This window comes from Pseudomonas sp. 21LCFQ010, assembly GCF_024129905.1.
Taxonomy (GTDB): domain Bacteria; phylum Pseudomonadota; class Gammaproteobacteria; order Pseudomonadales; family Pseudomonadaceae; genus Aquipseudomonas.
Genome location: NZ_JAMYDZ010000017.1, coordinates 1 through 57,671, shown reverse-complemented (window position 1 = coordinate 57,671; position 57,671 = coordinate 1). Strand labels below are relative to the sequence as shown.

Below are 57,671 nucleotides of genomic sequence, written 5' to 3'. Positions count from 1 at the left end.
TGAACGCAGCTTCATTGGCGCCGGCGCCGTACTGGTCAAAGACACCGAGGCCGATGGCGTTTACGTCGGTAACCCGGCGCGCAAAACAGGCAAAACAGCCCTTCAAGCGTCAGGGGGCTAAATGCACGTGGGACAACCGCTGTTTATCAACCTGGCCTGCACTGGTGTGATCCCCAGCAAGGCGATGAATCGCCACGTTCCGGTCAACCATGGCGAGATCCTGGATGATGTGGCCCAGGCCATGGCGCTGGGCGTGCAGATGGTGCATCTGCACGCACGGGATGCCGATGGGCTGCAAACCAGCGACCCCGAACCTTATGGGCACCTGCTCGAAGCCATCCGCAGTCTGCCTGACGGCAACGAACTGATTGTCTGCGTCACCACCAGCGGCCGCCTGGATGCAAGTTTCGCCGCTCGCTCCCGCGTCCTGGAACTCGATGGCCGCGCCCGTCCTGACATGGCCAGCCTGACGCTCAGCTCAATGAACTTCGCGCAGTCAGCCAGCCTTAACGCCCCTGACACCATTCGCCAGTTGGCCCAACGCATGCTTGAACGCGGCATTCGTCCGGAACTGGAAGTGTTTGACGTCGGCATGGCGCACTTTGCCGGCGTACTGCTCAAAGAAGGCCTGCTACAGGCACCACTGTATGTAAACGTACTGCTGGGTAACATCGCCGGTGCCCAACCTGATCTGATCCAGCTGGGCGCCATTCTGTCCGCCTTGCCACCCGGCTGCATTATCGCCATTGCCGGGCTGGGACGCTTGCAGTTGGGCGCCAATGGCCTCGGGCTGCTGGTTGCCGATGGTGTGCGTACCGGCCTGGAAGACAATCTCTGGTTTGACTCGTCACGCCGGGTTGCGGCCAGCAACATCAGCCTGGTTCAAAGGGTCATTGCCCAAGCAGCCCTGTTCGAACGACCACTGCTGAGCCGCTGCGAATTACGCAAACGACTGGAGATGGCGTGTTGAACGATCAATTCATTGTGTTCGGCGCGCCAGATCTGGGGGATGACGAAATCCGGGCCGTGGTCGCCACGCTGCAGTCAGGCTGGCTGGGTACCGGCCCGCGAGTGGCCGAGTTCGAAGCCAGGTTTGCCGCATACAAAGGACTCAGTGCACGCCAGACCGCCGCACTCAACTCTTGCACTGCCGCACTGCACCTGAGCCTGCTGGCCGCAGGTGTGGGCCAGGGTGACGAAGTGATCACCTCGCCACTGACCTTCTGCGCCACCGCCAACGCCATCCTGCACGCCGGGGCGACTCCGGTGCTGGTGGACGTCGACCCCGATAGCATGAACATCGACCCGACACGCATCGAGGCGCGTATTACCCCGCGCACCCGGGCACTGGTTGTGGTGCATTTTGCCGGTCGCCCCTGTGAAATGGACGCCATTGAAACGATCGCCAGACGTCACGGCCTGAGCGTCATCGAGGACTGTGCGCATGCCGTGGAGGCCACCTATAAAAACCGGCCTGCCGGCACCCTGGGCGACTTTGGCTGTTTCAGTTTCTATGCCACAAAGAACCTCACCACCGGCGAAGGCGGTATGGTTCTGGCGCGCAGTGAACAGCATATCGAGCGCATCCGTACCCTGGCCCTGCACGGCATGAGCCGCGATGCCTGGAAGCGCTTTTCCGAAGACGGCTACCAGCATTACCAAGTACTGGAACCGGGCTTCAAATACAACATGATGGACTTGCAGGCTGCCATTGGCCTTGAACAACTGAAACGGCTGGACGCCGGTTGGCAACGCCGCCAAGCGATCTGGCAACGCTACCAGCAAGCATTCGCCGACCTTCCGGTCACTTGCCCTGCGCAGCCGCCTGAGGATGTCAAACACGCCCTGCACCTTTATACGCTGCTCATTGATGAGGCGCGCTGTGGCATCAGCCGCGACACCTTTATCGCCCGCATGAACGCCCGCAACATTGGCGTGGGCGTACATTACCTGGCGCTGACAGAACATCCCGCCTATCAACAACAACTCGGCTGGCAGCCGACAGACACACCGATAGCCACTGCAATCGGCCGACAAACCGTCAGCCTGCCGCTGAGTCCGGGGTTGAGTGATGCAGAGGTTGCAAGGGTGATTGCTGCCGTTGGGCAGAGCCTGAAAAAAACCTGACAAACGCCTGTCTGCAAAGGCAAGCGGGAGCGGCTTGCCATGTAGCCACGCGGCACCACAGGCACCGCGAAACCCCCGCCCGAATGTGGCCGATTACAGGCTCAACACCCCGTTGGCAATCGTCGAGGCAGCCAACTCCAGAGTACCGGACAGTTTCACCACGCTGTCCTTGCCCACATCAAACGTGCCGTTGGTCGAGGTGTCCTGGACGACATAGGTGTCCCCCCCGAACTGGAACCAGCTCAGGATGGCCGTAGTACTGCCATCACCGGCAGTGGCTGCATCAAGGTAGGCATCCAGACTGACCTGCGTGGCGAGCTTGGCGCCCAGAGTCGTCTGGATGGAGTTGGCAACCCCGCCTGCCTTGGCGGCGCTGAAGTCAATCTTGTCACCCGTCCCCACGCTCATGCCGGTGACTGACGCAAATCCCAGCTTGGTGGTCTGGACACCGTTAAGCTTCAACTGATCGTTGCCGCTGCCCACATTAATGCTGGCATCCTGATTGAGAACACCAATCGTCAGCGTGTCGTTACCACTGCCGCCGATATAGCTGGCCTTGTTGGCATCGAAGGTCACAGTTATGTTGCCCGAGGTCCCCGAGGCATTGATCGACGTCACCGTGGCACTCGAGAGGTCCGCCGTCAGCCCTGCCGAACCGCTGACCTTGACGGTACTCAGGGCAGTCATGCCAGTTGTCGAAGTCAAGGTGAGTGTCTGGCTTCCCGACACGTTCAACGTCGTCAGGGCCGAGTCTTTGATATTACCGAAAGTCGAGCCCTTACCACTGGTGATGACATTAAGGGTGGTGTAGATGTTTTCGTCGCTCACATTGGCAAAATTCGCATTATTGACCGTAAGGTTCAGCGTCTGGACTTTGTTACCAATGGCGAGTGACGAATTATTCAGGATCGCAAGCTGAGCTGATGCATCCGTTATCGACAGATCGCTTAAGGCATTACTATAAATAACGGCGGATGCGATGCCTTTGGCACTGACATTGGTGATCTTTCCTACCGCGGTCGAAGCACTGCCTTTGTTGACATCGTGGATCTCTACAGAAGTGTTGAAAACACCCGCTGTAAAAGCATCGGCCGTAACCGACGAAGCATTATTGACCGTCACTTTGGTGGTATCAACTGTGCCACTCACTGTGACTGAGCCCATTGTCACCGTCGTATTGACCGGGTTATTGGCCACTTGGTTGATCGTCACGGTACTACCGCCCGATACCTGAATGTCGCCCATAGATCCTGCCTTGGACGCCGTGCTGGTGAGCACCAAGGCAGTATTGCCAGCGGTGGCTTTGGTAATGCCATCGGTCACTTGGGTCGTCAGCGTATTCAACCCGGTCCAGGTCGTGGTGTTGAGCGTCAGGTTGCCCGTTGTAGTAAACGAGGCTGTCTCGACATTGGTAACCGTCACACCAGTGGAATTGAGCGCACCGGTCGTGGTGACGCTCAAGGTGTCCGTACCAGCGCCGCCGTCAATCTTGTCACCTGTACCAAAGCCACCGACCACGGTCGAAGTGATCGTGTCATTGCCGGCGGTACCGGTCACTGTGTCTGCGGAGGCTGTCAGGGTAAACGTCTGTCCGGTCGACGTAGCCGGCGGCGTCACAACGACGTTGGTGCCTGTGGCCGTTGCCACGGTCGTGGCCAGACTGCTGCTGGCAGTGGCGTTGTTCAGGCTGACAGGCGTGGCATCCACGCCGCTGAGAAACGCGCGACCGTAGTTAGCAGCCGTGCTACCCGAATAACCGGAGATTTCTGCCTGAGTGTCGATCTGGCTGGTGAACGCCGTGGCCGCGCTGACCTTGTTGGCGATGGCGGAAGCATCGCCCGGCCCCGCCGAACTGAGAATCTCATAGGCCGCCCGCGGGCCGCTGACCGTGCCGGAATCAATCTGCTGGACCCAATAGGCCAGGCCAGCGGGTTCCGGGTTGCGATTGAACAATGCAACGTAAATAGAGGAGACCAGTTGCGCCGTGGTGGCCGAAGCGTACAGGGCTTTTGACTCACTGGAGGCCGAGAAACCCGCGATCACGCCGTTCAGGTTGCCGCCAGCTGCATCAATATTGGCGGCCCAGAAGTTCAACCCGGTCGGATCAGCTGGACGACCAAAATAAGCGATATAGAGCTGTTGGACCTGATTGAAATACGCAGACGCAGCCATCGGCTGGCTCTCCTGAATGGATAAGACATTGGAATGTGTTGTTCAAGCCAGACATTGATATCACATAGATACTATGTGCAGCTCGATAAACTCGATGAGTACCGCTGGATTCCCGACCACTCAATCCATGGTTGTCGGCCGTGTTCAAGCAGACTAAAGCCGTCTGAACCTGCTCATTGCAATGGCCTCTGTGTACACTGCGCGCGCCCTTCCCCATCAGGAGCCGGTCATGAGCCTTGCTCTGGCACTCGATGCCCTAGAGTCAGTAAAACGCCATTCACACTCATCTGTGCTGTGGCAAGCGCTTGCCCGTCGCGTACAGGCATTGTCTGGTACTGATCGACAGCTCCTGCTGGATGAGATGGCCACGTTTGTACTACCACCCGGCCCTGGTGAGTGGCTGCGCTGCTCGGCCATGGCGGCCTTGACCCAAGATACTGCCTGGTATGTCCGTCAGGCCGAACAAGCCGGTCCGAATACCCTGCCCGACGCGATTTTCAGCCTGATGGGGCTGGCCTGGTACCACGCTCTGGCTCGTACCACTGATCGTACGACCCTGCGCGACTGCCTGCTGAAGATCAATCTGGTACGTCTGCAACAGCACGTCGCCGGGCAATTACCCGAGCGCCCAGCTGCCGTGCGCCGCCGTTTGGGCGAGCGCTTGCGCATCGCGATCTACACCCCGCACATCGCCAGCCCGAACCACGGCGGTACACTGTTCAGCCTGAACATGCTCAACGTGCTGCGCGAAGAACTTGCCGAGGTCGTGACCTTCAGCGCGCAGGAAAACCACATCCCGCAAGTGGCCAGCTACCACGGCGGCAGCGAACACCTGCACGCGCTGGACGCTGACCTGTCCAGCCTGCAGTTGCAACGCCCTGGTACCGCCCGGTTTGTGATCCCCGACACCGCCCTGTCGCTGCGTGCCCGTCTGCTGGAGATACAACAAGCCATTGAAAGCTTTACACCGGACCTGGTGCTGTTTGTGGGATTCTATTCACCGATGGTGTTCGACCTGTACCAGCGTTACCCGGTGCTCGGTTTGTCCGTACATGCTCTGCCGCCCATCGCGCCGGTAGACGTCTGGCTGAGTGCAGATATCCGTACCAAAGCGGGGATCTGGCCGGGTATTGCGCAGCCACAACCGTTTGATTTTCCGTTTCGCTTCTGGCCGACGGCCCCTTTCAAACCACTCACACGCGATACGCTCGGTTTGCCCGATAACGCCACTGTGCTGATCTGCGTGGGCTACCGTTTGCAAGATGAGCTGAGCCAGCAGTGGCAGCAACGCATGCTCGCCCTGCTGGAGTCTCATCCTGATGTGCACTGGCTGTTGTTGGGCGTGTTAGAGGTCGTGCCTGATACAGCACTGCCGCAACATTCGCGCATCTATCGCATCAAACCGCAAACCTCGATCAGTCCGTGGCTGGCACTGAGCGATATTTTCATCAATCCGCCCAGGGTCGGTGGCGGTGGCGCCGTGGCCCAGGCCATGGAACAGGGTCTGGCTGTCGCCGCCATTAACAATGGCGACGGCGGCGACAAACTGGGTCATTACGCAGCCACATCAGAAAATGAATACTTCACCACGCTAGAACACTGGCTTGGTCAGCCCGATGAGCGCCGCGCCGTGGGGCAAGCCTTGCAAGCACGCTTTCGCCAACGCCTGGACCTGTCCGGGGCACACGCCAGCAGTCAGCTGATCCAGGCCTGTCACCAGACCATCGAAGAGTTTCAACAACGCAACCTACGCTCAACCAAGGTTCGCGGCTGAACTGCCCAATAAAAAACCCCTGGCCTTAAGGGCCAGGGGTTTCAAGGGATCGCGCCGACTCTTGGTCAGACTGCCATGATCCACTCGCCGCCAACCAGAGCCAGAGCACCATTGGCCCCCGTCAGCTTGATCAGCGCATCACCGGCTTGAACACCCACAGCCGCGTCACCCACTACAAACAGATAACTGTCTGTCCCATCATTGAACACCACTGAAGTTCCGATGGCGTCAGTACCCACTGCATTCACTACAGCATCCAGTTTCTGGGCCAACGAAGTATCGGCTGCGTCGAACGTTGCCCGCCCCTGAGCATTGATCGAGGCAGTGCCCGCAGTGGCGGCAGTAGCGTGTTCCTGGACAGTCAACACGGTATCGAACTTGAGCTTGTTGTTGGACTGCGCAGCAGTCCAGTCCGTAATGGTGTCAGCCTGGGCAAGCAGCCCGGCCGCATCCGCAGCCTTGAACTGCGAATTTGCAAACTGAAAGACGTTATTGCCTGTACCGCCGGTTAGCGTATCAACGCCATTGCTCGCGATAAGCACATCCGCCCCCTCCTGACCATTGAGGGTAAAGCCGTTGCTGCCAGTGGCCTTGGACACATCGAGAGTGCTGCCCAACGAAGAAGCGCTGAGGGTTACGCTGCCGTTGTTGACAGTCGCAGCCGTCGCCACAAAGGACGAGATTCCGTTGGCCACGACAGTACCGCCGCTGGCGACTTCCAGCGCATCGCCTGTGGCCAGACCGGTAATGGTGTTAGTGCCCGTGGTATTGGTCAGTTTGAACGTATCGTTGCCAGCGCCACTGCCAAGAGTGTTACCGCCGACTGCGCTAGTGAATGTCTGGCCGCCAGAGCCCAGTTGCAGGTCTACAGCCTTGGTCGAAGACACTGCTGCTTTACCATCGGCCAAGGTGATCGTGGCCGAGCTGCCATTGAGGGTGATGGTCTCGAAGCCGGTAAACGCCGCAAGGCTCAGGGCGTTCTGCGCAGAATCAGTCACGGTCAGTGCATCGCTGGTACTCGTGGCGCTGATCTTGCCAGTCGCGAAATTCAGCGCGGTGTCGCTTACGGTCAGGTTCAGCGTATTGGCCAAATTGAGGGTGTTGCCATTGGCGACCGTTACAGTGATGACATCCGCTACAGTGCCGGTCAGACGCGTAGCGCTGGTCAGGTCAAGCGTCGGGGTTATCTGAGTATCAAGCGTCTTCACGGTGGACGCTTGCAGGGTGGTATCGGTCAACTTCACCAGACCCGTACCGCCAATCGACAGAGAACCGCCATTAGGAATGAAATCGCCCAGCTTGCTTACGTCAGTCGCTGCAGCGACCAATGCCTGGCCAGTGGCAAGCGTGATGCTGGTCGCGCCCTGGCCACCAAAGGTCACGGCTGTGGCCTTGTTGCTGTCACGGGAGAAGGTCGCATCGTTACCTGCCCAGCTCACCGAAATATCACCAGTCGCCGTGCCACCGAAGGTCACTGCCTGGGTGTTCGTGTCTAGCGTGGCGGTAAAGGCCGCCGGAGCCGGGGCCGGTGCCGGGGTAACGGTCTGTGGGCCGGTGCCGGTCGCTTCAGCCACGGTGCTGTTCAGGGCGCTGGTCGCCTGATTCACGGTAAAGGCTGTCGAGTCGACCTTGGACAGAAACGAGCGAACCAGGCTGGCAGCCGTCAGACCGTTGTAGCCGGCGATCTCGGCCGGGGTGTCCAGTGCGGCGGTGAACGCCTTGGCCACGCTCAGTTTGTTACCGATAGCCGCCGCATCACCAGGGCCTGCGGCACTAAGAATCTCGTAAGCCGCCTGTGCGTCGGAAATTTCACCGCTGACCAGTTTGGCCACCCAAAATGCCAGGCCGGTAGGCTCTGGAGCACGGTTGAACAGATTCTGATAAATAGCCGTGACCTTATCGCCCAACGACACACCAGCGTACAGCGCACCCGACTCCGTAGACGTCGCAAACCCGGCAATCGCCGCGCTTAGGTTACCGTTCGCCGCGTTGACCTGCTCAGTCCAGAACGCCAGGCCAACCGGGTCGGCAGGACGGCCAAAATAGGCGATATACAGGTTCTGAATCTGATCAACGTAATCGGAAGCTGCCATCAGTTACTGCTCCATCATCCATTAAAAATACGGCTCCAAACGCTCCGAAGGGTCTGGCACGCCACTTTGGGGGCACGACTGTAACATGGATAACGGAAGGCGATGGCATATTGACGTCAAATTAAAGACAGATCGCCAGATGCTTAAAAGCCATTACCAATCATCGATTTGCAGCGCATTGCTGCTGACTTGAAACGGTTTCGTCAAAATCCGTTGCTAGGGTCGCGTATCCCATTTGATACAGAGCCTGACCCACCATGGCCACCACCCAAGAATCGATCACCGCCTATTACAAAAACATCCTGGGCCGTGAGCCGGACGCCGCCGGTCTTGCCTATTGGACCGCGCAAGTCGAGTCAGGCGGCAAAAAGCTGGCCGATCTGGTGACCAGCTTCACCACTTCCACCGAGTCAGTGACGACAGTACAGCCGATCATCGCCTTGTATCAGGCTGCGTTCGGGCGTACGCCGGACAGTGCGGGCCTGCAGTTCTGGACCCAACAGGTACGCGGTGGAGCTTCGCTCAATGACATCACCCAATCGTTCGCCCAATCCACCGAGTTCGCCAGCGTGTCCGCCGGCTCAGCGACCCAATTGGTCGCCAGCCTCTACCAGAACACCCTGGGCCGTGCCCCGGATGCCGCGGGGCTGGCCTACTGGAGCGCACAACTGAGCAACGGCGGCAGCGTTTCGAACCTGCTCACATCGTTTACCACTTCGGCCGAAGGGCAGAGTGTGACCAGCGAAAAGGCCCAAGTCGTACTGGCCTACCAGGGAGTGATCGGCCGCTCCCCAACCAATACCGAAATCACTAGCGCCTTGCAGTCCAAGGGCTCGCAGAACACTGCAGAGCTGGTCAACAACCTGGCCGACAATCTGATTACCAACGGCGACCCGACCACGGCACCGACGACACCCACCACTCCGACAACCCCCACGCCACCGATCACACCCGTCACCCCGGTCCCCCCTCCGGCCCCGCAACCCACCGAGTTCATCTTCAAGCCCAAAGCCGGCAGTACCTTCGGCTCGTCCGACGCCTCGGGGGTGGTGAGCTGGGGCAACTACCTGATCGTTGGCGATGACGAAGCCAACGTGGTGCGCGTGTATGAGAAAAACGGCGGCGCCGCGATCAGCGAATTCGACTACGGCTCGGCGCTGGGGCTTTCCGGTGAAATGGACTTCGAGGCCATGACCCTGGTGGGCGATACCCTGTACCTGACCGGCTCGCACAGCAACAACAAAAAAGGCGAAGAAGCCGCCGGCCGTGAGGTCATCACCAGCCTGAAAGTCACCAGCGTCGACGGCAAGCCGACCTTCGCCGTCAGCAACGACAAATACACCGGCCTGGTCGCCGCATTGAGCGCCTGGGACGCAGCCGGCGGCAACGGCAAAGCGGCGGGCTACTACGGCTTTGCGACCTCGGCAGGTCCTGGCATTGCGCCGGAAAACACCAATGGTTTCTCTATCGAGGGCATGACCACCTCCACAGACGACAGCGCATTGTGGCTGGGCTTTCGTGCCCCGCAGTTGAATAACGCCACCCGTGACAAGGCGCTGCTCATCGCGGTCAGCAACTATAAGCAAGTGCTGACCGATAACACCAAGACCCCGGTGTTCGAAGCCATTGAACTGAACCTCGGCGGGCGCGGCATTCGTTCCATCGACAAGGCCACTGACGGCAGCGGCTACCTGATCATTGCCGGCCCGGCCGGCAGCGCCAGCGCAGACGTACCGAACGACTTCCGCCTGTACACCTGGGATGGCAACGCCACCCATCAGCCGGTTGAACTGGACAACAACCTCGATGCCCTGCTCAAGGCCACCGGCGGCAGCTTTGAGTCCATCGCCTCACCGACCAGCATCAAGGCCGGCACGCAGATCCTGCTGCTGCAAGACAATGGCGACACCGTATGGGACGGCCAGAGCAAAGTCTCCAAAGACCTGGCCCCTGCCGACCAGCAATTCAAAGGCAACCTGGTGAGCATCGGCAACCCGGTCACCGACACCGCAGCCCCCAAGCTGGTCGCCAGCACACCGGCCAACAGCGCCACAGACGTCTCGAAAAGCACCGCCAGCATTACCCTGACCTTCGACGAGGGCGTAGCGCTGGGCAGTGGCAAAATCGTGCTCAAGGACGGCAGCGGTACCACGGTGCAAACCTTCGACAGCAGCAGCGCGGGAGTAAAAGTCGACTACAACACTGTGACCCTCACCCCGACCGCCAAACTCGTGGCCAACACCCAGTACACGGTAGAGTTGCAAGACAAAGCCATCACCGACCACGCCAGCAATGCCATCGCCAAACAGAGCGTGACCTTCAAGACCGGAGAAGTGCCGCACTACAACCTGCTGATCAGCGAAGTGTCGTCCAACTCCAGCGGCGGCGACTTTATCGAGCTGTACAACTACGGCAGCAGCACCCTGGACCTGTCCAACTGGAAGTTCACCGACTCAGGCGACAAGACCTTCGCCAAGGCGGTATCGCTGGGCAGCGATCTGAAAATCGAAGCCGGCAAGACCCTGGTTATTGCCTCGCTCAAAAGCGCCGAGTTCAATGCCTTTGTCACGGCCTGGGGTTTGGCAGGCAAAACCAACGTCATCAGCGTCGACGGCCCCGGCCTGGGCAAAGGCGACGGCGTGGTGCTCTACGATCAGAACGGTAACGTGGCGACAGGCTTCAACTACGGCACCTCAGCCTTCGACGCCGACGGAACCGCCATCACCACGTCAAAGATCACCAGCGGTACGGTCAAAGCCAGCAGCCATGCAGGCGTGGCCTTTGGCGGTTCGAAAGACGGCTACAGCGCCGTCTGGGATCAGGCCTCCACCAACGACCCGCACTACACCTACGCCAAGGCCGGCACTCAGGGCGCCTATGCCCAGGCGGGGGATGCCAACTCCATCGGCTCACCGGGCGTTGAAATCGTCCTGACCGGACAACAGCTGGTGGTCTGAGCGGGACTCACAGCTAGCGCTGCTCTTATCAAACAAGACCACAACTCGTTGATTTTCAAGGAATACCCCGTAGGAGCGGCTTCAGCCGCGAAGGCTTCCCGGCTAAAGCGGATCGCCGCCCGGCCGGTCCTACGGGGTAATGCCGATCAGTTAAGCGATTATCCGGCTCAACTCGGTCCCGGTGGGAGGGAGCTAGCCGGGATGCCGGACCACCCCGAAAGGGCCAGTTAAACCGACACATTTGCTGTGAATGTACCGCAGCATTCGTCGGCTGAGCCAACTCCCACCAGACCGTGTTGGCCTTAACTGATCGGCATTAGTCCTACGGGGCTCCGTGTTGACTGCAGCCGTATCGGCGTTTCGTGGCTGAAGCGGGGCTTCGCCGGTCAACCCAACCAGATCCCGTCCTTGGTCGCTGCCGAGGTATTGGCCATGTTCTCGTTACTCTCGGCAAATGCCATAAGAATCTGGTGGCTGCTCTGGCCGTTGGCCGCGGCGTTGGTCCAGTACGCCAGCCCCGTGGCATCGGGCGCACGGTGCAACACGTTCTTGTAGTAGTTATTGAGCATCGAAGGCGTGTCGCCGGACGGATTGAGCTGGCGGAACTCATTGCTTTGCACAAAGCCCAGCGCCACTTCCGCCATACTCGTGCCCTGATCCACTTTGCTAACCCAATATTTCAGGCCGCCGGTGTCGGGCTTGCGGTCAAAGGCCGCTTGATAAAGGCGATAAACCGACCCGGTGGTTTCACCGGCCTTGACGTCCAGGGCCAGGGTGCCGTCGAAGAACGTCAGGCGCTCTATGCCATTCATCGTATCGGTCTTGTACGGTGCCTTGAGCATGTAGCCGCTACCGCTGGCCGCAACCGTCACGTAACTGCGGTTAGCGTCGACCATGATCGTGTCCAGCCCGGCACCACCGTAGAAGTCATCGTTACCCGGCGTCACGAAGAACGTGTCATTGCCCCATGAACCCACGAACCGGTCACTGCCATTGAACGCGTTGAACAACGCATTGAAGTTAGTGCTGGTGATGGAAGCGCTAAGCCCCGAAAAAGTCAGATAAGGAACGTTGTCCAAGAAATAGGTCGCGCTGGAAACCCGCCCATAACCACTGGAAGAAAAGAACCCATTGATCGCCACCGAGTAAGGGCCGTCGCTGGCCACAATGCTGGAGCTGGTCACCCCGGTAACCACAACGTTGTCGAAGGAGTCGAGGAAACTCGGGGCAAAGGGTTGATGGTAGGTAATGGTTGCCACAAGTGAGTCCTTTCAAAACAAATAGACGATGTGCAAACAACGAGCGCTGTCAGAGGTGGCGCATTGTAATCATCTGCTTACAATATTGTTACTTCTCCGACATAAGGCCGTCAGCCATCTAATGCGAGAGGCCGACGGCGTAACAAGTTGAGCGCATGCACTCAGTTCGGCAACACCTTGCCCGCCAACGCTGTCACAGCCGTCTCGTCCATCGGGCCTTTACTCGCCACCACCCACAAATCCAGCCCTCGCAGGCGGCGCTTGCCCGCGCTGATGGCAAACCCGGCAGCCTGCAGCGCCTGGCTCAAGGTCTTGAGGGTAAAGCCACACTTGTGCGCCATGTAATGGTTACCCGCCGCAATCGCGGCGCCGTGTCCGTAGAGAATGTCCAGCGGCGTGATCGGCCCGGCGGGTGACACATAGGCCGCGTCGTTAAGCTTGTCTTCGGCCGCCAACTGACACACCGTCTGCAGATCCGGACAAGTCACCACCAGAAAACCGTCCGGCTTGAGCACACGCAAAAACTCCTTGAGCACCTGCGGCACTTCGTGGGCATAGACATGCTCGATGTTATGCGACGAATACAGCGCATCCACACTGGCATCGGCCACCGCAGCCATGTCCAGCATCGAACCGATGATGTCGGGTTCATTGGCCGGGTCGATGTCCAGGCGAATCTCCTGCCACTCGCGGCCCTCAAAGGCTGCTGGCAGTTTTGCGCCATTACTGCGATGACCTGGTCCAACATGAAGAATGGTTCGGGCGTTGTTCATAAGTTGCGCGGTTTCCTCGGCCCCGACACGCTGGTACAGCGCAATCAGGGACGCTTCAAATTGTTGGGTAAAACCAGCTACGTCCATCAGGGCCGAGGCCTGCATGCGCTTGCGCAAGCCACTGCGCAGCTCGACCAGCCGCTGAGGATCATTCGCCAACGCCACAGCGATACGCACATAGTCCTGCGCATCTCGAGCCCCCAAATCCGGCAGGCCAATCTGGTTCAAAAAGGCAAACGTCTGGCGACTCACTACCCGGCCTTGCGGCAGGGTCACCACCGGCACGCCCATCCACAACGCCTCGCAGCTGGTCAGCCCGCCGGTAAAAGGGAACGGGTCCAGGGCGATATCGATATCGGCGTATTCGCGCAGCAGGTCGGCATGAAAACTCGGCCCGCGCAACTCGATACGCTCGGCCGCAATGCCCCGTGCTACAAAAGCCTCAGTCACTGACTGACGAAAGACTTCGTCGTTGAACGTGCGCCACTTCAACACCAGCCGAGACTGCGGCACACCCGCCAGCACCTTGGCCCACACATCGAATACATCATCGTTGAGCTTGGCGGTGTTATTGAAGCAACCGAAGGTGATGTGCCCCTTGTGCTTGAACGCCGACGGCGCTTCAGGCGGCGCCCAGGGCACCGGCTGATAGTAAAAACGCCCCACCGGCAAACGCAGCACCGGCTCGACAAACTGCTCCTCAATGCCCGGCGGTGCATGCCACTCATCCAGCAACACGGCATCGATATACGAAAGCCCGGTGCTGGCGAAATAACCCAGCCACGACACCATCACCGGCGCCGGGCGATGGGCAAAAGCCGTCAGGCGCGAGCCCGCCGTGTGACCGGACAAATCCACCAGCACATCAATGCCGTCGGCACGGATCTGCGCGGCCAGCGCAGCATCATCAAGCGCCGCCACATCGCGCAACGTACAGGCCGCCCGAATCGCCTTGTTGACCCAATCGGTCGACGGGGTCGTGCTGTAAGCGAACACCTGCACCTTGCTGGCATCGTGTGCAGCGAACACGTCTTTAACGAACAGACCCACGGTGTGATTACACAGATCGGCACTCACGTAGCCGACCCGCAAGGGGCGGTCTAGCTGCGCCGTAAGGCCCGGCCGGGGACGTGCCCCGCCCGCCTGGGCAATCGCCCACTCACCCCAGGCTTGGGCCTGTTGCAGACGTTCCTGAGGGGTGGCTTGCGGGTTGTATTCCAGCCCCGTCAGGGCATTACGGCGGATCACCGGATGATTCGGCAAATGCAGCAGCAACTCGGCATACATGCGCGCCGCCTTGCCATGCTGCCCCACATCCCGCGCCAGATTGGCCAGGTTGACACTGGCCCGCAGATCGCTGGGTGCAATGCGTTGGGCCTGGGCAAAACAGGCGTAAGCATCACTGAGCAAACCGTGGTTCAACAGCAAAGCGCCAATATCCAGCTGCGCCGCCAGGTCCGCTTGCCAATGCGCCGCAATCTGCTGGCACAGCGCCCGAAACTCGGCAAAGCGCCCGGCCTCGGCATGCTGACGCGCCGGGGTCAGGACGCGGGGGTCAAATCGCGCTGCGGACATAAATGATCGTTCTCCGTCGCCCTGCTCGGTTTGCAGCAAAACGCTGATCGGTTGGCTGGTCTTGGGCTAAATGAAGACGCGTTATCTACAAATATCGAGCAGATAGCCGCATAAATGAGATGGCTATTTAAAGGCAGGCATTGGAGCAGCGAGCTGGGGATTGGTCAAGGTTAGTGGCCTAAGCAGGTAGCCATGCCCGATGCCAGACCACAGCAAATGCGATATACCGGCCTCTTCGCGACCAAGGTCGCTCCTACCGGGTACATAAAGCATTTAACTGAACAGTATTGCGGCTAAAGCCAATCGCCGCCCGGCCGGTCCTACGGGGTAATGCTGATCAGTTAAGGCCAATGCGGTCTTTGTGGGAGGCAGCTCTGCTGGCGACTGCTGCGGCGAGCCAGTAACTAATGTGCTGGTTTTACTGGCCCTGTCGCGGGCAGACCGGGGCGCCGGCCGGCCTCTCCCACTAGAACCAAGCTCGGCCGCAAGATCTCTTAACTGATCGGCATTAGTCCTACGGGGTCCCGTGTTTACTGCACGACAGCGCGGCAGGCGAACTCCCACCAGAAGCAGGAAGAACGCGGCCTAGACCTGTGATAGCTTTCCGCCTTCATTTATGAGCTAGTTTTTCATGGAGATTCAGGGATGGCTGCTGCCGACTATTTTGACCAGGTTCAAAAACTCTACATTGCCTACTTCGGGCGCCCGGCAGACCCCGCAGGTCTGAATTACTGGGCTGCGAACATTGATGCCGCCGGTGGTAACTTCAGCGCTGCCATTGCCGGTTTCGCCGCATCCGCCGAATCACAAGCGCTATACGCTGCAGGTACCACCGCCCAGCTGGTGACCTCGGTCTATATCGCGCTGTTCAACCGCCCGCCAGAAGCCGCCGGCCTGGCGTACTGGGTTTCGCAAATCGACGCCGGCACGATCAGCGGCGCGGGCGCTGCCTACCAGATCCTGACGTCTGCCGGGCCGGGTGATGCCGCAGCCATCGCAAACAAGGTGACGGCCGCCAATGCATTCACCGCAAACATTGATACCAGCGCCGAGCTGGCTGGCTACAGCGGCGCCTCTTCGGCGGCTATCGCCCGCGCCTGGCTGGCCAAGACCGACGCAACGCCCTTCTCCCTCGCTAACCTGCTCAACGGCACAACCCAAGGTGTGGCCGAGGCAACCGGCACCCAGAGCACTCCAACTGCGCCAGCCGGCCCGGCCTTCACGGCCACCAAAGACAATGCCGGCGTAGTGACCTTCACCAACGCCAGCATGGGCGTGTCGGTAACAGAAGCGGCTGGCGTCTTTACTTTTACCAGCAACGGCACCGGCGGCATTGCCGGCACCGCGACCGTTACCGGCCCAATCACTGGCATCGTGCTCACGCCCATGAACGCCACCCTGACGATCGCCGCCAGCCTGGCCGACACCATCACACTGCCAAACGCCAACATCCGGCTTTCGGACACGATTGCGCTGGATTCAGTACTGCTCCAGAGTATCGAGCAGCGCGCTAGTCTTCTGGTCAATGCCACCAGCGTTACAGGTATCACCGGCGCCACAGCGGCGCGGGCGCTTGATCTACTGGTCACCAAAAGCGGCAATAGCGGTGACAAAATCTGGTTCGCATCCAATGTGCCGGTAACGCTGACCAGCACCACTGCCGACGGCACCACACTCGCCTCGATCGACGGGGCAACGACCGGGCTGGTGAACGGCTCGTCGATTACCTCGATCACCAATGCAACCGTCGCCCAGGCCACACAACTGTTGGTGACCGGTGACGGCACCGCGTTCACGCACAATGCGGGCGTGACCGTAGCCCTGACCGATACCAGTGCCAACGCAGCAGCCCTGCAAGCCATCGATGGTAAAACCACTGGCCTGGTCACCGCTGGCAGCCTGACCACCCTCACTGGCAATCTGGCCGACACGCAAACGGTACTGGAGGCCATCACCGCCAACACCGCTCTGTCAGCAGCCAACCTGACCACGGTGACCCTGCAGAACGCGATCACTGCCGCTTCGCTAAACAATGTGGTGTTTGCAAACAACACCACAATCAACCTGGCCAACGTGGCCGGTAACAGCCTGACCCTGCAAGACAGTAGCGTCACATCAGGCAAAACCTTGACCATCAGTGGCCTCGGTGTAACCAGTGCAATCTCGATCGACGCGCGCAATGAAAGTGACGCCCATCTGACCCTTGTGGGTGGATCGGGCAACGACCAGATCACCGTAGGCAAAGCCGGGAATACAGTGACCGGTGGAGGTGGTTCGGACGTGTTCAACATCGTCGTGACCGGAGGTGTTAGTAGCTCAACCGCTACCGCCCTGACGACCATCACCGACTACCGGACAAGCGGTCTCGATACCATCGAAATCAATGGCCTGGTCGCAGTCGCTTCTAACCTGAATAGTGTTCAGGACTTTACTTCGTCCGGCTTCTCCACCCTTACTGAAGTCCTGAATCAGCTGGCCGCCGATAACATCCAAAACAACGGGTTGACCGTGACTATTTTCGGAAATGATACCTACATCTACGTCGAGTCCGATGGTGCCGGCACCTCGTATGCCGCAGGTGACACGGTGATCAAATTAACCGGTAAGCCTTTCGCAGCAAACATCGGCATCGATGGCCTGGGTATCGACAGCGTTTAACCACGCCCGCCTTTGCTCCAGCACCACAAGAACGCTGCGGTCCGAAAGGCCGCGGCGTTTTTTGTTGTACCGGGCCAGACACAGACTCGTGTTGGCCTCGCCTGTACGCCCACCAGAAACTAAAAAACCCCGCTACCTTATCGGGCAGCGGGGTTTGTCCAGCGCTCACAGTACACAACACACACAACACAAAGGACGGGTCTGAAACTGTCAGACCAACAGTTGCTCTTGAGCCTCAACATCGCGGCGCACGACGGGCCACTGGTTGAGCACCTGATCGAGCACCAGGTGCGCCTGGGTGATCAGATGCATGGACGCCATGGCCAAATGACGCGCCGGGCCTTGCAGGTTGTCGGCGCTTTCATAGGCCGTGGCCGTGGCACAGCGCAGCAGCTCCACGGCATGCGCGACACGACATTCGAGGCTTGTAAGAGAGGAATCATCAGGGGGTGGATCCGGGACGATCTTTATCATGGGTATTACTCCTATGAACTCTAATTAAGAGTCGTCACCCATTGCTACCAAACGCCGGGCGGCGACCGTGCACAAGTTGGTAGAACCGGTCATAGGCACCCGGCGCGCCCGAAGGCGCCTCACGCACGGCCGCCATAAACGGCAGGCCGAAAAAACGCCGCCGGAAAAGGTGGCGCCTTGCGCTTATGACATCAGGTCTACCAAACCTGATCGCTGAATTTGCAGCGACGGCGGCAGAGTAGTAGCCGAAGTTCATGGGCACAAGCGGTCGGGATTTTCTCGGAAATGTCCTTCAAGATAAAGGGCGGCGTCTTGCAATCACCGGCGGAAACAGGCCGAAATATCGTGCGATATGGCTGAAATACAATGACTGGAAGATTTCTGTATTTGGCTTGGCGGCCGTTTCAACACTGCGGTTGTGATTTGAAATCCGGTGGGAACGAGCTTGCTCGTGAAGGGGCCATTCCAGACGCTGCATCATTCCGGGGGTCAGGAATACCGCCTTCACGAGCAAGCTCGTTCCCACCAAGATCATTCCCAAAACACACCGCCGCAATGGCCCGAAATGTAGTGGGATCAAAGCCAAACTGCATCCCACAGCGGATAATCCCCTACCCGCTCAACCAACCCCGCTCGTAGCGGGTTGGCGATGATGTAGCGGGCCAAACGCTTCAGGTCCTGTTCACGACGTACACCGGTGTCGTGAAAGCCGACCTGCCACAGTTGCCCTGCGCCACCACGGGCTTTGTTAACCGCAATGGCGCTGCAGGATTTGACCCGCTGCACCACCTGGGCCAGTGACCCGTCGCGCAGCACCAGCAACCAGTGCAAATGGTCTGGCATCACTACCCAAGCCAAGCTATCGGCCAGGCCAAGGGCTTTTGCCTGTCGCAGCTCGGCGACCAGCAGCCGTCCCAGGCACCAGTCGCTGAAAACCGGTACCCGTTCATGCACGGTGGCGGTAATCATGTAGGCATGCCCAATCCCGGAAAAACGTCCTTTGCGCAGACTGTGTGCACGAGATTTACCCGACATGATCTATGCCTCCTGAAGGTGGAGGCTGACCTTATCGGCTGAGTTTGATTTGGGGCGGGTCAGGGTTTGACTGAATTTTTCAGGGAGGTTGGGGCGGCGTGATAGTTACAGCAGATGTAGTGTTCTCACCGACCCCTTCGCGACCAAGGTCGCTCCCACACTGCGGTTGTGATTTGAAATACTGTGGGCACGAGCTTGCTCGTGAAAGCGGCAGAACATGCACAACAGATGCAATGCCCCCACTGGCTCCTTCACGACCAAGGTCGCTCCCACAGTGCGGTTGTGATTTGAAATACTGTGGGAACGAGCTTGCTCGTGAAAGGGCCAAGCCAGACACATAATTATTGGAAGATGAAACACCACTCGGTGAGGGTCTATCGCTCGTACGGCCGAGCAGTCAACTCCACATCCAGCGCACGCATAACCGCCAGCATCGTCTTTAACGTCGGATTGCCCTGATCGCTAAACGACTCATAAAGCAGCTCTCGGGCCAGGCCGGTTTCCTTGACCAACTCGTTCATACCTTTGGCGCGAGCGACCACGCGCATTGCTTTGGCCATATAAGCCGTATCGCCGGTATCGAGCGCATCGGCAATGAACACCGCCATGGCCTCCGGGCCGTCCAGTGCTTGTGCCGGGTCATAAGCAAAAAGCTGTTCGGTCATGCCCTCATAAGGCTCAAAGCGTGGCGTCTCAAGGACAAGCTGAGCCCCGGCAGCGGGCACCTGCTTGTGGCCGATGATGAAATGCAAATGAGTAATCTTTCGGCAGTTTCGTTTGAACTCGTAACGTACCTGCAACGGGCTGTGCTTGTTTATCTGGCTGATGGCAGGCTCAATCACGTACCTGCGCAGGTCAGCCATCAAGGCGTACTTGTCGTTCAGCTGGAGCCATTTGCGCAGGTCTACGAGGGCGATATCTCTGGAGCCGATGCTCGTGTACTGGACCAACATCTCGAACAGCCTGAGGCTGTAAGTGCTGGTCATCCTGGCCACATCAGAAAAGTTGTAACGAGCGAACGGTTCTTTGAGACCGGCCAGGAACGGCAGCATGTCTTTGTTGAAGCGAAGGTCAATGACCCCTTCTTGCTCCCTGTAGACGATGCTCTGCACCCATCTGGCTTCCAGAGTCTTATTGGGTGCCAGCTCAATGCTCACAACCCGCTGGCGCAGCTTGTGCACGGCCTCGTGGAGCTCTTTATAGATCGACTTGCTACACGAGCAAATCACTTTGGCGATGCTGGCGACCGGGACGCTGTAGATCACCTGGTCCGTTACCGGCGAGCCATGATCAATCTGGGCGATGCAGGCCAGAATGATCCGCTGCTCCGCGACTGAGAGCGTGTAAGACGCCTCGATGAGCGCGTTGGATTTACAGATTTCTTCGTGGGGTATTTTCATAGGCTCGGGGACGAGCCAGCTTTCATGTTCTTGATCCACTGCGGACCGGGATAAAGCGTCACGCGATAATCAATCGGCACAGGGCGGCCACGACCACGAACTGGCGGGAAAACATCTTCAACTGCAAAGCAAGTCAGGTAGTGATCCGCCTGCATCCGCTCCAGCTCCTTCCTGATCGCCTGCATGCTGCCCGCCAGCCGAATGTGGCTCAAACCAGCAGCGATCATTTTCATTTCCTGGACGGTGAATTGATAAGGCTTTCTTCCTGAAGCCTCAATGCAATGAATCCGGCGCAGCAGTGCAGCACCCACCGGGCTGTAATGCTTCAAGCGATCAACCGGGCACTGTCGAGAATTGACGTTGAAGATCGACTCAGCAATCAGGGCGTGGAATTTGACGCACCAGATATCGTCTCCATTGTTGCCACCTGCCGTGCTCAACGTATTGCGGCCAAATGCCGAAAGCAGCGTGCCGCGATGCTCCAGCTGTAAATCATCGCCATACGAAAGCATCATCACCGTGCTGGAAAGCACATCCAACGCCTGGCGGATCTGCGTATTGCTCATCGTGCTACCCATGGCTTTGAGCTGCCGACCCAAAGCGTTGATGGTGAAGTTGACAGAGGACGACGTGTCGCCATTAGCCATCTGCTCTTGAAGGGCCGCATGCTGAATCAGCGACTGTTCGACCAGTTGCTCCTTCACACCAGGGTAGCGGCGCATCGGTTTGCTGGTTTTCGTCGGATAAAACGTGCCGGGGACCAGCGTAAGCCTCGCCGCTCGGCCGTTGACCCGGAAATCGACACTGTGATCGTTTGGGACCTGACCATCCTTGCTGTTCAAATGCTCGGCAGCAAACCTGGGCAGTGGCTGCGCAGGCTCGTTACCGAAGAAATCCAGAACGGCCGAAGGCTGACTGGTGGCTGTAATTGCTCCCATTGTTCCTCCACCGTACACAGCTTGAACCTATCCAGCGTCTGACACTGACTCGCACGCTTGCAGAGCCTCAACCACTGGAGCGCCTTCATTTTTGGGGAAATAGGTCATACGCAGCAGCGGCCCCATCTTCCCCGGCTTCTCTTCCAGCGTGTACTCAGGCAAGCATTGAGCCTTGATGAGCTTTCTCAATATGCGATAGAACTCATTGATTGTGCCCAGACTGCCGCTGCGCTCGTAGAGGGTCTTGAAACCCCATTCAGCCATGTCCTGACCTGCCGCCTTGCGGGCCAACCGGTAAATGAAACGCCCCACTCCCTGGCTGATCGAGAAGTAATCCGAATGGACGACCAGTACGTCGGGGTTACAGGCCGAAGTAATTTCAGCGTACATCCAGTCGTTTATGCCGATCTCGATAGACTCGACTTTACTGTTCTTGGGATTGCTGACAACCCGGTATGAGGAAATAAGATTTTCCCCGAAATTATGTGTTTTTAAAACATCGCCAACTTTATAAGTTCGCTTGACACTGATATGGGTGCTGTTCAATCGTTGCAGGGCTTCAATTATTTTTGTACGTTGACTTCCGCCATCACCTTTTTTGCAGACGTGCAATACATCACACATATTAAGTTTGATGATGGGGTCAGGCTTGTAGTTCGTTTTTCCTGCACGATATAAATTCATTAACTCGCAGAGTTGGGACAGCCCTATCAATACAAGGTCATAATCCCAGATCGTTGCCATACCATAGAGACCGGATGCCACTCTTACATGACCATCGGGTAATTGATAATGAATGATCGTACTGGCTTGGGTGTCCTTTCTGGACAAACGATAAAGCATCAAGTCCATGAGCATGCGATGGTCACGCATGCTGGTTTCATAGCCTTGGGGAATGATGGTACGCACCTTCACGTCGGGGCAGAATCTGATGCGTTTTGTTGTTGGCTCGGCGGTGCTCGATATGCGTCGGCTGCGGTTGGCAGCGGCTGACGCAGGCTCGTCAGGGGGCGTGTCACTTGGCATCGAGTCAACATGGCCTGCTGCCACTCCGGTTGCAGACTCTTCCGGCGTGCGGTTTTGCGATCTCCTGGATTGGATCAGCGCGATGCGGCGAGCGTGCGAATTGGGCGGCATGGTGGGTCTCGTGCTGACACGCTCGGCGGGGTCTGGAAGGGTTGCAATGGTAAGGGTGATGGCAAATCAGAAAAATCAGAAAGGTGCTTTGTTATTGATAGGAAAGTTGGACTGCCAATTAGGTTTTATTCTAAAGGCATGTAGGATATTTCTATTTTTATAAATAATTACCGCAGAATCAGCGCTGTGTAGCCCTCCGCGTAGCAGAACAGGTGGGTTGATCCCACTTGTCACTGAAAACAACCTGCGGCTAACCGGTTTTGGCGCCGAAACCTTTTAGATTTTTATTTAAAAACCATTTAAAACCATTTAGCGCTTGTGGATAACTCTACAGCCCTTGAAAGACGTGGCCTTGCGGGAATAATGAGCCTGTGGATGAATGTGCAAAGTACGGAATTTCATGTGCAAGGTACGGAATTCTATGTGCAAGGTACGGAATTCCGTGTGCAAAGTACCGGATTCAGCTTGTCTGATGTGTAAAGTACGGAAATGGCATTATTTAAGCGACATGCTATTTTTTAATGGTTGAAAACGTCCGATCTAGAGCGGTTTTCTTGTTTTGAAACGCAGGCAAGCGGCTTCTCACACACTTGTTTATCCACAGGCACACCATCAGCCATTCTCAGCCTTGAGAGCAGCCAAACGACAAGCATGCTGCAGCAGCATGCCCGCACTTGCTGCGTCTCAAGTAGCCCTGGTCAAAACCTCAATGCACCGTAGCATTCACCCAGCGCACCTCACCCGGCGCACTCTCGGCAATCCACTCTGGCCATACATCCAGCGTCCATTCGGCCTTGCCACACAGCAAATGCAGAATCGCCAGCCACTGGCGCAGATCCTGTTGGGCCAACAACAGCGAGGCCTTCAACTCACCGCACTTGAACACCAGCCCCAGCACATCCGGGGTACGCAGCAGGTCGACACTGTCGATCAGCCACTGGCTACCGGCAGGCAACGGCACCTGGTCAGGCACCTGAACCGGCGCGGCGCCCTGAGACGCCAGCTGCGCCACAGCAGCCTGTTGAGCGAAGCTTTGCACCGCCTCGGTGTGGTAATCCGGCCCAGCACCCTCAGAAGCAGGCTGAAGCCACTGCACCAGCGCCGGGATGACTCGCTTGATCATGCGCTGGCTCACCCACAGCACCAGCGGCTCGCCATTGGCCAGCTCACCGACCAGCCGCAAGCGGTCCTGGATCTCGTCGAACTCCGTGGTCATGCGTTGAAGGGCTAACGCTTCAATGGTCTGTACGGCGTCTTGGGTCACGGGTGGCTCCGGTCGAATGAGGGGATGATTTCCCTTACATGGCTACGAAGCGGCTCGTAATCAACCTGTTGCAACGCCAAGCAACGGAAAATAAGCACGAAAACGACTTTTTTCTTGTAGGCAAGTTCCTCTGCCTCTATAAGAAAAACCCTTACCAACACGATACAAAAGGACATGATTCATGAGCAGTACCTGGAACGAAGGCTACTTTACGGACGTTGGCTACACCTACGGCTATTACCGGGAAATCAACCCGGTTTTCCAGCGTTTCTGCTTGTTATTACGTGGCTTCGCTCCAGTTGAAAGCACCAATCCTGTGCACTGCGAGCTGGGCTTCGGCCAAGGCGTGTCGATCAATATCCACGCCGCTGCCAACCCTGGCAGCTATGTAGGTACGGACTTCAATCCAGCACAGGCTGCTCATGCCAACAGCTTGGCTGCCAGTTACGATAAGAACCCGCGTCTGTATGACGACAGCTTCGAACAGCTGCTGGCCCGGGATGACCTGCCGCAGTTCGACAGCATCAGCCTGCATGGTATCTGGACATGGGTGAGTCGTGATCATCACAAGCAAATCGTCGAGTTTGTACGTCGGCATCTGAAGCCGGGAGGCGTGCTGTACAACAGCTATAACTGTTTTCCAGGCTGGTCGCCAGCAGCCCCACTGCGTCAGCTATTCAGCTTGCATGATCGGTTCATGCCTCACTCAAGTGACCACTCGGCACGAGTAGAAAAGGCGCTCAATTTTTCAGAGTCATTGCTGGCCGCCAATCCGATTTACGCTAAGTCGATACCAGGTCTTGACGAAAAGCTGAAAAAAATCATGGGGCAGGATCGCCATTACGTGGCCCATGAATACTTCAATCGTGAATGGAACTGCATGTACTTTACTGATGTGGTAGATGCGTTGTCTCCAGCGAAAGTAGACTATACGGGCAGTGCTGTTCCTTTCGATACAGTGGACGCCATCAATTTGAGTGCGGAGGGGCAAGCCTTCTTGAGCACAATTGATAACCCAATCATGCGAGAGCAGATTCGGGACTATTTTGTAAATCAACAATTCAGAAAAGATATTTTCACCAAGGGTGCGACACGGCTCTCCTCAGCAGAGCAAGTTTCGCGTGTGCTTGAAACGCGTTTTGTATTACTTAAGCCGATCGATGAAATCAGCTCTAAAGTTTCGACGCTTAGCGGCGAAGCCACGCTTCAAGGGGAAATCTATGTTCCCATCATGGAGGCTTTGGCTGCCAAAGGTTATGCACCGAAGACCGTAAGTCAATTGCTGTCAAACGTACCGACACACACCTATCAAGTAATGCTTCAAGCCCTTACGGTGTTGGTCGGTATGGATGCAGTCGCTCCCTGCCATAGCGAAGAAAGCGAGAAACAGGTTCAATCACGCTGCAACCTGCTAAACCAGCACCTTTGCCAGCAATCTGCTTACGAAAGCAAAATCAGCCTTTTGGCGAGCCCGCTCACGGGTGGCGGTGTGGTGGTCGAACGTTTCCAGCAACTTTTCCTGATTGCGCTGCGTCAGGGCAAGAAGCAGCCAGCCGACTGGGCACAGTGGGCATGGCAAACACTCTCGGTCCAGGGACAGCGCCTGTTAAAGGAGGGTAAGCCTCTGGAAACCGCTGAAGAAAATATCGCAGAGCTTACGTTGCAAGCCACTACGTTCGCAGAACGTAAACTGCCCATTCTCAAGGCCCTGCGTATTGCCTGAGAGGCGTACCCGACGGCTGAATATGAGCTGCCCGACACCAGTCGGGTAGCTTTCTCCTTCGCTCAACACTCCCTTCTGCAGTGACGGCTGGCTTAGACTTGGCCACACTCGTGTATTAAACCGCTGCGCTATCACGCGTATTGAATGAACTGCAAAAATCTACTTCTCCCTGGAGCCCTTTGAATGCCGTCTTATATCCCAGTCAGTCACTCTCTCCTTGGCGATAAACGCTGGCGGCCTCATCCGTCCCTGGTCTTCGCCAAAGCCGACAACGTAACCCCCTTGCTGGTCAGTGAAGTGACAATGGCCGCAGAAACGCTGCCTATCGGGTTCATCAAGATCGATGACCAGTTCAGCATGGTGGTGCTGATGGGTATTCGCAGCGGCGAAAACCTTTTGGTCTCCGAAAGCCACCAATGGATTGGCGAGTACATGCCTGTCGCCTATCGCAGCAGCCCTTTCGACCTGCGATTGTTGGATAACGAGAGTGGGCAGCAAGCATTGTGTGTGGATGAAAGCTGCATTACAGAGGCAGATGATCCACAGGGCTATCCATTTTTTACAGCAGAAGGTGAAGTGGCCGAAGCGACAGCCAAAGCGTTTGCACAAGTACAGCAGTTCTATACCAGCCGTCCGCTGACCAACCTGATCAGTGCGAAGCTGGCCGAACACAACTTGCTGACCCCATGGCCGCTAGGGGTGGAGGTGGATGGAGAGCAGATAGCAGTCAATGGACTGTATCAGATCAACGAAAAAGCTCTAAACCAGCTGCCAGACGCTGCCTTTCTGGAATTGCGTCAGTGTTACGCACTGCCCGTGGCTTACGCGCAACTGCTGTCCATGAGCAAGATCAAGTTCCTGGCCGCATTGTTGCAGCAACGTAAAAGAACTGCTGAAGTGCCTGCCAGTGGTGGCAGTGAAACATTCAGTTTTGCCGGGCTTTGACTAACGACGTTTAATGGTTATTAACGTTCGGTCAAATATGAGGTAAAAAAAACCGCTGCCCCGAAAGGCAGCGGTTTTTTATTGGCAACGCCCTTGCGAAGCAAGGGCGTTTCTCAGAAGAGATTAAGCCAGAACGAAGTCAGTAGCGGTCAGGTTAACAGTACCCGACAGTTTAACGACAGCGTCAGTTGCAGCGAAGGTAGCACCAGCGGTGTTGTCAACAACAACGTAGGTGTTGGACTGGAACTGGAAGAACTTGACTTGGCTGTTGGTGCTGCCATCAGCAGCAGCAGCCAGGTCCAGAGCCTGAGCCAGAGTGGTTGCAGTCGACACGTTCACAGCAGTAGCGGTGACAGCAGGAGTACCAGCAACGATGCCAGCAATGTTCAGCTTGTCAGTACCAGCAGTGAAGTCAGTCACGGTGGTCAGGTTAGCAGCAGTAGCCTGGTCCACGCTGGTGAACTTGACAACGTCAGCGCCAGCGCCGGTGGTGATGGTGTCACCGCCTTTACCAACGTTGAAAGTGTCAGCGCCAGCGCCGCCGATCAGGATGTCAGCGAAGTCCGAACCAGTAACGGTCAGCTTGCCAGTGAAAGCCGAAGCGTCGACTTTGGAACCGGTAGCAGTACCAGCAGCCAGAGTCAGAGTCAGGTCGGTAGCACCTTTAACAGTTACAGAGCTGTTGTCGACGTTCTTCAGGCCAACGGTGTTAGCCGAAGTACCGTTAGAGGTCAGACCGATGGTGTTCAGACCGGTCAGGGTCAGACCAGCTACAGTTACGCCAGCAGCGCCAGCTTGACCAGCAACCAGCTCAACAGCGTTGGTGCCAACAGCAGAGGTCAGAACCGAGTTAGTGTTGTTAGCACCGAAGACGACAGTCGAACCAGTACCTACGTTGTTGATGGTCTCAACAGCAGTGTTCAGAGTGAACGACTTGAACGAGGTCAGCTGAGAAGCGTCAACAGTTTGGGCAGAACCCAGACCCAGCGACTCAAAGTTCTTAACAGCGTTCAGTTTGGCGTAGTCAGCAGCAACCAGAGCACCAGCGTTGTTGATGAACAGAGTGTCGTTACCAGCGCCGCCGTCCAGCTGAGAACCAGCGGTCAGGTTAGTCAGGCCAGTGGCAGACAGGGACAGGATGTCGTTGCCAGCGCCGCCAGTGAAGGTGAAGCCAGCAGCCAGAACTGCACCGGAAGCCAGACCAACGTTAACGTTGCCAGTGGCAGTCGAAGCATTGACAGAAGTCAGAGCAGCGGAACCGGTAGCGTCTACAGCAACCTGTACGTTTTTGTCACCAGCTACGTTCAGAGTACGCAGAGCGGCGGTGCCGTTCAGAGCGATAACGCTGTTTGCGCCAGTAGCAGTCAGGTTAGCAGTAGCTACGTTGGCACCAGTCAGAGCAACGGTCTGCACAGCAGCAGCAGTGCCCCAGCCATTCAGAGTGACGTTGGCAGCAGTGTCAGCGGCAGCGGAAGCGATGGTAGTAGTACCAGCAGTACCGGTGAAGCCTTTCAGAGTTACGGCTTGGCCAGCAACAGTGTAAGTAGCGCCAACCGAAACAGGAGCTTCGATAGTCAGACCAGTAGTACCAGCAGCAGCGGTGTAAGCAGTTACAGCGCCGCCGTTGATAGTTACGTTTTCAACGCTGTTCAGAGTTGGGTTGACGAAGCTAGTGTCGCCAGCAGCCAGGAACACTTTCAGAGTGTCAACGCCAGCACCACCATTGATGGTGTCAGCAGCGCTCAGGACCTTGTTGGTACCAGTGTTGTCAGCAACGAAAGTATCGTTGTTCGAAGTACCGGTCAGGGTGTCAACGCCAGTGGTCAGGTTGAAAGTCGAACCAGTACCGCCGTTGGCAACAGCGTTAGCCAGAGCAGAAGCAGCGCCAGCTACAGCAGCAGTAGCGGTAGCGTTGTTCGAGTTAACGGTCTGCAGGAAAGCGCGAGCTACGTCAGCAGCGCCAGTACCCTGGTAGCCCTGGATCTCAGCAGTGGTGTCGATCTGAGCAGTGAACGCTTTAGCAGCGGTCAGCTTGTTCTGAACGGCAGCAGCGTCGCCAGCACCAGCGTTCTGCTGGATGGTCCACGAAGCTTGAGCTTGAGTAACACGACCGGAATCGATCTGAGCAACCCAGAAAGCCAGACCAGCAGGCTCAGGAGCGCGGTTGAAGGCGTTCTGGTAGATGGCAGTTACTTTGTCGATGGTCGACTTGTTGCCGAACAGAGCTTGCGACTCAGCGGAAGCCGAGAAGCCAGCCAGAACTGCAGCGATGCTGCCGTTGGCTTGGTCGATGGTGTTAGCCCAGAAGGCTTGGCCAATTGGGTCAGCTGGACGGCCGAAGTAGGCGATGTACAGTTGTTGTACTTGGTCGAAATAGGTTGCAGCAGCCATTTAAAACTCCAGGTTTCATTATAAAAAAGAAGCTGAAAACTGAAAGGACATCACTGTCCCCTCATCAGCTGCCCAGCACTCCGTGCAGCCTTAGGCGGCACTCTAGCATAGCTATTCGTGCTTCTCAGCTGTTACGGTAGGAAAAATCGCATAGATTTGTAGGAAATTTTACTTGATAGCTTATATCGAGCAATTTGACCCCCTGCGATAGAACCTGCCTATGAAGCGCCGATCATGCTGTTTTGGCATTAATCGGCCATTACTAAGCCAGTATTTCCTACCAGATGTAAAGTTTTTTTTTCTGAGCCAAAAGAGCGGCTTACGCCCGGTTTTTGAGGCCGGGCTTAGCTCTGGCAGACCTATGCTTAGATCTGTTGCAGCAGGATGCCCATGCCGGTCGCAACCTGTTGGGCGCCGCGCAGCAGCAGCGCGTCGTCTAGCTGGCGGGCCGTTGCGACGTTGCGCTCGTCCACCAGAACAGGTTTGCCTGCGGCACGATAGGCCTCGATGTGTTTCAGCGCCGTGACAGGGTCACCGGCAATGGGGCCGGCCACCCACAGCAGGTCGGCCTGCTCCGGGGTCAGCCAGGTGGCCGGGATGCAGCACGGTTGGCTGGCCGGTTGCGGGCGGTTGGCGGGGGTCGGCGCCACTTCGTTCAGCACGGCGGCAAAGGTTTCGGCCTTGGGTGCGCCGTGGCAGGCGATCAGCCGCAGTGGCTCGGGCCGCTCGGTGGCGGGGCCGGCCAGCAAGGCTTCGAGGTGGTCCACTTGCAGGTCGAAGGCAAATGCCTGAATGCGCTCGCGGCTGGCCTGGCCGTGGGCGGCGATCTGCTCGGGGTTTTCGATGTAGTACCCCAGGCGTTCGGCCAGGTCGGCGGCGTCGCCCGGTTCGGCCAGCCAGCCGGTGTGCCCTTCTGCAACCAGTTCGCTGATCCCACCAATGCGCGAGGCCACCACCGGCAGGCCGCTGGCCATGGCTTCGGTGATGGTGACGGGTTGGTTCTCGGGGCAAACCGAGGGCAACACAAACACATGCGCGTCGGCGAAACGCTCTGCAATGCGGCTGTTGGGCATGCGGCCCCAGAACTTCACAGACACGTTGGGGGCGATGCTAGCTATCTTAGCTATATAGCTAGCTAGCTGATGACCATCACCGACCATGTCCAGGTGCACTTTGTCATGGGGCAGACGGGCCACGGCTTCGAGCAATGTGGGCACGCCTTTGTGGTCGCCCATGTAGCCGGTGAAGAGGATCTTCAGGCGTTTTTCAGGGGCAGCGGGTTTGACGTGTTTGAAGCGGCTCAGCTCGATGCCGTTGGCGATCACGTGCATGCGTTCGGCATTGATGCCGTTGGCGATGTACTGGTTGGCCAGGTAGTGGCTGGGCGAAATGAAGTGGTCAACGGCGTCGAGCTGCCAGCGCATGTAGTCCTGGCGCAGGCGTTGCGGGACCAGGGTTTCGTCGATATGGATTTCATGGATGCAGCTGGCGCACTGGGTGCTGTCCTGGCACAGCTGTTTATGACGGGTGATGCGCGTGCTGTTGATGCAAAAGCCCCAGTGGTCGTGCAGAGTCAGGGCCACGCGGATGCCGCGGGCGCGGGCCAGTTGCAGGATGCCCAGTGACAGGCCGACGATGTGGTGGGCATGCAGGACGTCGGGTTGCCATTGCTCGATGAGGTCGAGAAAGATGCGTTCGACCTTGGGGTGGGCAACGTTGTTGCCGGTGGCGGCGAAGTCCAGGCGGCTGAGGCTGATGCGGGTGACGGGCAGGCCATCGACTTCATCGTGGTTGACCGGGTAGCCGGGCAGGTCGGCGCTGTTGTCGCCGGCCAGGACGCGGACTTCGTGGCCACGCTGGGCCAGGGCCACGGCGTGGTGGTGGGCGATGATTTCAGCACCACCGATGACGTGGGGCGGGAAGAAGTTCGAGATGACCAGGACTTTCATTTAAGGCTATGTCTCTTGGGTGTGGGGGCCTGGCGGGTTCGCGGCGGTTCACAGGTTGCTTGTACAACGGTATTACACAGTGACATTGCGCATGGGCCCGGATCCGTAGGAGGGGCTTTAGCCCCGAAGCGGTTGATGCGGTTCGCGGCTGAAGCCGCTCCTACCAGGGTCATGCTGCAGTGGGTGGTCCGGCATCCCGGCTGGCCAGCCCCCACAATCTTTTGACTGATCAGTATCACCTTGTAGGAGGGGCTGGGCGGTGATCCGCTTTGGCCCCGAAAGCGTTGATGCTGTTCGCGGCTAAAGCCGCTCCTACGGGTGTGTCGATCAAGCCCTAGGCCGTTTTATTCCTTTATTACTGTGTGCGGGTAGCGGTAGCCGCTCAGACCGGGCAGGTCGATGCTTGGTTCATTGCCCAGCCCCAGGGCGAGTGCGGTCAGGGCAGCGCCCTCTCCTTCTATTAATAGAAGGCCTTCGGTGTCTTGCCCGGTGATGTAGGTGGCGAGCAGGCGTTGTACGTCGAGGCTGTCGCTGTGGTCAGCGCCGAGAATGATCAGGTCGGTGTTGATGTCGTTGTCGCTCAGTTCGTTGAGCAGCAGCGGCAGGCTGTCAGTCACGGGCGCATCGAGGCGGCTCAGGCGGCCTTCGCGTTGCAGGCGGCCGCTGTTGTCGCCTTCGGTCAGGTGCCAGGCCTGCTTGAGGTGATGGCCAACAAGGCTGGTGAGCCAGGGGGCGAAGTCACCGATCAGCAGCGCGCATTGCGCCGGCTGGCGATTGAACAGTGCGGCCAGGGCCAGTTGTGCCGGGTCGTCGACCAGTGGCACAGCCGGGTCGATGAGCAGGTGTTGCCACTGGCGCGGCAGGCTGTTTTGCACCCGGCGCGGTTGGTGGCTGGCCAGTTGGCGCAGCAGGTCACGGGCGTAGCTGCGCCAGGTGAGGATTGGCCGCACCACGGCTTCGTTGGCCAGTTGCTGGTACAGCGCAGGCTGGCTAGCCAGTTGGTGGATCATGTTGGCCAGGGCAGCCGGGGCGGTCATGTCGACGGTGCGGCATCCTCCCTCGGCGGCCAGTTCGGCCATCACGCCACCGTTGTGGCAGATGCATGGCCGGGCGTGCCACAGGCTTTCGACGATCGGCATGCCATAGCCTTCGACCAGCGAGGCATAAACACTGACATGGGCCTTGGCGTAGTAGTCGTTGAGGATCTCGTCGTTGACCACGCCGTGCCAGGTGATGCGCGGGTCTTTGCCACTGGCTTCACGCACGGCCTCGACGATGTGGTCGGCACCGGCATAGCGGTTGCCGATCAGGTCGAGTTGCCAGTCGAGGTCCGGATGTTCTGCGGCCAGGTGCGCGACGGCGGCCAGCAGCACTTTGTGGTTTTTGCGTGGTTCAAGGGTCGAGACGCAGAGAATGCGCAGCGGCTCGCCGGCCTTGGGCGCGCCGGCCGCGACGGTGGCACGCGGCGAAGCGGTCAGTTCGCCAGGAATCCAGCAGGTACGCACCTGGGCATGCGGAGTGATGTTTTCCCGCTGCCAGAAGGCCTGCAGCTGGGTGCCGGCATCCGGAGAGATCGGCAGCACGCGGTCGCACTCGGCCAGGCCGCGCATGTAGGCGGCGTGGTTGTCACGGATGCTGGTGTCAGCCACCCACTCAGGGTGGGTGACCGGGATGGCGTCGTAGAAGATCGCCGCCACTTGCAGGCCCAGCTCGCGGGCCGCTGCACGGCGGGCCGGGCCTTGGCGTTCAAAGACGATTTCGCTTTGCAGCAACCAGCCGCCTTGCAGGGCGCGGCTTTTGCCGAGCACCTGGCGCTGGGTGGCGCTGGAGCGCGGCAGTACGTAGTGCTCGGGGTTGGAATGGGGGCCGCCGTAGGCGCCAAGCAGGCTGTATTCGTGTTCGTTGGGCAGTACGTAGGCTTGCAGGCTTTCGTCCCAGGTCACGAACAGCGGTTTGCCAAAGTTTTGCAGTTTGCGCGCCAGGCTGCGCACCACACGGGCCACACCGGTGTTGGCAGTGTCACGCAGGCAGGCGCTGGTGTCGATGACCAGCGGCGGGGTCGGCAGATCAGACACCGGCCCCAGGCTGGCAAACAGCTCAGCGTAGGCGGCGATGGTGCGTTGCCAGGTGAAGGTACGCAGGAAGGTGTCGAGGTGCGCGTCCCACTCCGGGCCGGTCAGCAGTTCACCGGCCAGCACGCGCAGCGCTTTGCTGGCAATTTCCTGTTCGTCGCGGCAGCGTTGTTCCGGCGCCGCGGCGACTTCCGGGTGAGCGCCGATGTCGAGCACCAACACCGGTTTGCGCAGTTGCTGCATTTCAGCCAGCGGCAGGTTGAAGCCTTCCCAGCGTGAGACGCTGATGCCCAGATCGGCGTTGGCCATCAGGTCGGCCAGTTCGGCGTCGCTGGGGTGACCAAGCGGCAGGATGTGCGCCTTGAGGTCGTCGGGCAGTTGTAGTTCGTCGCCGGTGGCCAGTACCAGAAAGCGCGCCTTGGGGTGCACGGCAAGGATCTGCCGGGCAATCGGGTAAAGGCCTTCGCTGTTTTTGTAGTTGCCGGTTTCCCAGCGGCCCAGGTTGACGATGGTCGGGCCGTCGTGGGCGTCGCCGCTGATGCTGCTGACGGTCTGGTTACCGTGTTGCCACAGGCTTTGATCAACGCCACCGGCCAGATGGTCGGCGCCGAGGTGGATCATCGCGATGTCTACGTCGGGGCCGGCATCGGGCAGGCTCTGGGTGCGTGACACAAAGTGGCTGATCGGTGTGACCACGCGGGCTTCTGGCAGGTATTCACGGCGCTGCGCGCGCAGGCGTTCTTGAACCAGACGCGCCGGGCCGGTCATGTCTTCGTAAGGCACGCCGCCGCAGTCCAGGGCCACGGTAGGAATGCCCCACTGGCGGAACACGGCGATGGAGGCGTAGAACGGCCAGCCGCCGATCAGTGCCACGGTGTGTTGCGGGCCGACGTCGCGGCCATTGGTTTCAGTACCGGTCAGGCGGCGGCGGTTGTCGCTCAGCCATTGCGCGGTGACGTGGTCGAGTTCGGTGTAAGGACCGTTGTGCTCAGGCGGGGTGATGATGTCGTCGGTGATGCGGCTGAGCACATCGTGGTTGGCCCGGTGGGCAACGAAGGTGATGCGCCAGCCGGCCGCTTTCAGGCCCTGGGCCAGCAATAGCAGCACGCGGTCGACACCAAAACGGAACAGCAGACGTTCATTGCAGATGATCAGGTGCATGGCTTGGCTTCAATCCTGTTCTGGCGCGTAACCGATGGCAGCGTAGTCTTGCGCGCCAAACAGCAGTCGGTTGAGGGGGCCGGTCAGGGTTTCTTCGCCACCTTGCAGCAGCAGGCTCGGGTCCGCCGGATGACGGCGATCGACTTCGACGCGCTCGAACCCCCGTGCGCGCAGCAGGAAGGCCACCAGGGCCGGCGGCAGCGGATTGCGGTGGGTCGGGTCGACGTAGAAGTTGCAGGCGCCGACGATCAGGTTTTCCGGGTTCGGGGTTTCGAGCAGCACCACGCCACCAGGGCGTACCACGCGCTTGGCTTCGTCGATGATTTCGATCAGCACGTCCAGCGGCACGTGTTCGATGATGTGGAAGGCAGTCAGGCCGGCCAGGCTGTTGGCCGGCAGCGACTTCAGGTATTGCAGGGCATCGCCGACGTAGGCTTCAAGGCCGGCGTCGGTGCAGCACTGGATCATTGCGGTGTTGCTGTCGACGCCGATGGCCGGGATATCGGCCTCTTTAAGCAGTTGCAGCCACTCACCACGGCCACAACCGATGTCCATCACCGGCTCGCTGAAGCGTTTGGCGTTGTCGCTGAAGAACCGCAGGTTGGCGGCCAGACGTTCACGAATCAGCTCGCGCGAGCCACGAAATTCAGCTTCGAACTCCAGGTACAGCTCGTGCGGCATGCCTGGCTCGGCCTGGCGCTGGGCCGGTGCCACGGCCTGGCCCGGGATCGAGGTCTGGCTCTGCACCTGAGCGAGCATCAGGGCCAGTTCACGCTGGCGTTGTTCTTGACGTTGCAGACGGGCCAGCAGGTACTGCTCGTTTTGTTCGATGGCCAGGGCCTGGGTGTAAAGGCTCTGGTTGATCTGTTCCTGCAACTGCAGGCCAATGTTGCGCAGGCGGGTGTTGTTGTCTGCCAGGTGATACTCGGCCGCGTTCATACGCGCCGGCATCTGGCGCATGGCAACGGCAAAGTGAGCCATCCGATAAGCCCCCGGAATACGGTAAATCACGCCACGGGCCAGCAGCCAGATGATGTTCTTCGGCAATGAGCCAGGGCGCTGACGGGCACGGGTCAGCAGGTGCATGACCCGGTAGTGGCCGATGACTTTGCCGATCACCGGCAAGCGACGCAGGCGGTTGTACAGGCTCGGCGCCGCCGGGGCAGCCTGCTGAGGCTGGGCCTGAGTTTCAGCTTGTGGTGCGGCGCTGGCAGCCGGGGCTGCTGGCTCTTCGGTGACTTCAGCATAGCGAGCCGGCAGGTAGCGCTCGATCTCGACCAGGTCGAAATCACGCACCAGATCACTGGGCAGGGTGGCGGATGCACTGGAGGAATCGAGCGAAGCCGCTACACGTTCGTACTCGCGGCGGTTTACCTCAGCGACGATGGTCTTTTTCAGCTCTTTGAGATCAATGGTCATTATGTGCGTTCAGGGCCGATAGCCGCCCGTACGGGCAAAGCGTTCATCACACGCAACGCGTGTATGACATATATAAGAAAGGGCGACATTCTACGCAGGTGGATTCAACAACGTCGAGGGATCGCCCGGCGGGCCTGGGTTTTGCTGGTGTGGGTGGTGTAGCACATCGCGACCCGGTGGGAGCTTGCCGACGAATACAGAGGTACAGCCATAGCAAATACTGGCTCCCACTGAGACAGAGTCTTGGTCCTGCATGCCGGTTGCTACCGGTCATGTATCCATTCTGATACCTTGCCGACACAATTTATGAACAAAGGTTCCGCTACGAAGAGTTTCGCAGCCCTGCCCTGTTCAGTAGAACGCCGCCAAGTCCGCGGCTTTGTGTCTTCAAGGATGATTTATGAGTACGCGCTTTTCCCATATCGACAGTCTGCGGGCGATTGCCGCGTTGTTGGTGGTCTGGATGCACACCAGTGAGTTGTTTGTGCTCAGTGCCACACCCTCTGCACAGGATCGGCTTCACGATGTCGCCGCGCTGGTGGATTTCGGCCGCATCGGTGTGGTGATTTTCTTTGCGGTCAGTGGCTTCGTGATCCCTTCCAGTCTGCGCGGCGAGCGCCGGGCCTGTTGCCGGGAGTTTCTGATCAAGCGGCTGTTTCGTCTGTATCCGATTTACTGGCTGTCCATTCCGTTTGGCCTGGTGACCTTCTGGACCCTCTGGGACAAAGACATTTCGCTGTCGACCATCCTCTGGAACCTGACCATGATTCAGGAGGCTGTCGGTCATGCTTCCGTCCAGGGCCAGTACTGGACCTTGCAGACCGAGCTGGTTTTCTATGCCCTGTGCGTGCTGCTGTTCGCCCAAGGCGTATTGCGTAACCCGCTGCTGCTGATCGGGCTGATCTTTGTCTTCAGCGCCTTTACCCTGCTGCCGATCCTGCTGTCATTTGTCGGCCATCCGCTGCCCATTACCCCCCGCCCCATGCTGAACATGCTGTCGCTGCACTTGAGCATCATGTTCTGGGGTGCGCTGTTTCGTATGTGGTACGACGGCCAGGCGACAGGGCTGCTGGCGAGGCTATCAGTGTTTGGCTTTGTCGGTTTATGGCTGCTGTTCGCCGGGGTGGCGATCACTTACTACACGCAGAAGGCCGACGCAGACATCAAGGTCATTCACTTCTTTGTGCCGTATGCCATCGGCGTGCTGAGCTTTCTGTTGTTGGCCACGGTGTGCAAACTGAACTGGGCCTGGCTGGCCTGGTTGGGGGCGATCAGTTATTCGCTGTACCTGTTCCACCCGGTGGTGATGTACAGCATGGCCTGGATGATCCAGCACGGCGGTATGGCGTGGATGCAGAATTGGCATACCGGCGAATACATGATCGTGGCGCTGCTCGGCACGATCGGGATGTCGGCACTCACTTACAAGTACATTGAAGTGCCTGCCATGCGCATGGGCAACGCACTGGCTCGTCGCTCGCGGGGTGCCGACAGCGTCGCGCCGGCAGCGGAAGCACGCTAGCTTTTTATCTATATAGCTATCTATATAGCTATATAGATATAAGCTTTCGTCCTATGCCAAACCATAGCGGGTAGTCGCCTATCCGCCGGCCCTCAGCGATCCAGAGAGAAGCTGGCGTCCAGCGCGCACACACCGGCAAAGTGTTTGTAGCTGCTGTTGCCCATGACGTTGAACACCGCCGCCTTGTCCCACCAGTCGAAGTTGTTATCGATGTGGTCGGCACCGCCATGCAGGGCCAGGGTCAGGCTGTAGCTGCCCGGGCCGATGTTCATGGCCGGAATGGTCACGGTAATGGTTTTTTCGACACCGGCCTCTACGCCCAGGTCGCGCATTTCACCACGCAGCCAGGTGTTGGTACCGAAGATGTCGTAGCCGGTGCGGTCTTTGAACATGAAGCCCAGCGACAGGTCGTAGATCGGCTCGTTGGCTTTGATCTTCAAGGTCAGGGTCAGCGGCGCGCCGACGTCGATCATGTGTGCGGCCTTGCCGTTGGAACTGATCACCAGCTCTTCGATACGGGCTTTGCCATTGCCCGAGCGACCGGCATACGGCGCATTGACGGCCTGGGCCTGCAGTGCAGTGTCTTCCTTACGGGCGATCAACGCGTTGTAGTAATCCAGGACTTCGTCAGGTTTGCCGTCCATCAACAGCTTGTGGTCACCGAGCAGGATCGCACGGTCACACAGGCTTTTGATCGCGCCCGGGTCATGGGACACGAACAACAGCGTGGTGCCTTGCTCACGGAAGTCGCGGATGCGGGCAAAGGACTTGTGCTGGAAGTAGGCATCGCCCACGGCCAGTGCTTCATCGACGATCAGGACTTCAGGGCGCACAGCGGTGGCCACGCTGAAAGCCAGGCGCACGAACATCCCTGAAGAGTAGGTGCGCACCGGCTCGTCGAAGTAGTGGCCGATCTCGGCGAAGGCTTCGATGGCCGGCATCAGTTCGATGATCTGCTCACGCTCCAGACCTTGCATGCGCCCGGCCAGAGCGACGTTCTGGCGACCGGTGAATTCCGGGTGAAAGCCCATGCCCAGTTCCAGCAGCGCGGCAATGCGGCCGGTGGTGGTGATCTGGCCTTCGGTCGGCATGGCAGTGCCGGTGATCAGCTTGAGCAGGGTGCTCTTGCCGGCACCGTTGACGCCCACGATGCCGACCGACTCACCGGCGCCGACTTCGAAGCTGACATTGCGGATGATCCAGTTCTGGTCACGCTTGCACAGCCCCAGCCAGGTGCCCAGGGCATGCCAACGGCCTTTGAGTTTCGGGTAGGCCTTGCCGACTTGTTCAACGAGGATTGTCATGTCAGATCTGGTCCAGAAGGTCGTTGTAGCTGCGCTTGTACAGCAGCACAGCCAGAAGCAGGACAACAAGGCCGAACACCAGCGGGTAGACCAGTTGTGAAAGTGACAGTGGCTCGCCGAGCATGGCCTTCTGGGCGTTGAGCACCAGCGGGAACACCGGGTTCCAGGACAGGATGCGTTGCACCGGCTCAGACAGAATGCTCAGCGGGTAGACAATCGGGGTCGCCCAGAATAGCGCCTGGAACACCACGTCGCTGATTTGCCCGATGTCCCGGAAAAACACATTGAGGGTGGCCAGCAGCGCACCGACCGCCAGGCCCAACACTACGGTGATGCCCAGCAGCGGGAAAATCATCAGGGTGGCCAGCGACAGCGGGTAGCCGGACACCAGCATGAAGATCAACACCAGGCACAGCAGCATCATCGAGTTGAGTAGCGCCACGGCTACCACCGGGATGAACAGGATGAACTTGGGGAAGTTGGACTTTTTGATCAGGTTAGCGTGTTCGAGGAACACCCCCTTGCCACGCTGGACCAGCTCCAGCAGCAGGTTCCAGGTGATCAGGCCGGCACACAGGTAAATACTGTAAGCGTACTGGTGTTCGATGCCGGGCATGCGCGCCTGCATCAGCCGAGCGAAGATCACGGTATAGATGAACACCATGAACACCGGCGGCACGATCAACCACAGTGGTCCGAAGGTGGAGCCGACATAACGGCTTTTGATTTCCCGCAGGGTGATCGCGTAGATCAGCCCGCGAAAGCGCAGGACGTCTTTCAGCAGAGAGAAAACAGACATCATTGGGCTCGGTTCGCCATGTTCAGGAAGGTTCCAAGTTGTCGGGCCACTTGATCCCAAGTGCGCTGTGCCGGCAGGTTGGCCGTGCGCCAGGCATCGGTTTCGATGGCCGTGATGAGTTCAGGCAAGCTGTCGGGGGTAATGAAGCATGGCCATTGACCACCCGCTTCACGCAATACCGCGATGTCGCTGGCGATCACCGGGCAGCCCAGCATCGACGCTTCAAGTACGGGCAGGCCGAAGCCTTCGTCCTTGGGCACGTAGATCAGCGCGGTAGAGTGACGTATCAGCCAACGCAACTGCGGGTCGCTGAGGTTGGCACCATGAAACAGCCGCCGATTCAGCAGCGGGTGATTGTGCAGACGCTCCAGAAGTGGGTCAACTTGCCAACCCACCTTGCCTACCAGCAGCAAACGTGACTGATGACCACGCGCCCAGAGTTCGTCGAAGGCATCGAGCACCAGGCTGTGGTTCTTGCGCGGCTCCAGAGTGCCGAGCACCAGATACAGCGGATCGCTGTCAGTGCCCGGCGCTGGCAAGCTGGCTTGCAGCGCTTGCAACTGCGCGGTGTCAGGCAGCAGCTCGCAAAAATCCCCGCCATGGGCCAGAACGCCAACCGGCGGGGTTTGGCCCTGCCCGGCCAGGCGCGCAATCAAGCGACCGCGCACGGCCTGGGTCGGGACAAACAACTGTTCGGCGCGCTCGGCCATGTTGTGCAGATGCTCAGCGAAGCGCTGTTTAAGGCCCTCGCGAAACCATTCGGCGTGCTCCAGCGGCAGCAGGTCATGCACCATGCCCGCCAGGCGTGCGCCGCGGGCCAGGGCGGCATCCACCGCCGGCCATGGATCGGTGTACCAAGAGGCATCGAACATCAACAACACATCGCCATCACCTGGCTCGATGAGCTGACCCTGAGGTTGTGGATGCTCACCCAGCCCTTGGCAGGGATGCGGCGCCAGCGTAGCGAAGGCTTGCCACTGTTCACCCTGAAAAGTAACCGCCAGAACCTGATAACCCGGTGCAGGGAATTGCCTCTCACAGGCGGCCAACAAGCAACGGACGACCCGCTGTATGCCAGTATGCAGGCCAGATTCCACAAGCCGGGTAACGTCAAAGAGCAGTCTGTTCATCAGGTGGTGCGGTTTCCGGGGTGTCGTGTTCGCGGCTCAAGATTTGCCGCTAAAGCCGCTCTTGCACAGCAGGGGGCGGCCTTAAAAAACAAGCCTCGCAGTCACGGATCGCTTGCAGGCGATCCGTTGCTGCGAGGCTTGCTCTGTGTAAGGCTCGTTGCTTTAGAACGATTTACCGCTCTTCACACGCTCAAGGTCAGCCTTGACCATCAGGTCGCACAGCTGCTCCAGCGTGGTTTTCGGTTCCCAGCCCAGCACGCGCTTGGCTTTTTCCGGGTCGCCGATCAGCAGTTCGACTTCAGCAGGACGGTAGAACTTCGGGTTGACCTGGATAACGGTCTTGCCGGTCTTGGTGTCGATGCCGTGTTCGTTGTCGGCAGTGCCTTTCCAGTCAAGCTGGATGTCGACTGCCTTGAACGCCATGGAGACGAAATCACGCACGGTTTCGGTACGGTTGGTGGCCAGCACGAAGGTGTCCGGCTGGTCAGCCTGCAGCATGCGCCACATGCCTTCGACGTACTCTTTGGCGAAGCCCCAGTCACGCTTGGCGTCCATGTTGCCCAGCTCCAGAACCTCTTGCTGGCCCAGCGAGATGCGCGCCACGGCGTCGGTGATCTTGCGGGTCACGAACTCTTTGCCGCGCAGTGGCGACTCGTGGTTGAACAGGATGCCGCTCGAACCGAAGATGTCGTAGGACTCGCGGTAGTTGATGGTCATCCAGTGCGCGTACAGCTTGGCCACACCGTAAGGGCTGCGCGGGTAGAAGTCAGTGGCTTCGGTCTGCGGGATCTGCTGAACCTTGCCGAACATCTCGGAGGTCGACGCCTGGTAGAAGCGGATCTTCGGGTTGACGATGCGGATGGCTTCGAGCAGGTTGACCGCGCCCAGGCCGGTGATTTCGGCGGTGGTGATCGGCTGGTCGAAAGACACACCCACAAAGCTCTGCGCCGCCAGGTTGTAAACCTCGCTTGGCTCGGCCTTTTGCAGCAGGCGAATGCTGGCCGACAGGTCGGTCAGGTCGTGCTCGACCAGTTCCAGATTCGGGTTGTTCAGCGCACCGACCTCTTCCAGACGCCAGAAGTTGACCGAGCTGGTCCGGCGGTAGGTGCCGTAGACCTTGTAGCCCTTGTCGAGCAGCAGTTCGGTCAGGTAGGCGCCATCCTGGCCTGTGATGCCGGTAACGATGGCGGATTTACGAGGTGCATTCATTGTTTGGTTTTCCGATCTGAGACGGGGACTGTATCCGTCTTGCTGTTATTGCTCAGCCAAACGTTTACACGCTCAACGCTGTCATCGGAGACCTTGCCGGACCAGCGGTTGAGAATGAACAGATTGGTAATGAAATCATACTGCGTCTTGAGCAGGTCACGACGTGCCTTGAATTCGTTCTGGGTTGCAGTCAATACGTCGACGGCATTGACCACGCCATATTTGAACGCTTCCTGGGACGCAATGCTCGACTGCTCGGCCGATGACACAGCATTACGGTTGGCGCGCAGCTTCTCCACACTGGACTCGGCAGTCAAGTACGCATTGGTGGTTTCTTTGACCACTTGACGACGCGTGGCTTCCATTTGCTGCTCGGCAGCCACCTGATCCTGATAGAGACCCCGTACGCGAGCCGATGTCGAACCACCACTATAGATCGGAACTGACAGCTGGATGCCTGCCACATAACTGTCAGTGCGTGGTGCCAACGCGTTGTTGTAGCCTTCGTTGGTGTTTTGCGCGCTGAGATTCATGCTCAAGGTCGGGTAGTGCCCACCTTTACCGCCACGCAGCGCCGCACCGGCGGCCTCAACACCGCTGACGCTGGCCAGCAACGATGGGTTGCTTTCAACGGCCTGACGTACCCAGGTTTCCAGACTGTCATCGGACACTTTGAGTTGTACATCGTTACGTATACGGCTGAGTTTTTCAGTGACCGGGCGCCCGACAATCTCTGACAACGCGGCACGGCTCAAGCGAACCTGATTACGACTTTCCACTTCCTGGGCTGCCAACAGGTCAACCCGTGCCTGCAAATCCAGTACGTCCGTTTTCTTGGCGAACTGACGCTCATACAAAGCACTCACCTGGTCGAGGCTTTTCTGCGTGGTGCTGCGCTCAGCGATGGTCAGCTCCAGTTCGTCGTCCGCAGCCAGTGCAGCGAAGTAGCGAGTCGCCAGGTCGACGGTGGCTTCTGCCTGGGCTTCTTCAGTTTCCGACTGAGTCTGCTTGGCCAGGCTTTTGTAGCGTTGCCAGTTTTCCCAGGCTGCCTTGTTGTAGAGCGCTTGGGACAAGGTGAGGCTGTAGCTCTGGCTGTTGTAGATCTGGTCGGTAAGGGCGTTGACCTGTTTGATCCGGTTGGCACCGGCATTGGCAGAGAGCTGCGGCAACAGCGAGCCAAAGGCTTCGCGGGCACGCTCCTTGCCTCCCTGGGCACGGGCATAAGCGGCCAGTACCCGTGGATCTTCAAGGCGCGCCTCGCGATACAGCGACAACAAATCGGCCGAGTATTCCTTGGCACTGACGCTGGTAGGCGCGGGCTTGGGCTTGTCCGGCACGGCGGTCTTCACGTCTGCGGCCTGAACCTGCAATGCCAGCAGGCTCAACATCATGCATGGAATCAGACGCACGATTACTCCTCGATCATCGATTCGGCGATGGCATTGCGAGCTGGCTGCAAGATGTACTGCAGCATGGTGCGCTCACCGGTATTGATCAGTGCATCGGCGGGCATACCCGGTTGCAGCTTGCGATCGCCCAGCTTCCTCTGTCCTTCTTCGGTGACCTTGATACGCGCCAGATAGTACGGCTGGCCAGTGCGCTCATCTGTCAGGCGGTCAGCAGAAATCTTCACCACTTCACCTTCGATTTCAGGAGTGGTGGAGCTGTTGAAAGCGCTGAAGCGGATCTTGGCGGTCTTGCCGATGCCGATACGATCGATGTCTACCGGCTGCACATGGACCTCTACGATCAGTTCGGAAACAGACGGCACGATGTCCAGCAGCGGCGTAGCGGCACGCACGATACCGCCAATTGTATGCACGGTCATGCCGAGCACCATACCGTCTTCCGGTGCGCGGATGACAATACGGCTCAGGCGGTCTTTGTAGGCCGAGGTACGCTCTTGCAGGTCGTAGATCTTGGTCTGGGTCTCAGCCAGTTGGCGGACCACTTCGGAGTTGAAGTCCTTGGTACGTTGCAGGATCTGCAGCTTGGTTTCGTTGATCTGCAAACGGGTTTTGGTAATGGTCGATTGATGATCAGCGATCTCTGACTGCAGCATGTCCATCTTGCGCTGTGTTTCGAGCAACCGCTGCTTGTCGACAAACCCTTTGGCCAGCAGCGCGCTCAAGTCATTGATCTCGCTGCTGTAGGATTTACCCAGGTTACGCTTGGTGCCGATCATGGCCTCCAGGCCGCGGGTCTGCTCGTTGAGCTGACCGACCCGCTCTTGCAGAACAGCAATTTCACCCAGACGGGCGCTACGCCGTGCATTGAATACCTGGGTTTCGCTCTGCTGAGCCTCTTTGCTGCGCTGAGAGTCTGGCTCGATCGCATCGCCAAAGTCGATGTGATCCTTGTCGTCACGCTCGGCACGCAGTCGCGCTTCAGTGGCCTGGGCAGCGACGAGCTGGCCACGGTTCATTTCGTATTCGGCGCCGACTTGGGAGTCATCCAGAACGATCAGCGGATCGCCCGCTTTGACCATGTCACCATCACGTACCAGCAGCTCTTTGACGATGCCGCCTTCAAGGTGCTGAACGGTCTTGCGATAGGTCTGCACAGTCACCACGCCTGGGGCGTTGGCAGCACTGTCCAGAGGTGCCAGAGCGGCCCAGGTACCGAAGACGCCAAACACAACAAAGACGATGGCAAAACCCAATCTACGGGTGCTGTTATCGGATGTCGGCAGGTCACTGAAGTTGTCGGCCGCAGAAGTAATCATATTTCGGTTCATCGACAATCTTCCTGTCAGGCGCCGGAAGGCGCGGCGCCTGCTGGGGCTACCTGTGTGGATTTCTGTTGGGCTTTGGCCTTGGCGCCAAGCTCGGCAACCACTTGGTCAGTGGGGCCGAACATGTTGAGCAGGCCATCTTTCATCACCAGCAACCGGTCAAGGTCAGCCAGGATGTTGGTCCGGTGAGTAATGACGAAAATGGTCGCGCCAGTGGCTTTCAGGTAGCTCAAGGCGTAAGACAAGGCACGCTCGCCCACCTCATCGAGGTTGGAGTTTGGTTCATCAAGAACAATCAGACGCGGCTCGCCGTAGATGGCGCGGGCCAGACCAATACGCTGACGCTGGCCGCCAGACAGGCTGACACCGTCGCTGCCGATAACCGTGTCATAGCCTTCAGGCAACAACAGGATCATTTCATGTACGCCTGCCGCCTTGGCAGCCTGTACGACTTTCTCTGCATCGACGTCGCCAAAGCGGGCGATGTTTTCGCTCACCGTGCCTTCGAACAGTTCGATGTCCTGTGGCAGATAGCCGACATGCGGGCCGAGTTCGATCTTGTTCCAGTTGCTGATGTCTGCACCATCGAGACGGACAGTGCCATGCTGCGCCGGCCAGATACCCAACAGCGCACGCGCCAGGGTCGACTTGCCCGAGGCACTCGGGCCAATCACGCCGACTACAGTGCCAGCAGGCACCTGAAAACTGATGCCTTTGATGATCGGGGTGCGGGCACCTGGCGCGCTGACGATCATGTTTTCTACTGAAATGTGGCCTTGCGGCGCAGGCAGAGCCATACGCTGCGGCTCGGCCTGCAGTACCGAAAGCATTTCGTTGAGACGCCCATACTGGCCACGGGCAGCGATAAAGCCCTTCCAGCTACCGATGATCAGATCGATCGGCGCCAGAGCACGACCCAGCAGTACGGAGCCGGCGATGACCAGAGCCGGGTTGATCTCATGATTGATGGCCAGCAGCGCGCCCAAGCCGAGGATCAGAGATTGCGACATAACCCGGAAGCATTTGGAAATATTGCTGACCACACCGCCGTTATCACTGGCAATCGATTGCAGCAGCAGCACTTTTTTCTGGCGTACCGACCAACGATTGATGAGGTTATCGAGCATCCCCATCGACTCGATAACTTCGGCATTACGCAGATTTTTGGTGGTATAGAGGCTGGCCCCGGCATTCTCTCTGTTGGCTTGGCTCATGGCCTGCCCGGTAACCTTCTCGTTAACGAAGGCCAGGATCACCAGAATGATTGCACAACCGACCGCCATCCAGCCGAACCAGGGGTGGAACATGAACATCACAGCCAGGTAAATCGGCAACCAAGGCGCATCGAAGAAAGCAAACACCCCGTTACCGGTCAAGAACTGACGCAGGCTGGTCAGGTCTGCAAGGGGCTGAGCCGAGGCGTTCATACCGCCGGTGGCCAGTGCCTGTTTAAAGCTGGCGCGGTATACGTCGCGGCTAAGCAACACATCAAGCTTGGTACTGACCCGCACCATGATTCGCGAACGAATCCATTCCAGCAGGCCGGTAGTAACAGTCAGGATCACCATAATGATGGTCAACATCAGCAACGTAGTGCCGCTGCCGCTGGTCAGCACGCGTCCGTACACCTGGAGCATATAGAAGGTCGGAACCAGCATCAGGGCGTTCACAAACAGACTGAATACACCAACTGATATGAAAGCGCCCTTACAAGCTTTAAGCGCAGCTTGCAAGCTGTTTTCATGAATTTTTTGCATAGCTTCCTGACTGCCACGGGGGTATTTAAAAGCGCGAAAGTGTAACACTCAGCCATCACTCAACAAATGAAAAATACGCCGCTGTAAAGTCCTCTAAGGAAATTTCCCACGCGGGAAATTTCCTTTTTTCAGGTTGGCTTGTCCCGGAATCAAAGGGTAAAGTTCGACTCCGGATTGTTTTCTTACTGCTTGCCGACCCCTCGCGTTTCAGACGAATAACACTTCTTGTTTCGTGAGTGATTCGCCAGGCTCATGGCCTCTCAAGCAGTACCTACAGGTACTTCATGCGCGTTCTTCATTTCTTCAAAACCTACTATCCGGACACCACCGGCGGTATCGAGCAGGTGATGTTCCAGCTGTGTCAGGGCAACCGCGCCTTTGGCGTGGAAGGCCAGGTGCTGACCCTGAGCCCCGAGCCCTCACCGGCACGTATTCAGGTGGCGGATCATGAGGTGGTGCGCGTTAAAGAGAACTTCAACCTGGCCTCTACCGGGTTCTCTGTGCCGGTGTTTCGCCGGTTCAAGGCAATGGCCGCCGAAGCGGATCTGGTGCACTTTCACTTTCCGTGGCCAATGATGGATGTGGTCCACTTCGCGACCCGGCACGGGCGCCCAAGCGTATTGAGTTATCACTCCGATATTATCAAGCAACGGACTTTGCTGAAGTTGTATGCGCCGCTCATGAATCAGATGCTCAAGAGCATGGACCGCATTCTGGTGGCCTCACCCAACTACCAGCGCAGTAGCGAAACCTTGCAACCTTTTGTAAACAAAACAGTGGTTGTGCCCTATGGACTGGACGAATCGGCCTACCCGTTGGTCTTGCCCGAGCGCCAGGCGCACTGGCAGCAGCAAGTGCCGGAGAAGTTCTTTCTGTTTGTCGGTGTTTTACGCTACTACAAAGGCCTGGCCACGCTGCTTGATGCGCTGGAAGGCGCTGATTATCCGGTGCTGATCCTTGGCGGCGGGCCGCAGGAACAGGAACTCAAGGCCCAGGCCGAGCGCCTGAACCTGCGCAATGTGCGTTTTCTGGGTCGCCTGGATGACGCAGACAAAGCTTGTCTGCTGCAGTTATGTCACGCCCTGGTGTTCCCATCGCATCTGCGCTCAGAAGCATTCGGCATTTCATTGCTTGAGGCTTCGATGTATGGCAAGCCAATGATCTCTTGCGAGATTGGTACCGGGACGACCTTTGTGAACCTGCACGAAGAAACCGGCCTGGCCGTGCCGCCCGAGAATCCGCTGGCCTTGCGCGAAGCGATGCGCCGCTTGTGGGATGACCCGCAGTTGGCCAGCCGCTTTGGCACCCAGGCCAGGGCGCGCTTCGAACAGGTGTTTACAGCCAGGCAGATGTGCAAGACCACTGTCGAGGTTTATCGCCAGGTGCTGAGTGAGCGTGCGGCTTTGCGGCCTTGAAGGGCAGCGGATGTATCTATCGACTACAAATTCCGGCTATGCCACAAAACGCCTCTCAGCCTCGATAGATAGCTATAAATATAGCTATAAAAACAATGATATATATAGCTAGCCTGCTATATAGCACCTGCTCTCGACGCCCGTGATTAGCGGGCTCCAGAGGGTAGTACCTCATGTCGTAAGCGGGCCCACGTATGGTGTACCCGGTCTGGACTCGCATTGCCTATAAATAGTCAGAGTCAGGAAAAGCAATGAATGTTGCCAAGGCTATCGACTACAAATTCCGGCTATCTACCAGCCTCCATTAGCTAGCTATATATCTATATAGCTAGCTATAAAACCACCTAATCTCCCTTATCGACTAGTCCTTGAGGATCTCCAGCGGATTCTCCGGCAATGGCTCCAGGCTATCGCCGAGCGACAGCCGCATCTGCGCCGCTTCCTGGAAGCGAAACACCAGGCTTTTCACTGTCTTGCCTTCGGTGATGGTCTCGTAGGTGATCGAGATTCCGGACTTGGCCATGATCTCGGTGATCGAGGGAGTGATGACCCGCTGACGCAGGTTGTTGAAGCGTTTGTAACTGTCGCCCAGGTCGAGCAGGATCCGCAGTTTTTCGACTTCGATGACCAGCACGCCGGTGCTCTTGAACTGCATCAGCAGCTCGAACAGCCGAAAACTGTGCATCGAGTTGAGGTTGGCCACCCGACGCAGGTCGTAGGAGGTCAGCTTGCTGTTGAGCATCGACAGGTAGGGGATCACGTCAACGGTGAAGTTCAGGGTCACCCGGCCTTCACCTTCCGCATAGGCCGCTTTGTACACCCAGCGAATGCGTGTGCGGTTTTTGCCGTCGAAGGTCTGGATGTCACGCTCGTATAGCGAATCAGCCGCTTCCTTGAGGTTGGTGTAGGCAAAGCGGATCGGTACGCCATAGATCTCGGCGAAGCTCGCCGCGGTGACGGTGATCTTCGAAGGCATGGGTTTGCGCGGGTCGACCTGGGCGATCGCCGCCAGCAACAGGCGCTGTTCCTGAAGCGTCAGACGATAGGACGCACTGATCAGATCGTTGGCTTTCGTCACAAGCAATGACGAAGGTTCTTTGGCGGACATCGACTATTCCTGACGCGGTGATGAGTCGATAGTAACAAGCTTGCCGAAGGAATATCGCACCGATTTTGCGGCCGCCTGCAATCAGGCGCGAACTGTTTTAGCCCATAGCCAGAATTTGTAGTCGATAGATGAGCAAGCAATAGCCGGAATTTGTAGTCGATGGCAGGCAGCGGGCCATAGCCAGAATTTGTAGTCGTTCAGCCATCAAATGACCCTAGCCAGAATTTGTAGTCGTTATTGACGAGTATTCAGCGTGTAGGACTCGTCTGTAGGACGCACCGGCATGGCTAAACGCCTTGTCTGGTGCGGCCTGGCGCCATAGCCGGAATTTGTAGTCGATAGATTCAGGGCCAATAGCCGGAATCTGTAGTCGATAGAAGATGCAGACCGAGCAGGTGCACAGGGGAGGGAACGAATACGGCTTATTGGATCCTATAAGCCCCGTCCAGCCTGTGGATAACAGCCGGAATTTGTAGTCGTCATAGCTGAAATTTGTAGTCGATACAGCTGAAATCTGTAGTCGTGATAGCCGGAATTTGTAGTCGTATAGCCGGAATTTGTAGTCGATACCTTGCTGGAGGCCACGTAAATCAAGGCCTCCAGAGGTGCTAAAAACAAGCTTTAAAAACAAGCTTTAAAAACAAGAAAAAAAGATTTTAAAAACGCGCGAAGAGCTCGCGCAGAAGCTGATTTTTTTCTTTGACAACAGGCAAAAGCAAAAAGCAAAAAAACACAAAGCGCGCAAACCGCCCTGAGAGCTCGCATAGCGATGAAAACCACAGGCGCGCTAGGAGGTGCGCGAAGCAGGGTCTTTTGTTGCTCCAGAAGCCTCATAGAGGCCACAGAAGCCATCTATGAATACTTTCGCGAACCAACAATCGGTTGATAGCGAAAAATGCCCTGTCTGGAAGATCACCTGCCATTGACCGGCAACGAGTGCCTGGAAGCAGACCAGAACAACGGTGATCAGGCGGGCAACCAGCGATCTGCGCGGCAAACGCTGGTCAGTTACTGACGAAGTACTCAGAGAAAACACACAGGTGCAGAGGTAATTACCGTCAGCAAGCCGCGAATGCTCTTACAACTGATCTTCCTTCGACTGACGAAATGAGTATGCCATGACGTTGCTACCTGAGGCCACAAGAAAATAGCTAGCTATATAGATAGATAGCTATAATAGCGGTCACAAAATGCTGCCTATATAAAGTCGGATGACTCGAAGGAGAACACAGTGACCATTTACGCATGCGTCAACACCAAAGGCGGTGTCGGAAAAACCACCACTGCCGTACACCTGGCAACCATGTTGGCTACGCGTGGCAAAACCCTGTTGATCGATGGTGACCCGCAGGCAAGCGCTGCAAGCTGGGCCGCATGGCGTCGTGATAACCCTGAATACAGCCCAAGCCCGACGACCGTGTGCTTGCAGGGCAAGGCGATCAACTCTGAAGGCCGCCAGTTGGCCAGCTCTTATGAGCATGTTGTCGTCGATGCCGGTGGTCGTGACTCAGTGGGTCTGCGTTCAGCGCTGTTGCTGGCTGAAGTGGTTATTGTTCCTGTCGGTGCCAGTTCATTCGATGCAGCCGCCATGACTGACCTGCTGACGGTTGTCGACCTGGCCCGTGACTACAACCCGGACCTAGATGTGAAGATGCTGCTGTCGAGGGTCGACACCCGCACCAAAGACACCGGTGAAATGCTTACATTCCTGGAAGAGCAATCTTTCAGTGTGTTCAAAACCAAAATCTGCGAACGGGTCGCCTTCCGCCGTTGCATCAGCGAAGGTGCGATCGTTCATGAACTCAAGCGTGACCACGCCGCTATCCAGGAAATGAACGCGTTCTTTGCCGAGGTGTTGGTATGATCAAATCCAAGCCGGATATCAAAAGTTTCCGGAAAGATCCAAATGAGTTCCTCGAAGGGGGAGAGGCCGACAAAGCACTGAGCAAATCGGCCGCTCGTGAGCAAGCGCCGGCCAAAGCACCCGAAGTGCTGGTCGAAGCCCTCAAACCAGAACCCACTGTGCAGAAGCTGTTTCGCCTGCGTTGGGATATCGCCAATGCCTTGAAGATTGGTGCAGCACAGGAATCGGCGAAAACCGGCAAACGGGTAACCGAGACAGACATCGTGCAGCAGCTGCTCAAGCAGCACTACAACCTCGACTGATCGTCGGCATCATTTTGCGGCTGCTATATATATGTATATATCTAGCTAGCTAGCAGAAGGTTAAAATGATGCGTCATCCGAGACCCAAGCCTGAAACCGGGCAAATCCACCGCCACTGTGAATTGATAGCTAGCTATATAGCCAGCTATCAATTCACACCAATCGATTAATACCACCCCTTATGAATATAACCTTCTGCTGTTTACCTCCCCTCGCACTGCGTGAATCGGCAGTGGAAGTGCGGGAGGTTATTTGTCTACGAAATCCGCTAGTATAGGGGTGGTATTACTTAAAGGTGTTCCAGATGCTTGCTGATATCGTCACGGTATATGAACGGTTGCAGTCCCGATTGACCGCCTTTGCGCAGATCTGGCCTTCGCAGGTGGTGTCCGGTACGGTCTGGCGGCTGCCGGTGCTGGCCGAACAAAAGGCCCCGGATCGTATTGAAGTCGAGCGTTTGCAGGGCAGTCAGGCGATTGAAGCGACACGCCAGGCCATGACTGCCTTTGAACGGGTCGCGGGCCAGGCGCCGGGGACGGTGATGCGTCTGCCGGGTTACTTCGCCTTGCGCGACAGCGTGTTGCCGCAGGTTCGTGAGATCAATGAGTTGAAAGATAAACTCATGGCCATGATCGAGAAGACCCGGCTTGAGTTGAATCTGGCACCTACCGCGCGATCAAAGATTCTCCGCCAAGCGCTGGGGCATCAGTTCAGCATGAAGCAACTGGGTCGCCACACTCAGGTCTTTGATAGCTGCCCGCGACTGATCGTGTTCACGTGGGCCGGCCATACCACCGGCGGCGAACGGATCGAGGTGGGCAAGGTGCGCGAGTTGTTGAACAAGAACGCAGAGCTGCAGTCCGGTCGCGATAACGTCGCGCCCGGTGAGACGTTAGCCGGTGCCGAGTTGCGGCGTATCGTTAACCTGGCTGACCATGCGACGTTGATCAAGTACAAGAAAGTCGCGCCGCACCCACGGGCCATGCTGTATTTCTCCGCCAGCACCCGCTACGACGCGATGATTCACAGCAACCTGCCGATGTTCGTGCTGGCCGGGCAAGAGCCCATAGAGGTGCATGAGTTGCGTCATTTCGATCGGCATGCCCGGCAGGCTGAGCGGCCGGACAAAAAGCCGCGCATTGAAGTGATTCCGCGCATGAACCTGTTCCTTAACCCGGACGACCTGGTCGGGATGCGCAAAGCGCAGCCGACTGAAGGGCGCAATACCCTGGTCGCGTCGACCTACTCAGAGAGCCGTAGCAAAAACACTGTCGAGGATGCCCAGGACGAGGAACAACTGGACCTCAATCTGCCGACAGCTGAGGACTGAACGGCAGCCTGGCGCCCCGCTCAATGAAATCGCTCCAGGCCTGCATCAACTGCCGGCGTTTCTCCAGCAGGTCGCCGCGGTGATAAGCAGCCTCGACTTTGTCGTCCAGGCTGTGCGCCAGAGCCATTTCGCAGACGTCACGGGGGAAGTCCGTGGACTCAGCCGCCCAGGTACGAAAGCAGGAGCGGAACCCATGTGGCACGTAGTCACTGGCCTGCAGTGACTCCATCATTCTGCGAATCGCGTTGCCGGGCAGCCCGCGACTACGGCGGGCGTTGGGGAACACATAGACTGGATGGCGACCGCGCTGCTGTTCCAGAACCTGCAGCGCAGCGTCGACCAGAGGCACCCGATGCGCTTTACCGGCTTTCATCCGGGTTGCATCGATGGTCCAGGTCCGATTGACCAGGTCGAACTCAGACCAGCGCGCTTCGCAGACCTCGGCACTGCGGCAAGCGGTATAGATAATCAGCTCGCAAGCCCGTGCCGCCGTTGTGTCCAGGCTGTCGAGCTGACGCACGAAAGCCCCCAGTCGCTCGGCCGGCATGGCTGAAAACGGCACCTGGCTGCGCTTGTGCCTAGGCAGCAATTTATCCAGATGGCCACGCCAGCGAGCAGGATTTTCCCCACTGCGTAACTGGCGGGCTTTGCCGGCATCGAGCACCAGTTCGATACGGTTACGCAGGCGAAACGCGGTTTCCGGAATCTGGGTCCAGATCGGTACCAGCACCTGCAGCACGTGATCGGTGTCTATTGCGTCAACCGGCAAGTCACCCAACACCGGATAGACATGGTCGCGCAACGAATGGGACCACTGCTGAGCATGTCGGGCGTTTTTCCAGCTTTGCCGGTGCGTGGCGATGTAGCGCTCAGCCTCGACCCGAAAGCTCACCGGCCCTGTCGGCTGAATCTCATCAATGCGCGCAACCTGGCGGTGCGGCAACGGATCGATGCCTTGCGCCAGGCCCAGGCGCAAGGTGTCTGCCGCCAGGCGCGCGGCTTTCAGGGAGACCGCTGGATAGCCGCCAAGCCCCAGATCGTGACGGCGCTTTTCAAATTGATAACGCAGTACCCAACTCTTGCCGCCACTGACAGCAACGCGCAGGAACAACCCACGACCGTCGCTATAACGGCCCGGCTCCAGCACGGCTTTGACAAAAGACTGAGTCAGCTTGCTCATGAGTGTTCGCGACCTGCGCCGCTTTTGCACCAATCAGGGTAATTCACACCAAGGTACAAATTCTACAACAAAATGTACGCGGAGGGTCCCTCCGCGTACATATGCGATTTAACCCAGTAAATACGGAAATTCAGGTGTGGGTCAGATAGCCTGACCCACACCTGACCCCACAGTGTTATGGAAGAGGGTCCAAAGGACAGATGAGTCTCTGTCCTGGACGAAAGACAGCGGTCAGATCTTGAAGCTGTCGACCAGTTGCTTGAGACGGCCCGCCTGCTGTGACAGTGCGGCACAGTCTTTGAGGGTTTCGTTGAGGTTGGCCACGCCCTGCTGGTTGAGGGTATTGATCTGGTTGATATCGACATTGAGCGTCTCAACCACCGCAGTCTGCTCCTCGGTGGCGGCGGCGACTGACTGGTTCATTGCATCGATTTCGCCAATGCGCCGGGTCACATCCAGCAAGCGGCCACCGGCCTGGTTGGCCACCTCGACGCTGCCTTGGCTGGACGCCTGACTTTCATTCATATTGACCACCGCATCATGAGAGCCGCTTTGCAGCTCACCGATCATTTTGTGGATTTCGTCAGCCGATTCCTGGGTTCGGTGTGCCAGGTTACGCACTTCATCAGCCACCACCGCAAAGCCGCGCCCGGCCTCGCCGGCACGTGCGGCCTCGATGGCAGCATTGAGGGCCAGCAGGTTAGTTTGCTGGGAAATACCCTTGATCACGTCAAGAATGTGGCCGATGTTGTCGGTACTGGCATTGAGTTTCTCGATCTGGGTACAAGAACCGCTGATCTTGCCGGAAAGATCGCTCATGGCCTTGATGGTCTTTTCCACCACCTGCCGACCGTCTTCGGCTTCCTGGCGTGCTTCACTGGCCTGGTTCGAAGCATCGGAGGCATTACGAGCGATTTCCTGGGTTGCGGCGCCCAGTTCGTTGATCGCCGCCGCCACACTGTTGGTGCGGGCGCTTTGTTCATCAAAGCCGATGATCGATGAATTGGACGACTCCACCACGCGTTGTGAGAGACCATGCACCTGCAGCGTGGCAGAGGACACTTCCACAATCGAAGCATGCACCCGCTCGACGAAACGGTTGAACGAGCCACCCAGTTGCGCGAACTCGTCCTGGCCATGAATCTTCAGGCGTCGGGTCAGATCGCCCTCACCCTCGGCAATGTCCTGCATGGCACGGCCCATGGCGGTCAGCGGCTGCATCAACGCCCGGATCAACAGCGACAGCAGCAAGGCAATGGCGGCCACGGCAATCAGAACAGCGATCAATGCCGAACTACGGAACTGGCTCAGAGGGGCATAAGCCTTGTCCTTGTCAATCGACAGGCCGATGTACCAGTCAGCCCCCGGCAGACCCGTGATCGGGGTAAATGACAGCAGTCGGGACTGGCCATTGAGCACGACTTCGCGCAAGGGTTTATCCAGGCTGATGCTTTGCCCTGGGTAAATATCCTTGAGGTTTTTCATCACCTGATCTTTGTCAGGGCTGACGATCACTTGACCATCGCCGCTGACCAGCACGGCATGACCAATACCGCCAAAATCCACGGAGTTGATGATCTTTACCAGGGTATCAAGGCTCAGGTCGCCGCCGGCAACCCCAATGATCTGCCCTTTGTTGCGGATCGGGCTGGCCACAGTGACCACCAGTCCACCCACCGACGCCTGATAAGGCGCACTGATGATCGTTTTCGCAGCCGCCACGGTGGTAGTGAACCATGGCCGCTTGCGTGGGTCATATCCGGCTGGCATATCGACATCAGGGCGCTGGGTGAACACCCCGTCGCTATCACCCACGTAGGTGAACTGGAAGGTCGAAAGCAGCGAAGGCGCGCCTACCATGCCGCCCAGATCGCTGTTTTTGATACCCAGGCGCTCAACGTCCTGAGTCAGGTTGTCCAGTATGAGAACACGCCCATTGAGCCAGTTCTGTACGCTGCTGGCGGTCAGCTCTCCTGCCTGGCCAACCGAGGCCTCAAGGTTCTGTCTGATGGTGGTGCGTTGCAGGTAGTCGTTGTACAGCGTGAACAATGCAAACGCCAACACAACAACGCCAGAGGCGGCCAGCAGGATTTTGTGACGAAACTTCAAATTCATCAGGGTGTACTCAGGAACTGTCAGGCACGAAAACGAAAGGCACACTTCGAAGTTCAAGAGTTTCATTCTCTTGTACTCCAGTAATGCCTGTGTTCAACAACGAGAACTTCAGCAGTATAGGCAATTTTTGGTGATGTACTTGTCGTACATCTATCCCTTGATTGACCGGGTCTACTGGCTTTTTCCACCTTTATAAACGGCTAATGCGGAGAATGAAAGCGGGGCGAAAGGTTCGCCTGTTTTTTTACATTTTCCGACGATTGGTGCTTATAGCTCGGCCGTTTGCGGCCGATATCGAGATGATTTAACGCCTTGTGTGGTTCACAACAACAATCCCTCCCACGGCCATTCCTATTAAAAATCAGACATTCCCGGAGAACGTCGAATGAATAGCTGGTTCGCCAACATCAGCGTCAATATGAAGCTGGCCCTAGGATTCGGGTTGGTACTTTTATTTACTGCCATTCTTTCATTGGTCGGCTGGACCGGTGTGAACAGCCTGATCCAGCGCAGTAACTGGATGAGCGATATCACGTCCCTGGGCCATGAGCTGACCAAACTGCGTGTGACCCGTCTGCAATACATGCTCGCCAATGGTGATGAAAAGGTTGCCGACACCGTGCAGGCCTCTTTTGACGGTTTCAAAGGCCGGCTTGATCAATTGATCGGCACTTTCAAAAGCCCGGAAAATGTCAAACTGCTCAATCAATTGAGTCAGGTCAACAACGAGTACCAGAAGTCGTTCAACGACATGCGCAACGGTTACCGCACCGGTAGCAAGGCGCGCAGCGACATGACAACCCATGCCACCAAAGCCGTGGAACTGGTCGACCAGGCTCTGGCTGAAGTGCAAGGCGATCCGGATCGCCTGGAGCAATACCAGGTCATGACCCAGGCCCGGCTCGACCTGCTCAAGGTGCGTTATGAGGTCCGCGGCTATGCCGCAGCGCCCAGCGACGAAGGCGAACAAAAAGCCTTCGGCCAACTCGATACCACCCTCAAGGATCTGGAGCGTATGAACAGTGTGTTCAATGGCTCCCAGGCTGAGCGCGTCAAGCAGCTGGAAACGGCACTGCGCAATTACCGCACAGCCTTGCAGGACTTCAAGACGGGGAATGCCCAAGTCGTCCAGGCGCGCAAGGAGATGACCACTCAGGGTCAAGACATCGTCAAGCTCAACGAGCAGCTTTACCAACTGCAACTGGACCGCCGCGACGCTGAAAGCGCCCAGGCTCGGCAGTGGCAGATCATCTTTACCTTGCTGGCCTTGCTCCTGGGTGTGGTTGCCGCCGTCCTGATTACCCGGCAGATCACCCGTCCGCTGCAGCAGACGCTGGTGGTGGTCGAACGCATTGCCGCCGGCGACCTGACCCACAGTGAAACCGTTACGCGCCGCGATGAACTGGGCGTCCTGCAACAAGGCATCCAGCGCATGGGCAGCACGCTGCGCGAGTTGATCACCGGCATCCGCGACGGCGTCACTCAGATCGCCAGTGCCGCCGAGGAACTCTCGGCCGTCACGGAGCAGACCAGCGCCGGGGTCAATAATCAGAAAACTGAAACCGATCAGGTGGCCACGGCCATGCATGAAATGTCGGCCACCGTCCAGGAAGTGGCACGTAACGCCGAACAGGCCTCGCACGCCGCTTCTGCCGCCGACCGTGAAGCACGCGATGGCGATAAAGTCGTTGCGCAAGCCATCGCCCAGATCGAGCGCCTAGCCACGGAAGTGGGCCGCTCGGCCGACGCCATGAACCTGCTGGAACAGGAAAGCGACAAGATCGGCAAAGTCATGGACGTGATCAAAGCCGTTGCCGAGCAAACCAACCTGCTGGCCCTCAACGCTGCCATCGAGGCGGCGCGTGCCGGTGAAGCCGGACGTGGTTTTGCGGTGGTGGCCGATGAGGTGCGCGGGCTGGCCCAGCGCACGCAGAAGTCGACTGAGGAAATCGAGAGCCTGATCGCCGCTCTGCAAAGTGGTACCCGCCAAGTGTCGAGCATCATGCTCGGCAGCCGCGACCTGACCTCAAGCAGTGTGCAGCTGAGCCGCCAGGCTGGCGATTCGCTGGGCAGCATCACCCAGACCGTCGCTGGCATCCAGGCCATGAACCAGCAGATTGCTGCAGCGGCCGAACAACAGAGCGCGGTCGCGGAAGAAATCAGCCGCAGCATCATCAACGTGCGTGACGTTTCCGAACAAACCGCTTCGGCCAGCGAGGAAACTGCGGCCTCCAGCGTCGAGCTGGCCCGCCTGGGTGGTCAATTGCAGACCATGGTCAGCCACTTCAAGGTCTGACCCCCAGAGCCTGGCCGCTTCAGGCGGCCAGATTGCTTGCAATCGTTAACCCAGACGGTTGGCGAATTGCCCCACCGCGTTGACCATCGGGCGCGCGACAAGCCCCGCCGTTCAGCGTGGCGCGGCGGCTGGCTGATTGCCGTGCCGCCGCCAAATACCAGCCGCACGTGCCCCTGTTGCGGCCATGTGTCGGCGGCCAACCGCCAGACGCAAGCGCTGTTCAGGTGTGTGGGATGTGGTTTTGAAGGCAACGCCGATGTGGTCGGGGCGATCAATGTACTAAGGGCGGGACACGCCCGGTTAGCCTGTG

39 protein-coding genes and 2 pseudogenes (1 of these 41 running past the window's edge) are annotated in these 57,671 nt (G+C 58.0%); 15 read left to right on the top strand and 26 right to left on the bottom strand.

Features of this window, described 5'->3' with window-relative positions:
- The 3 genes in view from NJC38_RS18795 to NJC38_RS18785 are tightly spaced (each overlapping or abutting the next) and all read left to right on the top strand, a layout consistent with a single transcriptional unit that may run on beyond the window.
- On the top strand, nt 1-121 hold the final stretch of the coding sequence (locus NJC38_RS18795) for an acetyltransferase (protein ID WP_253116476.1). 578 nt of this gene lie to the left of the window's left edge; 121 of the gene's 699 nt are visible here — the last part of the coding sequence; its start codon lies beyond the left edge, outside the window; the stop codon is at nt 119-121.
- Entirely contained in the window at nt 122-970 is an 849-nt protein-coding gene (locus tag NJC38_RS18790; RefSeq protein ID WP_253116474.1) for a 3-keto-5-aminohexanoate cleavage protein, read from the top strand.
- On the top strand, nt 964-2,127 hold the full coding sequence (locus tag NJC38_RS18785) for a DegT/DnrJ/EryC1/StrS family aminotransferase (protein ID WP_253116473.1): 1,164 nt from the start codon (nt 964-966) through the stop codon (nt 2,125-2,127). Before NJC38_RS18790 ends, NJC38_RS18785 begins: the two co-directional genes overlap by 7 nt.
- Before the next feature lie 93 nt (nt 2,128-2,220).
- On the opposite strand, the gene NJC38_RS18780 is transcribed toward NJC38_RS18785, so the two are convergent.
- Nucleotides 2,221-4,299, bottom strand: coding sequence for a DUF4214 domain-containing protein (locus NJC38_RS18780; protein WP_253116471.1), 2,079 nt, complete (start codon nt 4,297-4,299; stop codon nt 2,221-2,223).
- Nucleotides 4,300-4,528: 229 nt separating this feature from the next.
- Between NJC38_RS18780 and NJC38_RS18775 the strand changes: the two genes are divergently transcribed.
- Entirely contained in the window at nt 4,529-6,073 is a 1,545-nt protein-coding gene (locus NJC38_RS18775; RefSeq protein WP_253116468.1) for a hypothetical protein, read from the top strand.
- 65 nt (nt 6,074-6,138) lie between these two features.
- Here the strand turns inward: NJC38_RS18775 and NJC38_RS18770 are convergent, their stop codons facing one another.
- Nucleotides 6,139-8,166 (bottom strand): DUF4214 domain-containing protein, encoded by a 2,028-nt coding sequence (locus tag NJC38_RS18770; RefSeq protein WP_253116466.1) that lies wholly within the window; start codon nt 8,164-8,166, stop codon nt 6,139-6,141.
- Between the two features lie 257 nt (nt 8,167-8,423).
- Here NJC38_RS18770 and NJC38_RS18765 point away from each other — a divergent pair, with 257 nt between their 5' ends.
- Complete coding sequence (locus NJC38_RS18765; RefSeq protein ID WP_253116464.1) at nt 8,424-11,123, top strand: DUF3616 domain-containing protein; 2,700 nt, start codon at nt 8,424-8,426, stop codon at nt 11,121-11,123.
- Between the two features lie 386 nt (nt 11,124-11,509).
- Here NJC38_RS18765 and NJC38_RS18760 read toward each other — a convergent pair whose 3' ends face one another.
- A complete protein-coding gene (locus NJC38_RS18760) occupies nt 11,510-12,382 on the bottom strand; it encodes a DUF4214 domain-containing protein (protein WP_253116462.1) in 873 nt (290 codons plus the stop codon).
- Between the two features lie 161 nt (nt 12,383-12,543).
- Nucleotides 12,544-14,730, bottom strand: coding sequence for a methyltransferase domain-containing protein (locus NJC38_RS18755; protein ID WP_253116461.1), 2,187 nt, complete (start codon nt 14,728-14,730; stop codon nt 12,544-12,546).
- A 645-nt stretch (nt 14,731-15,375) separates the two neighbouring features.
- On the opposite strand from NJC38_RS18755, the gene NJC38_RS18750 reads away from it, so the two are divergent.
- Nucleotides 15,376-17,388, top strand: a complete 2,013-nt coding sequence (locus NJC38_RS18750) for a DUF4214 domain-containing protein (RefSeq protein WP_253116459.1) — start codon at nt 15,376-15,378, stop codon at nt 17,386-17,388.
- A 210-nt stretch (nt 17,389-17,598) separates the two neighbouring features.
- Here NJC38_RS18750 and NJC38_RS18745 read toward each other — a convergent pair whose 3' ends face one another.
- The 8 genes and pseudogenes from NJC38_RS18745 to NJC38_RS18710 form a co-directional block, all read right to left on the bottom strand.
- Entirely contained in the window at nt 17,599-17,862 is a 264-nt protein-coding gene (locus NJC38_RS18745) for a DUF3077 domain-containing protein (protein WP_253116457.1), read from the bottom strand.
- A 292-nt stretch (nt 17,863-18,154) separates the two neighbouring features.
- Nucleotides 18,155-18,370: a hypothetical protein gene (locus NJC38_RS18740; protein WP_253116455.1), complete on the bottom strand. Its 216-nt coding sequence runs from the start codon at nt 18,368-18,370 to the stop codon at nt 18,155-18,157.
- A 68-nt stretch (nt 18,371-18,438) separates the two neighbouring features.
- A complete protein-coding gene (locus NJC38_RS18735) occupies nt 18,439-18,897 on the bottom strand; it encodes a transposase (protein ID WP_253116453.1) in 459 nt (152 codons plus the stop codon).
- Nucleotides 18,898-19,271: 374 nt separating this feature from the next.
- Nucleotides 19,272-19,562 carry an addiction module antidote protein gene (locus tag NJC38_RS18730; protein ID WP_253116557.1) on the bottom strand — a complete coding sequence of 97 codons (291 nt, stop codon included), beginning with the start codon at nt 19,560-19,562 and terminating at the stop codon, nt 19,272-19,274.
- 84 nt (nt 19,563-19,646) lie between these two features.
- Nucleotides 19,647-20,297: pseudogene (locus NJC38_RS18725) on the bottom strand (replication initiation protein); the annotation flags it as partial.
- Entirely contained in the window at nt 20,294-21,235 is a 942-nt protein-coding gene (locus tag NJC38_RS18720; RefSeq protein WP_253116451.1) for a hypothetical protein, read from the bottom strand. The pseudogene NJC38_RS18725 and the gene NJC38_RS18720, both read right to left, overlap by 4 nt.
- Before the next feature lie 27 nt (nt 21,236-21,262).
- Nucleotides 21,263-22,372 carry a replication initiator protein A gene (locus NJC38_RS18715; RefSeq protein ID WP_253116449.1) on the bottom strand — a complete coding sequence of 370 codons (1,110 nt, stop codon included), beginning with the start codon at nt 22,370-22,372 and terminating at the stop codon, nt 21,263-21,265.
- Nucleotides 22,373-23,078: 706 nt separating this feature from the next.
- A complete protein-coding gene (locus NJC38_RS18710; RefSeq protein ID WP_253116447.1) occupies nt 23,079-23,636 on the bottom strand; it encodes a hypothetical protein in 558 nt (185 codons plus the stop codon).
- 181 nt (nt 23,637-23,817) lie between these two features.
- Between NJC38_RS18710 and NJC38_RS18705 the strand changes: the two genes are divergently transcribed.
- Nucleotides 23,818-25,359, top strand: a complete 1,542-nt coding sequence (locus NJC38_RS18705) for a class I SAM-dependent methyltransferase (protein WP_253116446.1) — start codon at nt 23,818-23,820, stop codon at nt 25,357-25,359.
- A 183-nt stretch (nt 25,360-25,542) separates the two neighbouring features.
- Nucleotides 25,543-26,304 (top strand): SapC family protein, encoded by a 762-nt coding sequence (locus tag NJC38_RS18700; protein ID WP_253116444.1) that lies wholly within the window; start codon nt 25,543-25,545, stop codon nt 26,302-26,304.
- A 123-nt stretch (nt 26,305-26,427) separates the two neighbouring features.
- Here the strand turns inward: NJC38_RS18700 and NJC38_RS18695 are convergent, their stop codons facing one another.
- From NJC38_RS18695 to NJC38_RS18680, 4 genes are all read right to left on the bottom strand, one after another.
- Entirely contained in the window at nt 26,428-28,695 is a 2,268-nt protein-coding gene (locus NJC38_RS18695; RefSeq protein WP_253116442.1) for a DUF4214 domain-containing protein, read from the bottom strand.
- A 365-nt stretch (nt 28,696-29,060) separates the two neighbouring features.
- Nucleotides 29,061-30,644: a glycosyltransferase family 4 protein gene (locus tag NJC38_RS18690; protein ID WP_253116440.1), complete on the bottom strand. Its 1,584-nt coding sequence runs from the start codon at nt 30,642-30,644 to the stop codon at nt 29,061-29,063.
- 344 nt (nt 30,645-30,988) lie between these two features.
- Nucleotides 30,989-33,877 carry a glycosyltransferase gene (locus NJC38_RS18685; RefSeq protein WP_253116438.1) on the bottom strand — a complete coding sequence of 963 codons (2,889 nt, stop codon included), beginning with the start codon at nt 33,875-33,877 and terminating at the stop codon, nt 30,989-30,991.
- A gap of 9 nt (nt 33,878-33,886) precedes the next feature.
- On the bottom strand, nt 33,887-35,296 hold the full coding sequence (locus NJC38_RS18680; protein WP_253116436.1) for a class I SAM-dependent methyltransferase: 1,410 nt from the start codon (nt 35,294-35,296) through the stop codon (nt 33,887-33,889).
- A 400-nt stretch (nt 35,297-35,696) separates the two neighbouring features.
- Between NJC38_RS18680 and NJC38_RS18675 the strand changes: the two genes are divergently transcribed.
- Nucleotides 35,697-36,818, top strand: a complete 1,122-nt coding sequence (locus NJC38_RS18675) for an acyltransferase (protein WP_253116434.1) — start codon at nt 35,697-35,699, stop codon at nt 36,816-36,818.
- A 92-nt stretch (nt 36,819-36,910) separates the two neighbouring features.
- On the opposite strand, the gene NJC38_RS18670 is transcribed toward NJC38_RS18675, so the two are convergent.
- The 7 genes from NJC38_RS18670 to NJC38_RS18640 all read right to left on the bottom strand — a co-directional run bounded on the left by NJC38_RS18670 (nt 36,911) and on the right by NJC38_RS18640 (nt 45,751).
- Nucleotides 36,911-38,122 (bottom strand): ABC transporter ATP-binding protein, encoded by a 1,212-nt coding sequence (locus tag NJC38_RS18670; protein WP_253116432.1) that lies wholly within the window; start codon nt 38,120-38,122, stop codon nt 36,911-36,913.
- 1 nt (nt 38,123) lies between these two features.
- Nucleotides 38,124-38,921 carry an ABC transporter permease gene (locus NJC38_RS18665; RefSeq protein WP_253116430.1) on the bottom strand — a complete coding sequence of 266 codons (798 nt, stop codon included), beginning with the start codon at nt 38,919-38,921 and terminating at the stop codon, nt 38,124-38,126.
- On the bottom strand, nt 38,921-39,973 hold the full coding sequence (locus NJC38_RS18660) for a glycosyltransferase family 1 protein (RefSeq protein WP_253116428.1): 1,053 nt from the start codon (nt 39,971-39,973) through the stop codon (nt 38,921-38,923). Before NJC38_RS18660 ends, NJC38_RS18665 begins: the two co-directional genes overlap by 1 nt.
- A gap of 240 nt (nt 39,974-40,213) precedes the next feature.
- Nucleotides 40,214-41,260 (bottom strand): GDP-mannose 4,6-dehydratase, encoded by a 1,047-nt coding sequence (gene gmd, locus NJC38_RS18655; protein WP_045492786.1) that lies wholly within the window; start codon nt 41,258-41,260, stop codon nt 40,214-40,216.
- Nucleotides 41,257-42,672, bottom strand: a complete 1,416-nt coding sequence (locus tag NJC38_RS18650; protein ID WP_253116555.1) for a TolC family outer membrane protein — start codon at nt 42,670-42,672, stop codon at nt 41,257-41,259. The genes gmd and NJC38_RS18650 overlap by 4 nt, the downstream gene beginning before the upstream one ends.
- Nucleotides 42,672-43,997 (bottom strand): HlyD family type I secretion periplasmic adaptor subunit, encoded by a 1,326-nt coding sequence (locus tag NJC38_RS18645; protein ID WP_253116426.1) that lies wholly within the window; start codon nt 43,995-43,997, stop codon nt 42,672-42,674. The genes NJC38_RS18650 and NJC38_RS18645 overlap by 1 nt, the downstream gene beginning before the upstream one ends.
- Before the next feature lie 14 nt (nt 43,998-44,011).
- Nucleotides 44,012-45,751, bottom strand: a complete 1,740-nt coding sequence (locus NJC38_RS18640; protein ID WP_253116424.1) for a type I secretion system permease/ATPase — start codon at nt 45,749-45,751, stop codon at nt 44,012-44,014.
- Nucleotides 45,752-46,035: 284 nt separating this feature from the next.
- Between NJC38_RS18640 and NJC38_RS18635 the strand changes: the two genes are divergently transcribed.
- Nucleotides 46,036-47,166 carry a glycosyltransferase family 4 protein gene (locus NJC38_RS18635; protein ID WP_253116422.1) on the top strand — a complete coding sequence of 377 codons (1,131 nt, stop codon included), beginning with the start codon at nt 46,036-46,038 and terminating at the stop codon, nt 47,164-47,166.
- Between the two features lie 361 nt (nt 47,167-47,527).
- On the opposite strand, the gene NJC38_RS18630 is transcribed toward NJC38_RS18635, so the two are convergent.
- Nucleotides 47,528-48,274 (bottom strand): replication initiation protein, encoded by a 747-nt coding sequence (locus NJC38_RS18630; protein ID WP_045492808.1) that lies wholly within the window; start codon nt 48,272-48,274, stop codon nt 47,528-47,530.
- Nucleotides 48,275-49,505: 1,231 nt separating this feature from the next.
- On the opposite strand from NJC38_RS18630, the gene NJC38_RS18625 reads away from it, so the two are divergent.
- The 3 genes from NJC38_RS18625 to NJC38_RS18615 all read left to right on the top strand — a co-directional run bounded on the left by NJC38_RS18625 (nt 49,506) and on the right by NJC38_RS18615 (nt 51,770).
- Nucleotides 49,506-50,138, top strand: a complete 633-nt coding sequence (locus tag NJC38_RS18625; protein WP_045492811.1) for a ParA family protein — start codon at nt 49,506-49,508, stop codon at nt 50,136-50,138.
- A complete protein-coding gene (locus NJC38_RS18620; protein WP_253116420.1) occupies nt 50,135-50,440 on the top strand; it encodes a hypothetical protein in 306 nt (101 codons plus the stop codon). Before NJC38_RS18625 ends, NJC38_RS18620 begins: the two co-directional genes overlap by 4 nt.
- A 304-nt stretch (nt 50,441-50,744) precedes the next feature.
- Nucleotides 50,745-51,770 carry a DNA replication terminus site-binding protein gene (locus NJC38_RS18615; protein WP_253116418.1) on the top strand — a complete coding sequence of 342 codons (1,026 nt, stop codon included), beginning with the start codon at nt 50,745-50,747 and terminating at the stop codon, nt 51,768-51,770.
- On the opposite strand, the gene NJC38_RS18610 is transcribed toward NJC38_RS18615, so the two are convergent.
- Together NJC38_RS18610 and NJC38_RS18605 are read right to left on the bottom strand one after the other, a co-directional pair.
- Nucleotides 51,745-52,950, bottom strand: coding sequence for a site-specific integrase (locus NJC38_RS18610; protein ID WP_253116416.1), 1,206 nt, complete (start codon nt 52,948-52,950; stop codon nt 51,745-51,747). The genes NJC38_RS18615 and NJC38_RS18610 overlap by 26 nt on opposite strands.
- A 231-nt stretch (nt 52,951-53,181) precedes the next feature.
- On the bottom strand, nt 53,182-55,065 hold the full coding sequence (locus tag NJC38_RS18605) for a methyl-accepting chemotaxis protein (protein ID WP_253116553.1): 1,884 nt from the start codon (nt 55,063-55,065) through the stop codon (nt 53,182-53,184).
- Nucleotides 55,066-55,450: 385 nt separating this feature from the next.
- Here NJC38_RS18605 and NJC38_RS18600 point away from each other — a divergent pair, with 385 nt between their 5' ends.
- Both NJC38_RS18600 and NJC38_RS18595 read left to right on the top strand, forming a co-directional pair.
- The gene (locus NJC38_RS18600) at nt 55,451-57,361 is read left to right on the top strand and encodes a methyl-accepting chemotaxis protein (RefSeq protein ID WP_253116413.1); all 1,911 of its coding nucleotides are present in this window, start codon (nt 55,451-55,453) and stop codon (nt 57,359-57,361) included.
- 114 nt (nt 57,362-57,475) lie between these two features.
- Nucleotides 57,476-57,671 (top strand): annotated as a pseudogene (locus tag NJC38_RS18595) (zinc ribbon domain-containing protein); the annotation flags it as partial.

Bases quoted from the DNA above. Each gene is read 5' to 3' on its own strand.
- gmd (WP_045492786.1), bottom strand. From the start codon at position 41,260: ATGAATGCACCTCGTAAATCCGCCATCGTTACCGGCATCACAGGCCAG.
- NJC38_RS18615 (WP_253116418.1), top strand. From the start codon at position 50,745: ATGCTTGCTGATATCGTCACGGTATATGAACGGTTGCAGTCCCGATTG.
- NJC38_RS18700 (WP_253116444.1), top strand. From the start codon at position 25,543: ATGCCGTCTTATATCCCAGTCAGTCACTCTCTCCTTGGCGATAAACGC.
- NJC38_RS18750 (WP_253116459.1), top strand. From the start codon at position 15,376: ATGGCTGCTGCCGACTATTTTGACCAGGTTCAAAAACTCTACATTGCC.
- NJC38_RS18735 (WP_253116453.1), bottom strand. From the start codon at position 18,897: ATGTCGGGTAAATCTCGTGCACACAGTCTGCGCAAAGGACGTTTTTCC.
- NJC38_RS18605 (WP_253116553.1), bottom strand. From the start codon at position 55,065: ATGAATTTGAAGTTTCGTCACAAAATCCTGCTGGCCGCCTCTGGCGTT.
- NJC38_RS18755 (WP_253116461.1), bottom strand. From the start codon at position 14,730: ATGTCCGCAGCGCGATTTGACCCCCGCGTCCTGACCCCGGCGCGTCAG.
- NJC38_RS18765 (WP_253116464.1), top strand. From the start codon at position 8,424: ATGGCCACCACCCAAGAATCGATCACCGCCTATTACAAAAACATCCTG.
- NJC38_RS18630 (WP_045492808.1), bottom strand. From the start codon at position 48,274: ATGTCCGCCAAAGAACCTTCGTCATTGCTTGTGACGAAAGCCAACGAT.
- NJC38_RS18780 (WP_253116471.1), bottom strand. From the start codon at position 4,299: ATGGCTGCGTCTGCGTATTTCAATCAGGTCCAACAGCTCTATATCGCT.
- NJC38_RS18680 (WP_253116436.1), bottom strand. From the start codon at position 35,296: ATGACCATTGATCTCAAAGAGCTGAAAAAGACCATCGTCGCTGAGGTA.
- NJC38_RS18770 (WP_253116466.1), bottom strand. From the start codon at position 8,166: ATGGCAGCTTCCGATTACGTTGATCAGATTCAGAACCTGTATATCGCC.
- NJC38_RS18645 (WP_253116426.1), bottom strand. From the start codon at position 43,997: ATGAACCGAAATATGATTACTTCTGCGGCCGACAACTTCAGTGACCTG.
- NJC38_RS18685 (WP_253116438.1), bottom strand. From the start codon at position 33,877: ATGCACCTGATCATCTGCAATGAACGTCTGCTGTTCCGTTTTGGTGTC.
- NJC38_RS18675 (WP_253116434.1), top strand. From the start codon at position 35,697: ATGAGTACGCGCTTTTCCCATATCGACAGTCTGCGGGCGATTGCCGCG.
- NJC38_RS18695 (WP_253116442.1), bottom strand. From the start codon at position 28,695: ATGGCTGCTGCAACCTATTTCGACCAAGTACAACAACTGTACATCGCC.
- NJC38_RS18705 (WP_253116446.1), top strand. From the start codon at position 23,818: ATGAGCAGTACCTGGAACGAAGGCTACTTTACGGACGTTGGCTACACC.
- NJC38_RS18730 (WP_253116557.1), bottom strand. From the start codon at position 19,562: ATGACCGAACAGCTTTTTGCTTATGACCCGGCACAAGCACTGGACGGC.
- NJC38_RS18635 (WP_253116422.1), top strand. From the start codon at position 46,036: ATGCGCGTTCTTCATTTCTTCAAAACCTACTATCCGGACACCACCGGC.
- NJC38_RS18775 (WP_253116468.1), top strand. From the start codon at position 4,529: ATGAGCCTTGCTCTGGCACTCGATGCCCTAGAGTCAGTAAAACGCCAT.
- NJC38_RS18670 (WP_253116432.1), bottom strand. From the start codon at position 38,122: ATGACAATCCTCGTTGAACAAGTCGGCAAGGCCTACCCGAAACTCAAA.
- NJC38_RS18790 (WP_253116474.1), top strand. From the start codon at position 122: ATGCACGTGGGACAACCGCTGTTTATCAACCTGGCCTGCACTGGTGTG.
- NJC38_RS18690 (WP_253116440.1), bottom strand. From the start codon at position 30,644: ATGAAAGTCCTGGTCATCTCGAACTTCTTCCCGCCCCACGTCATCGGT.
- NJC38_RS18620 (WP_253116420.1), top strand. From the start codon at position 50,135: ATGATCAAATCCAAGCCGGATATCAAAAGTTTCCGGAAAGATCCAAAT.
- NJC38_RS18600 (WP_253116413.1), top strand. From the start codon at position 55,451: ATGAATAGCTGGTTCGCCAACATCAGCGTCAATATGAAGCTGGCCCTA.
- NJC38_RS18640 (WP_253116424.1), bottom strand. From the start codon at position 45,751: ATGCAAAAAATTCATGAAAACAGCTTGCAAGCTGCGCTTAAAGCTTGT.
- NJC38_RS18720 (WP_253116451.1), bottom strand. From the start codon at position 21,235: ATGGGAGCAATTACAGCCACCAGTCAGCCTTCGGCCGTTCTGGATTTC.
- NJC38_RS18665 (WP_253116430.1), bottom strand. From the start codon at position 38,921: ATGTCTGTTTTCTCTCTGCTGAAAGACGTCCTGCGCTTTCGCGGGCTG.
- NJC38_RS18610 (WP_253116416.1), bottom strand. From the start codon at position 52,950: ATGAGCAAGCTGACTCAGTCTTTTGTCAAAGCCGTGCTGGAGCCGGGC.
- NJC38_RS18745 (WP_253116457.1), bottom strand. From the start codon at position 17,862: ATGATAAAGATCGTCCCGGATCCACCCCCTGATGATTCCTCTCTTACA.
- NJC38_RS18715 (WP_253116449.1), bottom strand. From the start codon at position 22,372: ATGCCGCCCAATTCGCACGCTCGCCGCATCGCGCTGATCCAATCCAGG.